At 68.1% G+C, this 55941-nt stretch carries 53 protein-coding genes, 1 pseudogene and 1 riboswitch (1 of these 55 only partly in view); of the genes and pseudogenes, 34 read left to right on the top strand and 20 right to left on the bottom strand.

What is annotated here, in order from left to right; genetic code table 11:
- Positions 1–2444: the 5' portion of an indolepyruvate ferredoxin oxidoreductase family protein gene (locus tag GGQ61_RS20180; protein ID WP_183776860.1), read on the bottom strand. The gene continues 1000 nt to the left of window position 1, outside the view; 2444 of the gene's 3444 nt are visible here — the first part of the coding sequence; its start codon is at positions 2442–2444; its stop codon lies beyond the left edge, outside the window.
- 141 nt (positions 2445–2585) lie between these two features.
- Here GGQ61_RS20180 and GGQ61_RS20175 point away from each other — a divergent pair, with 141 nt between their 5' ends.
- The 3 genes from GGQ61_RS20175 (at position 2586) to GGQ61_RS20165 (ending at position 4714) form a co-directional block, all read left to right on the top strand.
- Positions 2586–3083: an Lrp/AsnC family transcriptional regulator gene (locus GGQ61_RS20175; RefSeq protein WP_183776859.1), complete on the top strand. Its 498-nt coding sequence runs from the start codon at positions 2586–2588 to the stop codon at positions 3081–3083.
- Positions 3084–3131: 48 nt separating this feature from the next.
- Positions 3132–4022, top strand: coding sequence for a pirin family protein (locus GGQ61_RS20170; RefSeq protein WP_183776858.1), 891 nt, complete (start codon positions 3132–3134; stop codon positions 4020–4022).
- A 74-nt stretch (positions 4023–4096) separates the two neighbouring features.
- Positions 4097–4714 (top strand): glutathione S-transferase family protein, encoded by a 618-nt coding sequence (locus GGQ61_RS20165; protein WP_183776857.1) that lies wholly within the window; start codon positions 4097–4099, stop codon positions 4712–4714.
- Between the two features lie 30 nt (positions 4715–4744).
- Here the strand turns inward: GGQ61_RS20165 and pgsA are convergent, their stop codons facing one another.
- Genes pgsA through GGQ61_RS20145 form a run of 4 tightly spaced genes read right to left on the bottom strand, consistent with a single transcriptional unit; the run spans position 4745 to position 9414 of the window.
- Positions 4745–5368 carry a CDP-diacylglycerol--glycerol-3-phosphate 3-phosphatidyltransferase gene (gene pgsA, locus GGQ61_RS20160; protein ID WP_183776856.1) on the bottom strand — a complete coding sequence of 208 codons (624 nt, stop codon included), beginning with the start codon at positions 5366–5368 and terminating at the stop codon, positions 4745–4747.
- 25 nt (positions 5369–5393) lie between these two features.
- The gene (locus tag GGQ61_RS20155) at positions 5394–5666 is read right to left on the bottom strand and encodes a glycosyltransferase family protein (protein ID WP_183776855.1); all 273 of its coding nucleotides are present in this window, start codon (positions 5664–5666) and stop codon (positions 5394–5396) included.
- A 42-nt stretch (positions 5667–5708) separates the two neighbouring features.
- On the bottom strand, positions 5709–7577 hold the full coding sequence (gene uvrC, locus GGQ61_RS20150; RefSeq protein ID WP_221221171.1) for an excinuclease ABC subunit UvrC: 1869 nt from the start codon (positions 7575–7577) through the stop codon (positions 5709–5711).
- A 46-nt stretch (positions 7578–7623) separates the two neighbouring features.
- Positions 7624–9414: a long-chain-acyl-CoA synthetase gene (locus GGQ61_RS20145; protein ID WP_183776854.1), complete on the bottom strand. Its 1791-nt coding sequence runs from the start codon at positions 9412–9414 to the stop codon at positions 7624–7626.
- Between the two features lie 173 nt (positions 9415–9587).
- Here GGQ61_RS20145 and GGQ61_RS20140 point away from each other — a divergent pair, with 173 nt between their 5' ends.
- From GGQ61_RS20140 to GGQ61_RS20125, 4 genes are all read left to right on the top strand, one after another.
- Positions 9588–10322, top strand: a complete 735-nt coding sequence (locus tag GGQ61_RS20140; RefSeq protein WP_183776853.1) for an HAD family hydrolase — start codon at positions 9588–9590, stop codon at positions 10320–10322.
- 233 nt (positions 10323–10555) lie between these two features.
- Positions 10556–11212, top strand: coding sequence for a hypothetical protein (locus GGQ61_RS20135; RefSeq protein WP_183776852.1), 657 nt, complete (start codon positions 10556–10558; stop codon positions 11210–11212).
- A 139-nt stretch (positions 11213–11351) separates the two neighbouring features.
- Positions 11352–13385, top strand: coding sequence for a hybrid sensor histidine kinase/response regulator (locus GGQ61_RS20130; RefSeq protein WP_183776851.1), 2034 nt, complete (start codon positions 11352–11354; stop codon positions 13383–13385).
- An 84-nt stretch (positions 13386–13469) separates the two neighbouring features.
- Positions 13470–13685, top strand: coding sequence for a hypothetical protein (locus GGQ61_RS20125; protein ID WP_183776850.1), 216 nt, complete (start codon positions 13470–13472; stop codon positions 13683–13685).
- Here GGQ61_RS20125 and GGQ61_RS20120 read toward each other — a convergent pair whose 3' ends face one another.
- Both GGQ61_RS20120 and thiC read right to left on the bottom strand, forming a co-directional pair.
- The gene (locus GGQ61_RS20120) at positions 13686–14429 is read right to left on the bottom strand and encodes a pentapeptide repeat-containing protein (RefSeq protein WP_221221170.1); all 744 of its coding nucleotides are present in this window, start codon (positions 14427–14429) and stop codon (positions 13686–13688) included.
- 85 nt (positions 14430–14514) lie between these two features.
- A complete protein-coding gene (gene thiC, locus GGQ61_RS20115; RefSeq protein WP_183776849.1) occupies positions 14515–16344 on the bottom strand; it encodes a phosphomethylpyrimidine synthase ThiC in 1830 nt (609 codons plus the stop codon).
- A 55-nt stretch (positions 16345–16399) separates the two neighbouring features.
- A riboswitch (TPP riboswitch) is annotated at positions 16400–16507 on the bottom strand.
- An 88-nt stretch (positions 16508–16595) separates the two neighbouring features.
- On the opposite strand from thiC, the gene GGQ61_RS20110 reads away from it, so the two are divergent.
- The 3 genes and pseudogenes from GGQ61_RS20110 (at position 16596) to cuyB (ending at position 18740) form a co-directional block, all read left to right on the top strand.
- A complete protein-coding gene (locus GGQ61_RS20110) occupies positions 16596–16991 on the top strand; it encodes a DUF6491 family protein (RefSeq protein ID WP_183776848.1) in 396 nt (131 codons plus the stop codon).
- A gap of 58 nt (positions 16992–17049) precedes the next feature.
- Positions 17050–18054: pseudogene (cuyA, locus tag GGQ61_RS20105) on the top strand (D-cysteate sulfo-lyase).
- Positions 18051–18740, top strand: coding sequence for a cysteate racemase (cuyB, locus tag GGQ61_RS20100; RefSeq protein WP_183776847.1), 690 nt, complete (start codon positions 18051–18053; stop codon positions 18738–18740). The pseudogene cuyA and the gene cuyB overlap by 4 nt, the downstream one beginning before the upstream one ends.
- On the opposite strand, the gene GGQ61_RS20095 is transcribed toward cuyB, so the two are convergent.
- Positions 18737–18841 carry an FAD-dependent oxidoreductase gene (locus GGQ61_RS20095; RefSeq protein ID WP_183776846.1) on the bottom strand — a complete coding sequence of 35 codons (105 nt, stop codon included), beginning with the start codon at positions 18839–18841 and terminating at the stop codon, positions 18737–18739. The two genes, cuyB and GGQ61_RS20095, sit on opposite strands and share 4 nt — an antisense overlap.
- A gap of 52 nt (positions 18842–18893) precedes the next feature.
- Entirely contained in the window at positions 18894–19595 is a 702-nt protein-coding gene (locus GGQ61_RS20090) for a DUF4336 domain-containing protein (RefSeq protein ID WP_183776845.1), read from the bottom strand.
- A 95-nt stretch (positions 19596–19690) separates the two neighbouring features.
- On the opposite strand from GGQ61_RS20090, the gene GGQ61_RS20085 reads away from it, so the two are divergent.
- Entirely contained in the window at positions 19691–20002 is a 312-nt protein-coding gene (locus tag GGQ61_RS20085; RefSeq protein WP_183776844.1) for a TehB family protein, read from the top strand.
- Positions 20003–20006: 4 nt separating this feature from the next.
- Here the strand turns inward: GGQ61_RS20085 and ypfJ are convergent, their stop codons facing one another.
- The 4 genes from ypfJ to GGQ61_RS20065 all read right to left on the bottom strand — a co-directional run bounded on the left by ypfJ (position 20007) and on the right by GGQ61_RS20065 (position 22902).
- A complete protein-coding gene (gene ypfJ, locus GGQ61_RS20080; RefSeq protein ID WP_183776843.1) occupies positions 20007–20852 on the bottom strand; it encodes a KPN_02809 family neutral zinc metallopeptidase in 846 nt (281 codons plus the stop codon).
- 69 nt (positions 20853–20921) lie between these two features.
- Entirely contained in the window at positions 20922–21290 is a 369-nt protein-coding gene (locus GGQ61_RS20075) for a hypothetical protein (RefSeq protein ID WP_183776842.1), read from the bottom strand.
- 31 nt (positions 21291–21321) lie between these two features.
- A complete protein-coding gene (locus GGQ61_RS20070; RefSeq protein ID WP_183776841.1) occupies positions 21322–21879 on the bottom strand; it encodes a tetratricopeptide repeat protein in 558 nt (185 codons plus the stop codon).
- 117 nt (positions 21880–21996) lie between these two features.
- On the bottom strand, positions 21997–22902 hold the full coding sequence (locus GGQ61_RS20065) for an EamA family transporter (RefSeq protein ID WP_221221168.1): 906 nt from the start codon (positions 22900–22902) through the stop codon (positions 21997–21999).
- A 138-nt stretch (positions 22903–23040) separates the two neighbouring features.
- Between GGQ61_RS20065 and GGQ61_RS20060 the strand changes: the two genes are divergently transcribed.
- From GGQ61_RS20060 to GGQ61_RS20050, 3 genes are all read left to right on the top strand, one after another.
- On the top strand, positions 23041–23436 hold the full coding sequence (locus tag GGQ61_RS20060) for an MAPEG family protein (protein ID WP_183776839.1): 396 nt from the start codon (positions 23041–23043) through the stop codon (positions 23434–23436).
- Positions 23437–23496: 60 nt separating this feature from the next.
- Positions 23497–24645, top strand: a complete 1149-nt coding sequence (locus tag GGQ61_RS20055) for a patatin-like phospholipase family protein (protein WP_183776832.1) — start codon at positions 23497–23499, stop codon at positions 24643–24645.
- Positions 24646–24707: 62 nt separating this feature from the next.
- Positions 24708–25016 carry a glycine zipper domain-containing protein gene (locus GGQ61_RS20050; protein WP_183776819.1) on the top strand — a complete coding sequence of 103 codons (309 nt, stop codon included), beginning with the start codon at positions 24708–24710 and terminating at the stop codon, positions 25014–25016.
- Positions 25017–25019: 3 nt separating this feature from the next.
- Here GGQ61_RS20050 and GGQ61_RS20045 read toward each other — a convergent pair whose 3' ends face one another.
- The gene (locus GGQ61_RS20045; protein WP_183776814.1) at positions 25020–25217 is read right to left on the bottom strand and encodes a heavy-metal-associated domain-containing protein; all 198 of its coding nucleotides are present in this window, start codon (positions 25215–25217) and stop codon (positions 25020–25022) included.
- A 139-nt stretch (positions 25218–25356) separates the two neighbouring features.
- On the opposite strand from GGQ61_RS20045, the gene GGQ61_RS20040 reads away from it, so the two are divergent.
- The 7 genes from GGQ61_RS20040 (at position 25357) to GGQ61_RS20010 (ending at position 33807) form a co-directional block, all read left to right on the top strand.
- Positions 25357–27843: a heavy metal translocating P-type ATPase gene (locus GGQ61_RS20040; RefSeq protein ID WP_183776812.1), complete on the top strand. Its 2487-nt coding sequence runs from the start codon at positions 25357–25359 to the stop codon at positions 27841–27843.
- On the top strand, positions 27840–28286 hold the full coding sequence (gene cueR / locus GGQ61_RS20035; RefSeq protein ID WP_183776811.1) for a Cu(I)-responsive transcriptional regulator: 447 nt from the start codon (positions 27840–27842) through the stop codon (positions 28284–28286). Before GGQ61_RS20040 ends, cueR begins: the two co-directional genes overlap by 4 nt.
- A gap of 46 nt (positions 28287–28332) precedes the next feature.
- Positions 28333–29187 (top strand): class I SAM-dependent methyltransferase, encoded by an 855-nt coding sequence (locus GGQ61_RS20030; RefSeq protein ID WP_183776808.1) that lies wholly within the window; start codon positions 28333–28335, stop codon positions 29185–29187.
- A 117-nt stretch (positions 29188–29304) separates the two neighbouring features.
- Positions 29305–31524 (top strand): TonB-dependent siderophore receptor, encoded by a 2220-nt coding sequence (locus tag GGQ61_RS20025; protein ID WP_221221167.1) that lies wholly within the window; start codon positions 29305–29307, stop codon positions 31522–31524.
- Between the two features lie 2 nt (positions 31525–31526).
- Complete coding sequence (locus tag GGQ61_RS20020) at positions 31527–31871, top strand: hypothetical protein (protein ID WP_221221166.1); 345 nt, start codon at positions 31527–31529, stop codon at positions 31869–31871.
- Entirely contained in the window at positions 31868–33463 is a 1596-nt protein-coding gene (locus tag GGQ61_RS20015) for a PepSY-associated TM helix domain-containing protein (protein WP_183776803.1), read from the top strand. Before GGQ61_RS20020 ends, GGQ61_RS20015 begins: the two co-directional genes overlap by 4 nt.
- Entirely contained in the window at positions 33460–33807 is a 348-nt protein-coding gene (locus GGQ61_RS20010) for a DUF3325 domain-containing protein (protein ID WP_183776798.1), read from the top strand. The genes GGQ61_RS20015 and GGQ61_RS20010 overlap by 4 nt, the downstream gene beginning before the upstream one ends.
- Before the next feature lie 366 nt (positions 33808–34173).
- Here the strand turns inward: GGQ61_RS20010 and GGQ61_RS20005 are convergent, their stop codons facing one another.
- The 5 genes from GGQ61_RS20005 to arsH form a co-directional block, all read right to left on the bottom strand.
- On the bottom strand, positions 34174–34746 hold the full coding sequence (locus GGQ61_RS20005) for an MAPEG family protein (RefSeq protein WP_183776792.1): 573 nt from the start codon (positions 34744–34746) through the stop codon (positions 34174–34176).
- Positions 34743–37013, bottom strand: coding sequence for a methyltransferase domain-containing protein (locus tag GGQ61_RS20000; protein ID WP_183776785.1), 2271 nt, complete (start codon positions 37011–37013; stop codon positions 34743–34745). The genes GGQ61_RS20005 and GGQ61_RS20000 overlap by 4 nt, the downstream gene beginning before the upstream one ends.
- 8 nt (positions 37014–37021) lie before the next feature.
- Positions 37022–37891, bottom strand: coding sequence for a cation efflux transmembrane domain-containing protein (locus tag GGQ61_RS19995; protein ID WP_183776781.1), 870 nt, complete (start codon positions 37889–37891; stop codon positions 37022–37024).
- A gap of 232 nt (positions 37892–38123) precedes the next feature.
- Positions 38124–39389 carry an ATP-grasp domain-containing protein gene (locus tag GGQ61_RS19990; protein WP_183776776.1) on the bottom strand — a complete coding sequence of 422 codons (1266 nt, stop codon included), beginning with the start codon at positions 39387–39389 and terminating at the stop codon, positions 38124–38126.
- Positions 39389–40123, bottom strand: coding sequence for an arsenical resistance protein ArsH (gene arsH, locus GGQ61_RS19985; RefSeq protein WP_183776772.1), 735 nt, complete (start codon positions 40121–40123; stop codon positions 39389–39391). The genes GGQ61_RS19990 and arsH overlap by 1 nt, the downstream gene beginning before the upstream one ends.
- A gap of 73 nt (positions 40124–40196) precedes the next feature.
- Here arsH and GGQ61_RS19980 point away from each other — a divergent pair, with 73 nt between their 5' ends.
- From GGQ61_RS19980 to GGQ61_RS19930, 11 genes are all read left to right on the top strand, one after another.
- Positions 40197–40556 carry an ArsR/SmtB family transcription factor gene (locus tag GGQ61_RS19980; RefSeq protein WP_183776765.1) on the top strand — a complete coding sequence of 120 codons (360 nt, stop codon included), beginning with the start codon at positions 40197–40199 and terminating at the stop codon, positions 40554–40556.
- A 10-nt stretch (positions 40557–40566) separates the two neighbouring features.
- On the top strand, positions 40567–41106 hold the full coding sequence (locus tag GGQ61_RS19975) for an arsenate reductase ArsC (protein WP_183776763.1): 540 nt from the start codon (positions 40567–40569) through the stop codon (positions 41104–41106).
- A 55-nt stretch (positions 41107–41161) separates the two neighbouring features.
- A complete protein-coding gene (gene arsB, locus GGQ61_RS19970) occupies positions 41162–42247 on the top strand; it encodes an ACR3 family arsenite efflux transporter (RefSeq protein ID WP_183776761.1) in 1086 nt (361 codons plus the stop codon).
- Positions 42244–42657 carry an arsenate reductase (glutaredoxin) gene (gene arsC, locus GGQ61_RS19965; RefSeq protein WP_183776759.1) on the top strand — a complete coding sequence of 138 codons (414 nt, stop codon included), beginning with the start codon at positions 42244–42246 and terminating at the stop codon, positions 42655–42657. The genes arsB and arsC overlap by 4 nt, the downstream gene beginning before the upstream one ends.
- A gap of 548 nt (positions 42658–43205) precedes the next feature.
- A complete protein-coding gene (locus GGQ61_RS19960) occupies positions 43206–43406 on the top strand; it encodes a hypothetical protein (RefSeq protein ID WP_183776751.1) in 201 nt (66 codons plus the stop codon).
- Positions 43407–43546: 140 nt separating this feature from the next.
- Positions 43547–43939, top strand: coding sequence for a hypothetical protein (locus tag GGQ61_RS19955; protein WP_183776749.1), 393 nt, complete (start codon positions 43547–43549; stop codon positions 43937–43939).
- A gap of 117 nt (positions 43940–44056) precedes the next feature.
- Complete coding sequence (locus GGQ61_RS19950; RefSeq protein WP_183776747.1) at positions 44057–44347, top strand: hypothetical protein; 291 nt, start codon at positions 44057–44059, stop codon at positions 44345–44347.
- Between the two features lie 116 nt (positions 44348–44463).
- Positions 44464–45690, top strand: coding sequence for a TolC family protein (locus GGQ61_RS19945; protein ID WP_183776746.1), 1227 nt, complete (start codon positions 44464–44466; stop codon positions 45688–45690).
- A complete protein-coding gene (locus GGQ61_RS19940) occupies positions 45687–47162 on the top strand; it encodes an efflux RND transporter periplasmic adaptor subunit (protein WP_183776745.1) in 1476 nt (491 codons plus the stop codon). Before GGQ61_RS19945 ends, GGQ61_RS19940 begins: the two co-directional genes overlap by 4 nt.
- Positions 47159–50317, top strand: a complete 3159-nt coding sequence (locus GGQ61_RS19935) for an efflux RND transporter permease subunit (protein ID WP_183776744.1) — start codon at positions 47159–47161, stop codon at positions 50315–50317. The genes GGQ61_RS19940 and GGQ61_RS19935 overlap by 4 nt, the downstream gene beginning before the upstream one ends.
- The gene (locus GGQ61_RS19930; protein WP_183776743.1) at positions 50314–50700 is read left to right on the top strand and encodes a copper-binding protein; all 387 of its coding nucleotides are present in this window, start codon (positions 50314–50316) and stop codon (positions 50698–50700) included. Before GGQ61_RS19935 ends, GGQ61_RS19930 begins: the two co-directional genes overlap by 4 nt.
- A 147-nt stretch (positions 50701–50847) precedes the next feature.
- Here GGQ61_RS19930 and GGQ61_RS19925 read toward each other — a convergent pair whose 3' ends face one another.
- Complete coding sequence (locus GGQ61_RS19925; protein ID WP_183776742.1) at positions 50848–52776, bottom strand: cytochrome c/FTR1 family iron permease; 1929 nt, start codon at positions 52774–52776, stop codon at positions 50848–50850.
- A gap of 198 nt (positions 52777–52974) precedes the next feature.
- On the opposite strand from GGQ61_RS19925, the gene GGQ61_RS19920 reads away from it, so the two are divergent.
- Complete coding sequence (locus GGQ61_RS19920; RefSeq protein ID WP_312161387.1) at positions 52975–55098, top strand: heavy metal translocating P-type ATPase; 2124 nt, start codon at positions 52975–52977, stop codon at positions 55096–55098.
- Positions 55099–55851 carry a helix-turn-helix transcriptional regulator gene (locus GGQ61_RS19915; protein ID WP_183776741.1) on the top strand — a complete coding sequence of 251 codons (753 nt, stop codon included), beginning with the start codon at positions 55099–55101 and terminating at the stop codon, positions 55849–55851. It begins immediately after the preceding gene.
- The last annotated feature ends 90 nt before the right edge of the window (positions 55852–55941 follow it).

Below are 55941 nucleotides of genomic sequence, written 5' to 3'. Positions count from 1 at the left end.
TCCTCATTGGCCACCGCGGCGGTGCGGTCCTTGGCGTAGAGCGCCAGGGCGTCGGCGCCGGCCGCCGAGAGGATATCGCAGGCGATCAGCACGTGGGCCGAGGCGGCCGGCACGCGACCGCCGACGACGGTCTCTTCGGTCTCACCGATACGCACGTGGCTGAACACGGCCCCGCCCTTCTGGGCCAGTCCCGTCATATCCACCACCGACGAGGCGCGGCCGTCGACGTGGGCGGCCATGGCGAGGATGGAGGCGACCGTGGTGACCCCGGTGCCGCCGATGCCGGTGAAGACGATGTTGCGCACGCCTTCCAGCGGCTCGAACGTCGGCAGCGGGGTGGAGTCGGCGGTCAGGGCCGGCAGGGTCTTAGCCTGGGCGTTCTCGCCGCCCTCGATGGTGATGAACGACGGGCAGAAGCCGTTCAGGCAGGAATAGTCGGTGTTGCAGCTCGACTGGTTGATCTTGCGCTTACGGCCGAACTCGGTGTTCAGCGGCTCGACCGACACGCAATTGGACTTCTTCGAGCAGTCGCCGCAGCCTTCGCAGACCAGCGGGTTGATGAAGACGCGCTTGGTGGCGACCTCCATCGAGCCGCGCTTGCGGCGGCGGCGCTTTTCGGTGGCGCAGACCTGATCGTAGAGCAGGACCGTGGTTCCCGGCGTCTCGCGCAGCATCTTCTGCACGTCCATCAACTCGGAACGCGGCTTGACCTCGACGCCAGGCGCCAGGTCGGTGACGCCCTCGTAGCGGCTGGGATCGTCAGCGACGATGACCGTCTTGGTCACGCCCTCCGAGGCCAGCTGGCGGGTGATCTGGGCGGGGGTGAAGCCGCTCTCTGCCGCCTGGCCGCCGGTCATGGCGACCGCGTCGTTGAACAGCAGCTTGTACGTGACGTGCGAATTGGCGGCCACCGAGGCGCGGATCGCCAGCGAGCCCGAGTGGTTGTAGGTGCCGTCGCCGAGGTTCACGAACACATGCGGTTCGGTCGTGAAGGGCGCCGAGCCCACCCAGGTGAGGCCTTCGCCGCCCATGTGACTGTTCAGGTCGGTCTGCGGGTCGGAGAAGCTGGCCATGTAGTGGCAGCCGATCCCGGCGAGGGCGCGGGTCCCTTCAGGCAGGCGGGTCGAGGTGTTGTGCGGGCAGCCCGAGCAGAAGAACGGCTTGCGCTGCTGCTCGGCGGCCAGGGTCACCGCCGCGACCGAGGCGGCCGAGACGCGGGAGAGGTAGTCGTGGACCCGCTCCATGTGCGGGCCGGGCGGAAGTCGGTCGGCGATCGCCAGGGCGACCTCGGCGACCGAGAGCGAGCCCAGCTCGGAGAGCAGCGTATGGCCCTGCTCGTCGACCTTGCCGATGATCTTCGGCCGGGCGTGGGCCGGCAGGTCGTAGAGGGCGGCGCGGGCCTGGGTCTCGATCAGCGGGCGCTTGTGCTCGACGACCATCAGAGTCTCGAGGCCGGCGGCGAAGGCGCGCAGGCCGGTCGGCTCCAGCGGCCAGGGCATGCCGACCTTGTAGATCGCGACCCCGAGATCGGAGGCTTCCTTGGACGAGATGCCCATGGCCGCCAGTGCCTCGATGACGTCCTTGTAGGCCTGGCCCTGGCAGACGATGCCGAGCCGCGGGCGCGAGGAGCCGAGCATCACCCGGTCGATGCGGTTGGCGCGGGCGAAGGCCAGGGCGGCGGGGATCTTGAAGCTGCGGAGCCGGCGCTCCTTCTCCAGCGGCTGGTCCTTCAGCCGGATGCCGAGCCCGCCGGCCGGCATCGTGAAGTTCGTCGGGGTGGCGATCTGGTGGCGATTGACCGAGACGTCGATGGTGACGCCGGAGTCCATGGTGTCGGCCAGCGCGATCAGCCCGACCCAGAGGCCTGAAAACCGCGACATGGCGATGCCGATCAGGCCGAAGTCGAGCACCTCCTGCACGTCGGCCGGCGACAGCACCGGCATTTCGAAGTCCTGGAACGCGTATTCGGACTGAGATGGGAGCGTGGAGGATTTGCAGTTGTGGTCGTCGCCGGCCACGGCCAGGACGCCGCCCTTGGCCCAGGTTCCAGCGAAGTTGGCGTGCTTGAAAGCGTCGCCGGTGCGGTCGACGCCAGGCGCCTTGCCGTACCACATGCCGGTCACGCCATCGAATTTGGCGCCGGGGAACAGGTTGGCCTGCTGGCTGCCCCAGACGGCGGTCGCGGCGAGGTCCTCGTTGAGGCCTTCCTTGAAGACGACCTCGGCTTCCTTGAGGAACTTGGCCGCGCGGTGCGCCTGCTGGTCCAGCCCTCCGAGCGGCGAGCCGCGATAACCGGAAACGAATCCCGCGGTGTGGAGCCCCGCAGCCTTGTCCAGACGGTGCTGATCCATCATCACCCGGAGCAGCGCCTGGACGCCCGTGATGAAAACTCGACCTTCCGTGAGCAGGAATTTGTCGTCGAGCGTCACGTCAGCGTGCCGCATAGCAATATCTTTCCTTTTCGGCTCCCTAATGCCAATAGAAGATCATATAAGTTCGATGGAATTGCTTGCCAAAGGCGTGCCCCCGCAAGGTCGGTTTGGGGCAAGATTGACGCCAGTTTATGCGGTTTGATGGAGGAAAAATTGTCCGAGGCCCTCGACGCGGTCGATGCCAAGATTCTGGATCTGATCCAGCACGACGCCGGATTGTCGGTCGCCGAGATCGCTGAACGGGTTGGTTTGTCCTCCAGCCCTTGCTGGCGGCGGATCAAGCGACTGGAAGACACCGGCGTCATTCAGCGCCGGGTGACCATCCTGGACCGCGACCTGCTGGGCCTGGGCTTCGAAGTCTATTGCACCGTCAAGCTCAGCCTGCCGACCAAGGACAACCTGGACGCCTTCGAGACCGCGATCACCAAGCTGCCGGAAGTTGTGCAGTGCGCCACCGTCACCGGCTCGGCCGACTACGAACTGCGGGTCGTCACGCGCGACATGCATGCCTTCGATGATTTCCTTCGCGACAAGATCCTGTCGCTGGGCTTGGTGTCGAACATCGAGAGCCGGATCGTAATCCGCTCGGTCAAGAACACGACAGCCGCGCCCCTCGGACTTGTCAGTCCTTACGTGAGCGCGCAAGGCTAGCCTCCGTTCCTGCGCTCCCTCGCAGGAACCTGCGTAGGGAGCCGGGCCATGATCGAACTCGTCATCGACCAACGACGAAAGGACCTCGGAGGTTTCGAGGTCGGTCGCGTCCTGCCGTTCGCCAAGCGGCGGATGATCGGCCCGTTCATCTTTTTCGATCACATGGGCCCGGCAGCCTTCGAGCCGGGCTTCGGCCGCGAGGTCGACGTCCGCCCGCACCCGCACATCGGCCTGTCGACCCTATCCTATCTGTTTGAGGGCGAGATGACCCACCGTGACTCGGTCGGCGCCGTGCAGCCGATCCGCCCGGGCGAGGTCAACTGGATGACCGCCGGCCGCGGCATCACCCATTCGGAGCGCTTCGAGGCCCTGCGCGAGCACGGGGGACGGATGAACGGCATCCAGGCCTGGATCGCGCTGCCGGTCGAGGACGAGGAGACCGATCCGGCCTTCGACCACTACGGCGCCGACACCCTGCCGACCTACGACAACAATGGCCTGTGGGCGCGGCTGATCGCCGGCCAGGCCTACGGCGCGAGTTCGCCCGTCCGCACCCGCTCGCCGATGTTCTACGTCCACTGGCAGCTGAAGCCGGGCGCGGAAGCCGACCTGCCGGCAGAGTATCCCGAGCGCGCGGCCTATGTCGCGCAAGGGGTTGTCGAGGTGGACGGCCGCCAGTTCCACGAGGGCCAGATGATGGTCTTCGAGCCCGGCCAGACCATCCGGTTCAAGGCGGTGACCGACGCCATCGTCATGCTGCTGGGCGGCGAGCCGATCGGCCCGCGCCTGATCGAATGGAACTTCGTCTCCTCGTCGAAGGACCGGCTGGAGCAGGCCAAGGCCGACTGGCGCGCCGGACGCATGAAACTGCCCGACGCCGACGACCAGGAATTCATCCCCCTGCCCGAGCCGCCGCCAGCCGCCAATCCCATGTCATGACGGCGCTCCGGGCTTGATAGCCCCAACGTAAAGCGCGCCAAATGCCGTCCGCAAAAGAGTCCAGGGAGGACGGCATGAAACTCTATACGTCGATGGGGCCGAATCCGGCCGTCGTGGCCATGTTCCTGGCCGAGAAGGGCGCGGAGATCCCGACCGAAAAGGTCGACCTGATGGCCGGCGAAAACCGCCAGCCGCCCTATGTGGCCAAGAACCCGGCCGGCCAGTTGCCCTGCCTGGAACTCGACGACGGGTCGCACCTGGCCGAGATCACCGCCATCTGCGAGTACCTCGACGAGAAGCTGCCAGGCCCGTCGCTGATCGGCGCGACCCCTGAGGAGCGCGCCGCCACCCGCATGTGGGTGCGCCGCATCGACCTCAACATCTGCGAGCCGATGGCCAACGGCTTCCGGTTCGCCGAGGGCCTGCCGCTGTTCCAGAGCCGCCTGCGCACCATCCCGCACGCGGCCGGCGACCTGAAGGAACTGGCGCAGGAAAAGATCACCTGGCTCGACGGCCTGATGACCGGCAAGACCTGGGTGGCGGGCGAGCGCTTCACCCTGGCCGACATCCTGCTGTTCTGCTTCCTGCAGTTCGGCGCCTCGGTCGGCCAGCCGATCAACCCGGACAACACGAACATCGTCGCTTGGCTCGAGCGCGTGAAGGCCCGCGTCGCCGAGAAGGCGTCGGCCTGACGCCTGCGGGGCTCGCCTACAGGCGGGCCCCTACTTTCCGACCAGCGCCTTGCGGGTCTGTTCCCAATACTGGGCGCCGGTGATCAGGGTGACGATGGTCGCCAGCCACATAAGGCCGTGGGCGAAAAGGGTGACCGGTCGCTCGATCGCCGGTTCCGGCGGAAGACCGAACGCGCCCCACGAGGCCACCAGCAGTTCGGCGGCCAGGGCCGTGAGCTGCAGCGTCGTCTTCCATTTGGCCAGCATGGTGACCGGCAGCTTGATTCCCTTGCCGGCGCCGACCTCGCGCAGGGCGCTGACCGTGAACTCCCGGAACAGCATCAGGCCCGCTGGCAGCACTACCGCCGGCTGACCGCCCATGGCCAACAGGCCGAGGATCGCGCCGCAAACCAGCACCTTGTCGCCGATCGGGTCGAGGATCGCGCCCCAGACGGTGACCGCATCCAGCTTGCGCGCCAGCCAGCCGTCGAAGAAATCGGTCACGGCGGCGATCACGAACGACCAGAACGCCCAGCGCTGCAGTGCGAACTGGGTTTCGGGCGTCAGTTGCTCGCTGACATAGGGCACCGCCCCTGCCGCCGTCGCCAGGGCGAGAAACACGAAAAGGGTCAGGACCAGCCGCAGCGAGGTCAGGATGTTCGGCAGAGCTTTCATGGCGGCTTTAACGCAGTGCGGTCCTTTAGGTGGCCGGCGTCAGCTCGACCTTCTGGGTTTGCTTGACATAGACGCAGATTCGCTTGTCCGCGCCCTCCCGTAGCACGGCAATTCCGTAGGTCTCCGTACCCAGCGGATGGACCAGCACTTCCGGGCTCTTCATTCCGGTGCTTTTGGCCGCGGCCAGGCACTTGGCGGCGACATCGGTCCGGAACTCCTCCCAGGCTTCCGGCGAGCTCGCCTCGCTGGCGGCGGGAACCAGGGCGGCGAACGCGGCGATGGCGGCGATGCGGAACATGTGGCCTCTCCTCGGGGACGAGCGGGCACCCTAGCCCGGGGCTCAGCTCTTGCGGAAGAAGTCGAAGATGCGCTGGGCCAGCGCCTCGCTCACCCCGTCGACCTTCGCCAGGTCGTCGACCGAGGCGCGGCTGACCCCGCGGGCCGATCCGAAGGCGTGCAGCAGCGCGCGCTTACGCCCCGGCCCGACCCCGTCGATCTCGTCCAGCGGGTTCTTCTTGATGTCCATGGCCCGGCGGGTCTGGTGGCTGCCATTGGCGAAACGGTGCGCCTCGTCGCGCAGCCGCTGCAGATAGTAGAGCACCGGCGATTTCGGCTCGAGCATGAAGGGCGGCTTGCCCTCGATGAAGAAGCGCTCGAGGCCGGCGTCACGGTCCGGTCCCTTGGCGACGCCGACGACGTTGATGTCGTCCACGCCGATGTCGGCCATCACCTCCAGCACCGCGGCCAGCTGACCAGCGCCGCCGTCGACCAGCACCAGGTCCGGGCGCACCGGGTTCTCGCCGGCCTCCTCCTCCTTGACCAGGCGAGAGAAGCGGCGACGCATCACCTCCTTCATCATGCCGTAGTCGTCGCCGGGAGTGAGGTCGGTCCCCTTGATGTTGAACTTGCGGTACTGGCCCTTCTGAAAGCCGTCGGGGCCGGCGACGATCATGCCGCCGACGGCGTTGGTCCCCATGATGTGGGCGTTATCGTAGACTTCGATCCGCTCGGGAGTGGCCTCCAGGCCGAACGCCTCGCAGACCCCGGCAAGCAGCTTCGACTGGGCCGAGCTCTCGGCCATCTTGCGGCCCAGAGCCTCCCGGGCGTTGGTCAGGGCGTGCTCGACCAGCTGCGCCTTCTCGCCGCGCTTGGGACGGTTGATCTCCACCTTACGCCCGGCCTTGACCGCGAGGGCCTCGGCCAGCAGCTCGCATTCGGACGGTTCGATGTTGGCCAGGATGAGCCGGGGGATCGGTTTGTCGTCGTAGAACTGGCCGAGGAAGGCCGACATCACGTCCGGATCCTCGTCGCTCTTGTCGACCCGCGGAAAATAGGCCCGGTTGCCCCAGTTCTGGCCGGCCCGGAAGAAAAACACCTGCACGCAGGCCTGACCGCCCTCGGCGTGGAGGGCGAAGACGTCAGCCTCTTCCAGGGTCTCCGGATTGATCTGCTGTTCCTGCGCCACCGAGGCCAGCGCCCGGATGCGGTCGCGGATGCGGGCGGCGCGCTCGAACTCCATATCGTCAGAGGCGGCCTGCATCTCGCCTGACAGCTTGCTGATCACCGCCCGGCTCTTGCCGCGCAGGAAGTCCTCGGCCTGTTCGACCAGCCCGCCGTAATCCTCGAGGCTGATCAGTCCGGTGCAGGGCGCCGAGCAGCGCTTGATCTGGTGCAACATGCAGGGCCGCGTGCGGCTCTCGTAGACGCTGTCCGAGCACGAGCGCAGCAGGAAGGCCTTCTGCAGTGTATTCAGGGTCTTGTTGACCGAATAGGCGCTGGCGAACGGCCCGAAATAGTCGCCCTTGATGGTGTGCGCGCCGCGGTGCTTGCGCAACTGCGCGGCCGGATGCTCGCGCCGGATGACGATCTCGGGAAAGCTCTTGTCGTCGCGCAGCAGCACGTTGAACCGCGGCTTCAGCTGCTTGATCAGATTGATTTCCAGCAGCAGCGCATCGGTCTCGGTGCGGACCGTAACGAATTCCATCGACCGGGTCAGGTCGACCATCAGCGCGATCCGCTGAGTGTGGAAGCGGCCCTGGGCGTACTGCAGCACGCGCTTCTTCAGCGAGCGCGCCTTGCCGACGTAAAGCACCTCGCCGCCCTCGCCCATCATGCGATAGACGCCCGGCGCGTCCGGCAGGCGGCGCACTTCGTCCTTGATCAGGGCTGCGCCCTGAAGGGGCGCTTCTGCGGTCGTCTCGGTCGGCATGGCGGCAATATAGGCGAGTCCGCGGGCCGGCGCAGGGCGTGCCGCGCTAGAGCTTCACCCCGCCGGCCAATATCTTGGCGTGGCCCGCCTTGGTGAGCTTCACATAACCCTTGGCCGGGTCCTTGTAGTAAACGGGTCCCTTGAAGCGCGCCGGGTCGAAGCCTTCGTCCACGAGATCGATCTTGCGGTACTTGAAGGTGCCGGTCGTCTCGATCGCCGGCAGGATGCGCACGAACACCGGCTGGGCGTATGACGGCAGCTCGCGGTTCACCACCTCTTCGAAGACCTTGATGTCGAACTCAGGTTCAACCACCAGCCCCGCCATGCCGGCGCGGCCGTCCGCGCCTTCGACAGCGACTCCGTAGACGTTCGCCTCGGCTACGCCAGGGATCGCCTGTAGTTGGCCGGCCACTTCGCCGGTGGAGACGTTCTCGCCCTTCCAGCGGAAGGTGTCGCCGATCCGATCGACGAAATAGAAGTAGCCGTCGACGTCGGTCTTCATCAGGTCGCCGGTGCGGAACCAGGCGTCGCCCTTGGCGAACACGTCGCGCAGGATCTTCTTGTCCGAGGCCGCCTTGTCCACATAGCCCGTGAACTCGCTGCGCGCGTCATGGCCGATCTTGCCGATGCACTCGCCGATCTGACCGGGGCCGGCCTCGATGCAGAGGCCGTTCACGCTGCGGACCTCCTCTTCCCTCTCGACGTCGAACTGGACGAGCCGGAAGTTGAAGCGCTCCTTCAGCCACTTCGGCACGCGCCCGATCGCACCGACCTTGCCGTCGAAGTTGAACATCGAGACGTTGCCTTCGGTCGCCCCGTAGAACTCCAGGATTTCCGGAATGCGGAAGCGGCTCTTCATCTGCGCCCAGACGTCGGCGCGCAGGCCATTGCCGAAGGCCAGCCGGATCTTGTGCACGCGCTCAGCCTCGACCTCCTCGTGGTTCACGAGATAGCGGCACAGCTCGCCGATGTAGACGAACATTGTGCAGCCCTCTTCGACCACGTCGTCCCAGAAGTGGCTGGCTGAGAACCTTTTGCGCAGAACCACCGAACCACCGTTCAGCAGCGCGGCCCCCAGGGCGCAGAGCCCGCCGGTGGCGTGATAGAGCGGCAGGGTCACGTAGACCCGATCCTTCTCGGTCGCCCCGGTGGAGCCGGCGAAACCGCGCATATAGAGCTGCGCGCGGACGTGGGTGATGCGCGCGGCCTTGGGCAGTCCGGTCGTGCCGCTGGTGTAGATGTAGAGCGCCGTGTCCTTGGCGGTCATGCCCTCGCGCACCGACCGGTCCGGCGGCAGTTGGCTGCAGCTCTTGAGCGCCTGGGTCAGGTCGCGCTGATCGCCATGCGCCTGGCCGCCCAGCACCCATTGCTGCATTGGCCGTTCCAGCAGGCCGCGGGCCTGTTCGAAGGCCGGCGAGGTCTCGCCGTCGACGATCACGTGCGCCGCGCCCGAAATGTTCAGGCAATGGGCCAGCGGCGCGCCGGCCAGCTGATTGTTGATCAGGGCGGTGACGGCGCCGATCTTGGTCAGGCCGTACCAGATCGGAAAGTACTCGATCCGATTGGGCAGGAAGAGCGCGACGGTCTGGCCGCGGCGCACGCCGATCCCCTTAGCCCAGTGGGCGAACCGGTTGGCGATGGCGTCCATATCGCCATAGGTGATCGTCTTGTGTTCGAAAGTCAGGGCCGGGCGCTCGCGCCACTGATCGACCGCCGCCTGAATATCGTCGCAGATCAGGTTGTCCGAAGTCGGCGCAATCGACTTCACCCGCTTCAGGGTGCGTCTCAGACTGCGAAAGAACCGCCAATCACGTTCCAGACGCGCCTTGAGTCGCATTCATTCCCTCCCACTGAACGCCACCTTGGAGGCGCCCGGTCAGAGGGGTCAAGCTGGGCCATGACCGCATCCGGTCACACACGCGTCAGGCGAGCCCGCGCGTGGCGGAAAGGACTCACCCGGCGCGACCGAGGACTGGAATCACTGGCCTTTCGCTGGCATCCCAGCGGGCCATGAACACCCTGCCGAAAGCGATTCTGTTCGACCTGGACGAGACCATCATCTCATTCGGCTCGCGCCGTCTGATCCTGCAGGCGGTGATCGAGGAGTTCGCCGACCTCTTCGCACCTGTGACGCCCGAGGACGCCGGCGTCGTGATGGAGACCGGGTTCCGCCGCTTCTGGTCCGACGAGGCCCGCGCGGCCATCTGGCGCCAGGATCTCGGCGCCGGCCGCATTCTGGCGGTCGAGGAGGGCTTTGCCGAACTCCGCCCGCAGTCGCCCGGCCTGAGCGCCGACTTCGCCCGGATTTTCGGCGAGCGCTTTCATGTCTATCGCGAGCAGCAGGCCAAGTTCTTCCCCGGCGCGCTGGAGACTATTCAGGCGTTCCGCGAACTCGGCGTGAAGCTCGCCCTGGTCACCAACGGCGCGGCCGAGCCGCAGCGGGCCAAGGTCGAGCGCTTCAACCTGGCGCCGCTGTTCGACCACGTTCAGATCGAAGGCGAGGCCGGCTTCGGCAAGCCGCAGGAGCAGGCTTACGTCCACGCCATGCAGATCCTGGGGGTGCAACCGCACGAGACCTGGATGGTCGGCGACAATCTGGAATGGGAGGTCGCTGCGCCGCAGCGTCTGGGAATTTACGCCATCTGGCACGACCATCTCGGCGAGGGCCTGCCGCCGGGCAGCAGCGTCCGGCCGGACCGTATCGTGCAGTCAATCGCCGAACTCAACCCTCGCGCACGAGATTAAGGCCGGATCCAGACTGCAAATTGGCCTAAGCGGCTAATATTTGCCAGGAATTTGACGCTTATCGGATAAGGTGATGCGGATCATCGCGCGAAATTTTGAGCTGTTCGCCTCATTATATTTCAACGATTTTCCGACATTTGAAGCATATTTCGTACGATCACCACCCTTAAAATTCGGAACACCAAAGCCTGACCGGTCGTTGCTCTTTCGACCCCTGATTGGGAGAGCAAAAAATGACCACCACCTACGATCCTATCGCCCGACAAAATTTCGAGGCCGTCCGCTCGCGTGAAGCGGTGGAGCGCGCCGAGGCCGAACGCGAGACCTACACCCCGATCTACGCCCGCCGCGCCAAGAAGCGTCAGGGGCCGCCGGTCCCGATGATCGTCGGGGGCGTGGTGACCGCAGGCGTCCTCGCCGCGGCCGCCTTCCTGATGATGCAGCCGCGCGACGGCCTACTGGCCGAGCAGGACGCTACCACGCCGGCAGGGGCCGCCCCGGTGACCGAGATCGCGACCATGCCGGAGGTCGCGCCGCCGACCACCAGCGTTGCGGCGCTGACCCCGCCGGCCGCGCCGGCGCCGGTGGCCCGCGAGGCAGCGCCGACGGCGCCTGCTCCGGTTCGCACCGCCCGCGCCCGACCGGCGCCGGCGCCCGCCGCCGACAGCCCGGAGGCCTGGGCGACCGACGCCAGCGCCACCTTGCCCGCGGCGCCGATTCCCTACTCCGCGATCGGCCAGACTCCGGCCTCCGCTCCCGCGGTCGCGCCGCCGGCGCTAAACACCGCGCCTGAGGCGGAAACGCCGCCTGCTCCGGCCATGCCTGATCCGGCCGCGTCCTCGGCCCCGACGGCGGCGGCTCCAGAGAGCCCTGGGGAGCCGACGCCTTAAGGACGTCGGGCGCGACGGAGGAAGGCGGCTCCCTGCCGGGAGTCGCCTTTTTCGTGCAACAAGCGGAGCCACACCCTCCCTTAACCACCTTGCCGCCAGGGTCTCGGCTGACAGTGCCGAGTTAAGGGGCCGGGGACAGATGCGCCGGGAGTCCGAGTTTAGGTTGCTGGCGCCGCTCGTCGCGCTGGCCCTGGGCGCAATGGCCGTATTCGCGGCCAGCCTATTGATCTGGGCCCGGCAGGTGGACGGCGAGGTCCGCGAGCGCGAGATCGCCCTGGTCGAGCGTGGCGTGCGAACCAATATCGCCGAGATAGAACGGTCGATCCTCCCCGAAACCAATTGGGACGAGGCGGTGGTCAATCTGGACAACCACTTCAGCGCCGCCTGGGCCGACGCCAACCTCAACGACTACCTCGCTCAGAACATTGATTTCGAACATCTGTTCGTGCTCGACGGCGACAACCGCCCGCTCTATGCGCGCCTCCATCGCCAGACCGTCGACCCGGCCAGCTATCGCAAGTTCCATGGCGCCGAGCCGCTGATCGCCCGCGTCCGCGAGGCGGAGGCCAAGCGCGGGCCTATCGCCCGGCGCAACACCGAAAACGCGCGCCAATTGGTGTCGCGCGCCATTCAGGCCAGCGACTTCATCGCCCATGACGGCGCCGTCTATCTGGTCTCGGCCACCTTGGTGCAGCCGGGCTTCGCCACCGCTGTGCCGCGCCGCGCATATGCGCCCATCGTCGTCACGGCTTTGAAGATCGATCCGGCGTCGCTTGGCGAACTGCAGGAGCGCCTGCAGCTGAAAAACCTGCGCTCCGGGGTCGGCGCGTCGCTGGCTGGTCCCGGCGACGCCGAGCTGATGTTGCCGACCAGCCAGGGCGAAACCCCGCTTTATCTCAGTTGGACGCCGCAGAAGCCGGGCGCGGCGCTGACGCGGGCTGCGGCCTTGCCGGTCGCGCTAGTGCTGCTGGCCTTCGGCGTCGTGGGCGCGGTGATGATCGCGCGAATTCGCAAAGCCGCCCTGCAGTTCCTGGCGAGCCACCGTTCTCAGAGCGAGTTCCTCGCCAATATGAGCCACGAGATCCGCACGCCGCTTAACGGCGTCAACGCGATCGCCGCCGCGCTGGGCAAGACGCCCCTGAGTGCGTCCCAGGCGGAGATGGTCGGAATCATCCAGGGCTCAGGCGAGTCATTGGAACGGCTGCTTTCCGACGTGCTCGATCTGTCGCGGATCGAGACCGGCGGCGTGGAGGTCGTGCACCGGCCGTTCCACCTCGGCGAAGCGATCCGCGCCGTCGCCGCGATCGCCGAAGTGCGCGCGCAGGAAAAGGCGCTCGACGTCATCCTCGACCTCGACCCCGCCGCCGAGACCGTCGTGGTCGGCGACGCCGTGCGCGTGAAGCAGGTGCTGATCAACCTCGTCTCCAACGCGGTGAAGTTCACCCACGAGGGCTATGTCGCAATCGCTGTGCGATCCGAGGGCTCCAATCGTTGGCGGATCGACGTACAGGACACCGGCGTCGGCTTCGACCCCGCCCACAAGGACCGTCTGTTCGGGCGCTTCGAGCAGGGCGACCGATCGCGGACCCGTCGGCACGGCGGCGCGGGCCTCGGCCTGACCATCGCCAAGCACCTGGTCGGCCTGATGGGCGGCGAGATCGACGCGACCGGCGCGCCAGGCGAAGGCGCGACCTTCACCGTCCGACTGCCGATGGCGCCGGTCGCCGCGCCCGCCCACGACGAGCCCGAGATCGAGGCGGTCGCCGCGCCGGACCGCCCGTTGCGCGTGCTGTTGGCCGACGACCACCCGACCAACCGTCGCGTCGTGCAGGTGCTGTTCGCCGACCTGCCGGTCGACTTGGTCTGCGTCGAGAACGGGGAACAGGCGTGCGAGGCCTTCGCCTTCCAGCGCTTCGACCTGGTGCTGATGGACATGCAGATGCCGGTGATGGACGGCTTGACCGCCGTGCGCGCCATCCGTGAACGCGAACGCCTGCGCGGCATGTCCCACACCCCGATCGTGATGCTGACCGCCAACGCCCTGCCTGCGCATCAGGCCGCCAGCCTGGCGGCCGGCGCGGACCTCCACATGGCCAAACCGATCGAGGCCGCCAAGCTGTTCGGCGTGCTGCAGGCGGTGGCCGACCACCAGGCGGTGGCCGTCGCCGCCTGACGGCCAAGCGACCCCTTGCCGCATTCCGGAACGCCGTTCGCTGTGGCTTTTGCGGTCCGCAGTTGCGATCCTGAGGTCTTGTTTATGCTGAAGCTGTTGTTTTCGAGCTGGGGCGCCGAGTGGGGCACCGCGGCTCTGGTGTTCTTCGTCAGCGCCGCCGTCGGCCGCTTCGCCGCCGAGGGCATGAACACCCTGCAGTGGTGCGGCGCGATCACCGCCGTGCTGGCCTCGATCACCGCCGCCGTCGCCGTCCGCGTCTGGAAGGACGAGCCGGTCAAGGCTCGCGCCGACCGCGACTGATCACTCGGCGTGGACGTCCACGCCCATCGCGTTCAGCAGCCGGTACTGCTGATCCAGCGTGATCTTCATGCCTTGCAGGGTGGCCAGTTCCGTCAGGTTCAGGCCGCTCACATCCGCGCCGCGCAGATCGGCGCCGGCCAGCCTTGCGCCGACGGTCAGGGCCTGGAAAAGGTCGCACTCGCGCAGGTCCGCCCCTTCCAGGTCCGCGTCGACGAGAACAGCCTCGCGCAGGTTGCAGCGGTTGAGATCGCCCTTGGGCAGCCGCAGTTGGGTCAAATCCGCGAGTTCCAGATTGCAGCCCTTCAACGCGCCGGCCCACTGAACGACGTTGCGTCCGAACGAGCGGCTGAAGTCCGCCCGCGGAAACGCCGAGCCCCGCAGATTGCAGGCCTGCATCTCGACGCCCCATAGGCTCGACCGCTCGAAACGGGCGAACGACAGGTCGCACTTGCGCAGCCGAGCCTCTTCCAGCCGGCAGAAGGCGAAGACAGCGCCGACATGGCCCTCGTCGTCGGCCAGGCTGCAGCCCTCGAACACGGCTTCGCGCAGGTCGGCGTGGGTGAAACGGCTGCGGATCAGGCGGCACTCGGCGAACCGCGCGCCCTGCAGCCCAGCGCCCGAAATCAGGACGTCTCGCAGCACGCAGCGCTCGAACACCGCACCGTTGAGATCGCGGTCGGTGAAGTCCAGGTCGGAGAGGTCCTGATCGACCACCCGACCTCCCACCTTCAGCTCGATCGCCATCGCGCCCTCCTCGGCTCGTCCCGCCGATCGGGGACCCGGACGCAATAGCCCGGGCCCACGTCGCAAGCGGTCGTGGCCGGCGGTCCTACTCGGCCGCGCCGGCCTTCACGTAGATCTCCCCGCCTTCGGCGCGGAACTTCTCGCTCATCTGCTCCATGCCGGCGGCGACGTCGTTCTGCTTGGCGGCGGCCTCGCGGATGTCCTGGCTGATCTTCATCGAGCAGAACTTCGGGCCGCACATCGAGCAGAAGTGCGCGGTCTTCATCGCCTCCTTGGGCAGGGTTTCGTCGTGATACTGGCGGGCGGTTTCCGGATCGAGGCCGAGGTTGAACTGGTCCTCCCAGCGGAACTCGAAGCGCGCGCGGCTGAGCGCGTCGTCCCACATCCGCGCTGACGGATGGCCCTTCGCGAGGTCGGCGGCGTGGGCGGCGATCTTGTAGGTGATCACGCCTTCCTTGACGTCCTCGCGGTCCGGCAGGCCCAGGTGCTCCTTGGGCGTGACGTAGCAAAGCATGGCGGTGCCGAACCAGCCGATCATCGCCGCGCCGATGGCGCTGGTGATGTGGTCGTAGCCCGGCGCGATGTCGGTGGTCAGTGGGCCGAGCGTGTAGAACGGCGCCTCGCCGCAGGCCTTGAGCTGCTTGTCCATGTTGGCCTTGATCTTGTGCATGGCCACGTGGCCCGGCCCTTCGATCATCACCTGGACACCGTGCTTCCAGGCGATCGGCGTCAGCTCGCCCAGGGTCTCCAACTCGGCGAACTGCGCGGCGTCGTTGGCGTCGGCGATCGAGCCGGGACGCAGGCCGTCGCCCAGCGAGAACGAGACGTCGTAGGCCCGCATGATCTCGCAGATCTCTTCGAAGTGCTCGTAGAGAAAGTTCTCCTTGTGGTGCGCCAGGCACCACTTGGCCATGATCGAGCCGCCGCGGCTGACGATGCCGGTGACGCGCTTGGCCGTCAGCGGGATGAACGGCAGCCGCACCCCTGCGTGGATCGTGAAATAATCGACGCCCTGCTCGGCCTGCTCGATCAGGGTGTCGCGGAAGACCTCCCAGTTCAGGTCCTCGGCGACGCCGCCGACCTTTTCCAGCGCTTGATAGATCGGAACCGTGCCGATCGGGACCGGGCTGTTGCGGATGATCCAATCGCGGATGTTGTGGATATTCCTGCCGGTAGACAGGTCCATGACCGTGTCGGCGCCCCAGCGGATCGCCCAGACCATCTTGTCGACCTCGTCGGCGACGGTCGACAGCACCGCCGAGTTGCCGATGTTGGCGTTGATCTTCACCAGGAAGTTCCGGCCGATCGCCATCGGCTCGAGTTCGGTGTGGTTGATGTTGGCCGGGATGATCGCGCGGCCGCGAGCGACCTCGTCGCGGACGAACTCTGGGGTCACGAAATCGGGGATCGACGCGCCGAAGTCCTCGCCGTCGCGGATCGCGCCGTCGTTCTCCTGCCGGCGCAGGTTCTCGCGGATGGCGACGTATTCCATCTCCGGGGTGATGATCCCGCGGCGGGCGTATTCGAGCTGGGTGACGGCCGCCCCGCCCTTGGCGCGGTAGACGCGGCGCGGCGCGGAGAACTGCGGGGCTAGGTGCTCGCCCTTGGCGAAGCCGTTGTCCTCGGGCTTCACTTCACGAGGATTTTCAACCACTTCGATGTCGCCGCGGGAGACGACCCACGGCTCGCGCACGCGCGTCAGGCCATGGTCGATGTCGATCTTCGCCTGCGGGTCGGTATAGGGGCCGGAGGGGTCGTAGATGGTCACCGGCGGCTCGCCCGCGGACGGATGCACCGCCACCTCGCGGAACGGCACGCGGATGTCGGGCCACAGCACGCCGGGCTGATAAACCTTGCGCGAGCCGGGGCGCTCGCCGGTGGGAATGGCGTCTTTGACGGGCGTCTGGATGTTCACCGGCAAGCTCCTATGCGGCCAGAAGGCCTGCCGGCGACCGGGAATCCGGGCATGCGCATGCTCGGAACGCCTTCCCTTCGCCGGCATGACCCGGATCAGGTTCTACGGGTCGCGGGCTCGCCCGCCTCTCAGCCGCCTAAGCGCGGCCCCCCGAGGACAAGCCTCAGTCATAGGCGCGAACGCCGCCGATTGAAAGCGCCGCCGTCCAGCCGCAATCTGGCGCCAAGACTGGTCGTCTCAGGAGGATCGCCATGCAACGCCTTGTCCTCGCCGCAGCCCTGACCGCCGCGCTCGCCGGGCCGGCGCTGACCCAGGAGCCGGCCAAACCCGCCGCCGCGTCCAGCCAGTGCTTCCGGATGAGCCAGATCGACAACCACACCAAGGGCGACGACCAGACCCTGTACCTCTCGGTGCGCCACCGCGACGTCTATCGCCTGAGCATGTCCGGCAATTGCCTGGCCGGCGCGAGCTCCAACGACGCGCTCGTCATGCAGCCGACCGCCGGCGTCGATCTGATCTGCCGGCCGCTGGACCTGGACCTCAAGGTCCGCACCAGCCCCGGCATGCTTTCTCCCTGCATCATCAAAGACATAACGAAGCTGACGCCGGAGCAGGCCGCGGCGCTGCCGCCCAGGGTGAAGCCTTAAAATCCGGGCTCGCGAGCGACCTTGGCCGCGTGCTAGGCAGGCGGCCAAGGAGTACCCCATGCAGCTTGCCAAGTTCCCGCGCGCGCGGTTCGCGCACCTCCCCACCCCGCTCGAGCCCGCCCCGCGGCTCGCGGCAGAACTGGGAATCAAGTCGCTTTACGTTAAGCGCGACGACTGCACCGGCCTCGCCGGCGGCGGCAACAAGACCCGCAAGCTGGAATTCCTTGTCGGAGACGCGCTGGCGAAAGGCGCCGATACGCTGATCACGCAAGGCGCCGTTCAGTCCAACCACGTGCGCCAGACGGCGGCCGCCGCAGCCCGGTTCGGCCTGGCCTGCGAGGTCATCCTGGAGGAGCGGACCGGGTCGAACGCGGTCGACTACAACGGCTCCGGCAACGTGCTTCTCGACAGGTTGTTAGGCGCGTCCATCAGGAACGTGCCGGGTGGGACCGACATGAACGCCGAGCTCGAAAAGTCGGCCCAGGCCGTGCGTGAGCGCGGCGGCTAGCCGTACGTTATTCCGGGCGGGGGTTCGAACACGATCGGGGCGCTCGGCTATGTCGATTGCGCCCTGGAGCTGGCGCGCCAGGCCGACGCCGAAAACCTGACCATCGACCGTATCGTCACTGCGACCGGCAGCGCCGGTACGCACGCCGGACTTGTCGCAGGCCTTGCCCTGCTTGGGGCCGACATCCCGGTGCTGGGCATCGGCGTGCGCGCGCCGAAAGATGTCCAGGAAGCCAACGTTCACAAACTGGCGGTCGAGACGGCCACCCTGCTCGGCCACGGCGAACGCGTCACCCGCGAGATGACGGTCGCCAATTGCGACTATGTCGGCGCCGGCTACGGCCTGATTGACGAGGGCGTGATTGATGCCCTCAAGCTCGCGGCGCGGACCGAGGGGCTGCTGTTCGACCCGGTCTACACCGGCAAGGCGGTCAAGGGCCTGATCGACCTGGCACGCAAGGGGACCTTCAAGGACGAGACGGTCGTGCTGCTGCACACCGGCGGCGCGCAGGGCCTATTCGGCTATCACGGCGAACTCGAAGGATCGCTGACGTGAGCCTGGTGCTGGGCGTGCTGGGCGGGATGGGGCCGGCGGCGACGCTGGACTTCCTCGCCAAGCTGCAGGCGCTGACCCCGGCGGAGCGAGACCAGGATCACATCCGCACCCTGGTCGACATCAACCCGCAGGTGCCCGATCGCAACGATCCGCTGAACAAGCCCGGTCCCGTGCTGGCCGAAATGGCCGGCGCCCTGCGCGGGGCGGGCGCCGACGTGCTGGCCATCGCCTGCAACACAGCCCACGCCTATGCCGACATCATCACCCGCTCGAGCGGCTTGCCGCTGATCGACATGATCGGCGGCGCCTCGGCCGCAGCTCGCGACAGCGGCGCGCGGCGGGCCGGGGTGCTCGGCACCCGCGACGCGCTGAAGCTCTATCGCGAGTACCTGGCAGCCCAGGGCATGGGCATGGTCACCCTGGAGCCGGACCGCCAGGAGGCATTCATGGCGTTGATCTACCAGATCAAGCGCGGCGAACGCGGGCCGCAGGTGCGCGAGGCCATGGCCGCCCTGGCCGCCGACCTCACCGCCGGCGGGGCCGAGGCGATCATCGCCGGCTGCACCGAGGTCCCGCTGGTGCTCGGGGCCGACGATATCCGCCTGCCGTTCATCGACGCCGGCGAGGTCCTGGCGCGCCGCTGCGTGGCCGTGTGCCTCGGCCTCGAACCGGTCCCCGCGCTCTAGGCAGCGGTCGCTTCGGCGGCCGCGCGTTCGCCGGCGCGGATCGCGCCTTCGACGGAGCCGGCCCAGGTCTCCGAGGTGTCGGCGCCCGCCAAATCACCCATCCGACCGGGGCGCGCAGCAAGGCGCCGTGCGCAGATAGCATGGCCGGCGGGGCTAGCGCCGCAGCCAGCCGAACGCGTCGGCGATGAAGGCGCGGCCATCCCGCTGCACCGGGGTTCCGTGGGCCATCACCACCTTGTCGCTCGGCCAGTCGAGAATGCGCGACAGGGCCGCCCGGCCCGCTCTGCGGTCGGTGAACGCGACCCGAAACTTGCGGGGGACGGCAGGCTGCGGCTGCGTCATCAGGTCCAGCCGCGCGATGAGGGCGCGCCAGCCGGTGAACCAGCCAGGCGGAAACTGCTGCAGCAGGTCGGTGAACAGCACCGTGCGGCTGGGGCGGTGGAAGAACACGGCCTCGGTGGTGATCGCGTTGCCAGCCATCAGCACGTAGTCGAGATCGGCGGGCCAGTCGCCCGGCGGCGCATCGCCCAGCTCGACGTCGATGCGCAGGTCCGGCCGCCTGGCGGCCAGGCCAGGCGCCGCGTACAGCCGGGCGGTCGGAAACGCCGAGCGCCACTGTGTCAGGTGCAGGTCATGCAGCGCGTTCGGCGCGACCAGGGAGTGAACCTCGCCCAGGTCTGCGAGCTCGGCGGCAAGGTCGCCGTCCAGCGCCACTGGCGACCAGGCCAGCAGCTCGCCGCCGGTCAGGCGGATCAGCGCCATCCGCGTCGGATAGCGGAACCCGGCGACCTGGGCCTGGCCGCCGTCCGCCAGCCAGATCTCGGGCCCGAACGGCTGTAGTCGCGACGTGCTCATGGCTTGTCCCCTTCGCCGCCCGCGCCTTTGACGACGATCACTGCGCCCTCGCGGAAGTCGCGCCACTCTCCGCCGAGCAAGCAGAGGGAACAAGCATGCCCCGCGACAAGCCGGCCGACAGGTTTCCCGACGATGTCGTCGCGTATCGGCGCACGCCGGAGTTCGACGCCGCCACGACGCCGCCCGGCCTGCTCGGCGAGCACAACACCAAGGCCGGCGTCTGGGGGCGCATCCATGTGATGGAGGGCGCCCTGCTCTATCGCGTCACCGATCCCCGACGCGAGGCGACCGAGCGCCTGCTGACGCCCGACGAACCGCCGGGCGTCGTTGAGCCCGAGATCAAGCACCATGTCGCGCTGACCGGACCGGTACGGTTCTATGTGGAATTTCTGAAGGCGCCCGATTAGGCGTTCAGAGCCGTGCGGCGCGGAAGGTGTCGCAGGCGGCCGGATCGCCTTTCTCCACGCCGATGCGGAACCAGCGCATGCGCTGCTCGCTGGAGCCGTGGGTGAAGGCGTCGGGCATGACGCGGCCCTGGGACTGCTTCTGGATGGCGTCGTCGCCGACCGCCGCGGCGGCGCGGATGCCGTCTTCGATGTCGGCGGGGTCAAGCGCCACCTGGCCCCCGGATGCGGCGGGGGCATGGGCGACCCAGACGCCGGCGTAGCAGTCGGCCTGCAGTTCCAGCCGCACGGCCGAGGAATCGGCGCCGCGCGAGCCGCGCTCCACATTGTTGGTGGCGCCCGTCAGGTTCTGAACGTGGTGGCCGACCTCATGGGCGATGACGTAGGCGCGCGCCGCCTCGCCCTTGGCGCCGAAGCGGCTCTCAAGCTCGTTCCAGAACGCCAGGTCGAGATAGATCTTCTGGTCAGCCGGGCAATAGAACGGCCCCATCGCCGACTGGCCCATGCCGCACCCCGTGCCGGTCGCCTGATCGTAGATCACCACCGCGGCCGGGCGACGATAGCGCTGGCCCTCAGCCTCGAAGATCGGGCTCCAGACATCGGTGGTCGATTGTTCGATGACGTCGACGAACTGCCCGCCAGCGTCCTGGGTCGTACCGCGCACGCCTTCCTGCTGCTCGGCCTGGCCGCCCCCCTGCACCACAGACATGGTCGTCGACGGATCGATGCCGAACACGAAATAGCCGATCAGCGCCAGCGCCAGGCCGCCCAGCCCGATGCCGCCGACCCCGGCCGCGCCCATTCCGCGCCGATCCTCGATGTTGCCGCCTCTACGGCCGCCCTGCCAACGCATGTCCTGATCCCTTCCAGTGACGCCTCAACGCCCCAGCCCAGCTAAGGATGCGGCCTATCGGCGCAGCTGTCAGCGCTTGTTTCGCGAGGCCTCGCGGACGCGCGCGTTGGAGGCGGCCAGGGCCGCGTCGGGGATCGAGGCGTAGCTGCCCATGTTGAGGGCCGGCGGCTTCACGTCCGGATCGAGCGGCGCGAGCGTCGGACCGCGCTGGACCTGCAGAACCTGCATCCGCTCCTGGCTCTGGACCCGTGCATCCAGGGCGTTGAGGTCGTTCTCCAGCGCAACGGATCGCTGCCGGTCGATCATCTGCTGGGCCTGGGCCTCCTGGTTGCGGATGGTCAGGTCGCGGGCGACCGGGTCACGCGGCGCCTGGGCCGGCGCCGGCGAAGCCGACGCGGCGAAGACCGCCAGGGCGAGAAGGGTCGGTCGCATGGCCATCAAACGCGCCAACGCACCGCGTGGCTCCGTATCAGCGGCGCGAAACCGTGAAGCGGGTCAGTTGCTCGCGAGGCGCTGTCCATTCGGGGGCCAGCTCCAGCGCCTTCTGGTAGTCGAAATAGGCCGACTTCGGGTCGTCGAGGCCCTCATGGGCCAAGGCGCGGTTGTAATAGGCCTTCTCCGGCTCGCTGACGCCCAGCTCGAGGCTGCGGTTGAGGTCGCTGAGCCCCTCGGCATAGCGCTTGCGGCCGATCCAGGCCGCGCCGCGGTTGACATAGGCCTCGCCCATCTCCGGCTGCAGCCGGACCGCGCTGTCGAAGTCGCGGGCCGCATCGGCATAGTCCGCACGGCGCAGCTTGAGCACGCCGCGGTTGACGAAGGTGCCGGCGCGGTCGCGCGGATCGAGCAGCTCGGTCTCCAGCGCCAGGGTGCAGCTGTCCTGATACTGCGGGTCGTCCTCCCCGCGGATGGCGGCGTCGGCGCACTCCTGGGCCAGCCCGCCGCCGAGCACGGTCACCGCCCCTTCCGCCGTGGTCGCCACCGCCAGCATCGCCAGCGCTATCACCGCCAGAATGACGCCCTTGAACATGTTCGGCCTCTCTGCGTCCGCTACGACCGGGTCAGGCGCGGAAAGGCCCGAGACGCGTTCGTCCGGAGCGGGAAAGCGTCCTCCCGTAACGCCGGTCTGTCAATGTGATCGCCTTGTTCAGACGCTGCGGCGCAGGCGGCGGGTCTCGCGGAACAGGATGTAGACGCCGCTGCCAGCGACCACGAGCGCGCCGGCGATGGTGGCGGCACGCGGGATCTCGTCCCAGACCAGATAGCCGATGATCCCGGCCCAGATCAGCTGGCTGTAGTCGAACGGCGCGACCACCGCGACGGGCGCACGGCGCAGAGCCTCTGTCAGCAGCAGCTGGCCCGTGCCGCCGATCAGTCCGGCGCTGACCAGCATCACCAGCGTGGTCGTGTCCGGGATCGTCCAGCCGCCGAACGGCAGGCTCGACAGACCCAGAAGCATCCCGGCCAGGGTGAAGTAGAAGACGATGGTGGGGCCCGGCTCGGTGCGCCCGATTTCGCGGATGGCGATCATCGCCCCGGCCGCGCCCAGAGCGCCCAGCAGCGCGAAGCCGGCCCCCAGGGTGGCCATGTGGCCTGGATCGGGGCGCACCATGATCAGCACGCCGACGAAGCCGATGGCGACCGCGGCCCAGCGATGGACGCCGACCACTTCCTTGAGGATCAGCGCCGACAGCGCGGTCATGAACAACGGCGAGGCGAAGGACAGCGCCGTCGACTCGGTCAGCGGCAGCATCGAGACGGCGGTGAAGCCGCAGACCATCCCGATCAGTCCGACCGCGGCGCGGGTGGCGTGGCCGCCGAGGCGTTTGGTCTTCAGCACCGAGAAGCCGGTCGTGCGCGAGACGTAGAGCAGCACCGGCACGAAGGCGAAGGCGTTGCGGAAGAAGACGATCTCCAGCACCGGGGCGCCGCGCTCGGCGCAGGCCTTCACCAGCGCGGCGAGCACCGCCATGCAGGCCATAGCCGCGACGCGCAGGGCGATCCCGGCGCCGTTGCTCTGCTGGACGGCGTGGGACGGGGCGTCGGCGGGCACGGGTCTCTCCTTGGAAGGGCCGTGCATAGAGGCCCTGCCCGGCCAGCGCCATAGCCGCCGGCCGCCTGACCGGCGCTTGCGACTCGCCGCCACGGGCCTCTGGCCCCACAGTGGGGGGCAAACTCGGGGAGATTCGGCATGACCATCGGTTTGATGATGGCGGCGTGGACGCTGGTTCTGGCCTTCGCGCAGATCCTGCTGTTCGACATCGCCAGGACCAGCCAGTACGGGCTGAAGTGGAACACCGGCCCGCGCGACGGCGAGATGCCGCCGCTCAGCGACAAGGCCCAGCGGCTCAAGCGCGCCCAGGACAACCTGTTCGAGACCCTGCCGCTGTTCCTCGGCGCGGTGCTGATCGCCCACGTCGCCAACAAGGAAAGCGAGATCACCGCGCTCGGCGCGCAGATCTACTTCTGGGCCCGGGTCGCCTATGTGCCGCTCTACGCCTGGGGCGTGCGCCAGATCCGCTCGCTGGTGTGGCTGGTCAGCATCGTCGGCCTCGGCATGATCGCCCAGGCGATCCTGCTGCCTTAAGGACGTCACTAAGGTCGTCGATCGGTTGACGGCGTAGGACCGGCGTGCGGCAAGGGCGCGATGATTCGTAGTTCAGTACTGGCGGCCCTTGTCTTGGCGCTGTTCGCAGCGCCGCTGGCCGGCTGCGCCTCGTTCTCGCGCGAGAACTTCACCGCCGACGAAGCCCATCGCGCCCTGCCGCCCACGGCCGCCGACATCCGCTTCGACGCCTCGGACCAGGCCTCGGCTCTGGCCTTCACCGAGCGCGCCCAGCGCCAGCTGGAGGCGGCCGGAGACCGGCGGGTCGACGTGCTGGCGATCTCGGGCGGCGGAGCCGACGGCGCCTACGGCGCCGGGGTGATGGTCGGCTGGACCCTGGCCGGCACGCGGCCGAGCTTCGAGGTGGTCACCGGGGTCAGCACCGGCGCGCTGATCGCGCCGTTCGCGTTCCTCGGACCGCACTGGGACAAGACGCTTCGCGAGGCCTATGCCGGCGGCAAGGCCAGCCAGGTGCTGAAGGGCCAGGGCCTGGGGGTGCTGTTCTCGTCGAGCCTCTACAGCCCCGAGCACCTGCGCAACCTGGTCGAGACCTACTGCACTTCGGTCATGCTGCACGAGGTCGCCCAGGAACACGCCAAGGGTCGGCGGCTGCTGATCGCCACGACAAATCTCGACAGCCAGAAAACCGTCGTCTGGGATATGGGGGCGATCGCCTCTCGCGGCGGGCCCGACGCGCTGAAGCTGTTCCGCGAGGTGCTGGTCGCCTCGGCGGCCATTCCCGGCGTGTTTCCGCCGGTAATCATTCCGATCGGCGACGCCGACGGGCGCATGATCGACGAGATGCACGTCGACGGCGGGGTGACCGCGCCGTTCGTCTCAATCCCCGAAGGACTCTATTTCTGGGACGCTCCCGAGGGCCAGGCGACGACGCCGGCGCGCATCTTCGTGCTGGTCAACGGCAAGCTGGACCCCAGCTTCGCGGTCGTGCGCGGCCGCGCCCCGACCATCCTGGGCCGGGCCTTCGACACCATGATGAAAACCACCCTGCGCGCTCACATCGCCGCCAACCGAGCCTTCGCCGAGCGCAACAACATGGAGTTCGAAATCGCCGAGGTGCCGCGGGACGCCGAGAGCGGGAGCCTGAACTTCCAGCCGGAAAACATGCGCAAGTTGTTCAAGCTGGGCGAGGACAACGCGATCGCCGGCAAGGCCTGGGCCCGACCGCACTAGGGAACCACCCCAGAGCGAACCCGTTCGTTCCAGCGGGACGGGCGTAACCAGAGAGGTTCGCTATGACACTCAGCCTGAAGACCGCCGCGGTCGGCTCGGTCCTGCTTCTGGCCGCCTGCGGCACCACCATGACGGAACGCGCGGCGACGGGCGGCCTGGCCGGCGCGGCGATCGGCGGTGCGGTCGACAGCTCCTTGACCGGGGCTTTGGTCGGCGGCGCGGCCGGCGCGGCGCTGGGCGCAGCCACCACGCCCAAGCACAACGACAACATCAACCGCCGACAATACTACGACGAGCGCGCGGGTCGCTATTACTACTACGATCCGGGCGCGCGCCGGTACTATTGGGAAGACGGCAGCCGTCGCAACTGACCGTCAGGCCGCCGCGACGCTGTAGCCGGCGTCCTCGATCGCCTGAGCCACGGCCTCGCGGCGCTCGCCGCCCTCGACGGTGACGCGACCGGCCGCGAGGTCGATGGCGACCGTGGCCTTGGGCTCGACCGCCTGAACGGCCTTGGTCACCGACTGCACGCAATGTCCGCAGGACATGCCTTCAACCTGAAAAGTCATCATCGGATCTGCTCCTGGGAACTCTGTCGGGGCGGTTCTGCACCTTCCCACGACGGGAAGGTCAACGCGAAAATCGTCGCTTGACCCTCCCATAATGGGAGAGTTGAAAGATGGCGGGCATCGAGAGTTCGAGGAGCCCGTCATGTCGCAGACCATCCTGAAGCCGCTGGAGATCCCCGTTCTGGGGATGACCTGCGCCTCGTGCGTGGGACGCGTGGAGAAAGCGATCTCCGCGGTGCCCGGCGTCGCCGCCGCCAGCGTCAACCTGGCGGCCGAGCGGGCGCATGTGGAGCTGACCGCCGAGGGCGACACGGCCGCCGTCGTCGAAGCCATCCGCAAGGCCGGCTACGAGCCGCTGGACCGCACGGTCGATCTCAAGATCGAGGGCATGACCTGCGCGTCGTGCGTCGCCAAGGTCGAGAACGCGCTGAAGGCCGTGCCCGGCGTGCTGGACGCGCAGGTCAACCTGGCCACCGAGCGCGCGCAGGTCCGCGCCTTGGCCGGCGGCGCGGCGAGCGCCCAGCTGGTCGCCGCTGTCGAGGCCATCGGCTATGGCGCGCAGGAGATCGACCCGGCCGCCGCCCCCGACCTGGCCGACCGCGAGCGCCAGGCCCGCGAGGCCGAGATCACAGGGCTGAAGCGCGCCGTCGCGGTCGCCGCGGCCGGCACGCTGCCGCTGTTCGTGATCGAGATGGGCCGCCATTTCATACCTGGCGTCCACCACTGGCTGGCCGCGACCATCGGCGAGCAGCCCTGGCGGCTGATCAGCTTCGTGCTGGCGGCGATCGTGCTGTTCGGTCCGGGCCTGCGCTTCTTCCGGAAGGGCGTGCCGAACCTGGTCCGCCGCACGCCGGACATGAACTCGCTGGTGGTGCTGGGAACCAGCGCGGCCTTCGCCTACTCGGTCGTGGCGACCTTCGTCCCGTCGCTGCTGCCGGCCGGCGCCGACCACGTCTATTACGAGGCCGCCGCGGTCATCGTGACCCTGATCCTGCTGGGCCGGCTGTTCGAGGCTCAGGCCAAGGGCCGCACCAGCGAGGCGATCAAGCGGCTGATGACCCTGCAGGCCAAGACCGCCCGCGTGCTGCGCGGCGGCGAGGCGGCCGAGGTCCCGATCACCGAGGTCCTGGGCGGCGACGTGGTCGTGGTCCGTCCGGGCGAACGCATCGCGGTCGACGGCGAGGTCATAGACGGCGGCTCTTTCGTCGATGAGTCGATGATCACCGGCGAGCCGATCCCCGTCGAGAAGAAGCCCGGCGACGCCGTCGTCGGCGGCACCGTCAACAAGACCGGCGCCTTCCAGTTCCGCGCCACCAAGGTCGGCGCCCAGACCATGTTGGCGCAGATCGTGCGCATGGTCGAAGCCGCCCAAGGCTCGAAGCTGCCGATCCAGGCCACGGTCGACAAGGTGACCGCCTGGTTCGTGCCGGCGGTGATCGCCGCGGCGCTGCTGACCTTCGCCGCCTGGATGCTGTTCGGGCCGAGCCCGGCGCTCGCCTTCGCGCTAGTCAACGCCGTGGCGGTGTTGATCATCGCCTGCCCGTGCGCCATGGGCCTGGCCACCCCCACCTCGATCATGGTCGGGACAGGCAAGGCCGCCGAACTGGGCGTGCTGTTCCGGCGCGGCGAGGCGCTGCAGGCGCTGCGCGACGTCAAGGTCGTGGCCTTCGACAAGACCGGCACCCTGACCGAGGGCCGCCCGGCCCTGACCGACCTGCAGACCGCGAGCGGCTCCGACGAGGACGAGGTGCTGGCGCTGACAGCAGCTGTCGAGAGCCGCTCGGAGCACCCGATCGCCGAGGCCATCGTCGAGGCCGCCAGGACCAAGGGCCTGGCCGTCGCCGAACCGCAGGACTTCGAGGCCGTGCCCGGCTTCGGGGCCCAGGCGCGCGCCGGCGGCAGGCTGGTGCAGGTCGGCGCCGACCGCTTCATGACCAAGCTCGGCCTCGACGTCGGGGTGTTCACCGACACGGCCGCGCGGCTGGGGGCGGAGGCCAAGAGCCCGCTCTACGTCGCCATCGACGGCCAGCTGGCCGCGGTGCTGGCCGTGGCCGACCCGATCAAACCGACGACTCCGCAGGCGTTGGCCGCCCTGCACGCCATGGGGCTGAAGGTGGCGATGATCACCGGCGACAACGCCCACACCGCCCGCGCCGTCGCCGCCAAGCTGGGCCTGGACGAGATCGAGGCCGAGGTGCTGCCGGACGGCAAGGTCGCCGCTGTGCAGGCCCTGCGCGCCCGCTTCGGCACCATCGCCTTCGTCGGCGACGGGGTCAACGACGCTCCGGCCCTGGCCGCCGCCGACGTCGGGATCGCCATGGGCGCAGGGACGGACGTCGCCATCGAAAGCGCCGACGTCGTGCTGATGCGCAGCGACCTGCGGGCGGTTGCGACCGCCGCAGCCCTCAGCCGGGCTGTGATGAACAACATCGGCCAGAACCTGATCTGGGCGTTCGGCTACAACGTCATCCTGATCCCGGTCGCCGCCGGCGTCCTCTTCCCCACGTTCGGCCTGCTGCTGTCGCCGATGGTGGCGGCCGGCGCCATGGCGCTGTCGAGCGTCAGCGTCCTGACCAACGCCCTGCGGCTGAAGGCCTTCCGGCCGCCGTTCCAAGGAGAACCCGCATGAACATCGGCCAGGCCTCCAAGGCGTCCGGCGTCACCACCAAGATGATCCGCTACTACGACGAGATCGGGCTGGTGAGGCCCTCGGCGCGGACCGACGCCAACTACCGCGAGTACGACGAGCGCGAGATCAACGAGTTGCGCTTCATCCGCCGCGCCCGCTCGCTGGGCTTCTCGATGCCGGAGATTACCCAGTTGCTGTCGCTGTGGCGCGACCGCGGGCGGCCCAGCCGCGAGGTCAAGGCGATCGCCGACCGGCACCTGGCCGACCTCGACGCCCGCATCGCCGAGATGCAGGCCATGGCCGACACCCTGCGCCACCTGTCGCACTGCTGCGCCGGCGACGACCGCCCCGACTGCCCGATCCTGGCCGACCTCACGCAGGGGGCGTTACCATCCGATCCGAAGCCCAAGACCCGGAGGGCGCGCATTCCCGGGCCGAACTGAGCACGACCTCCACCTTTCCTGCACCCAGAGCGCTGAGTGAGCGGCCATGCGACCTGACCTGCACCAAGCCAACCGCCTGTCCTGGAACGAGGCCACCCGCGCCCACAACAGTCACAAGGGCGACCAGGCGGCGTTCTTCCGCGCCGGCGGCTCGACGCTCTATCCGGAGGAGCTCGCCCTGCTGGGCGACGTCGCCGGGCGCAGTCTCGTTCACCTCCAGTGCAATTCCGGCCAGGACAGCGTCAGCCTGGCCCGGCTGGGCGCGCAGGTCACCGGCGTCGACATCTCCGACGAGGCGATCTCGTTCGCCACTCGGCTTTCCGCCGACAGCGGCGTCCCTGCCCGTTTCGAGCGCGCCGACCTGTACGACTGGTTCGAGACCGCGCGGGCGGGCGGGCGGCGCTTCGAGCGGGCCTTCACCTCCTACGGGACGATCTGCTGGCTGTCGGACATCGGCGCCTGGGCGCGCGGCATCGCGGGCGTTCTGGAGCCCGGCGGGCGGTTCGCGATGGTCGAGTTCCACCCCTTCGCCATGGTGTTCGACCCGCAGTGGACGCCGCGACACGACTACTTCGCCGAGGGACCGATCCCCGAACCGGAGGGCGTCGGCGACTATGTCGCCGATTCCGGCAAGACCCTGGCGCTCGACGCCTATCACCCCGGCGTCGAGGAGTTCCGCAATCCGAACCCGGCCTTCGAATTCTATTGGGGCGTCGGCCAGGTGGTCAGCGCCCTGGTGGGGGCCGGACTGACGATCGAGCGGCTGGAAGAGTACCCCTACGCCAACGGCTGGGCGGGGTTCGCGGGCATGCGCGACCTGGGCGGCGGACGCCTCGCTCCACCCGAGCACATGCCGCGCATTCCCCTCATGTATGGGCTTTCCGCGGTGCGGTATGGCTGACGCACCGATCCACGATTGCGAATGAAACTAAGAATCGCTTGCAACTAACCGGATAGGCGCTTACCCCGCCCCCCGAAAACAGCCGCCGCCGTGAGCGGCCAGTAACGGGGGTAGTCGTTGTCCAGTACGCGTTCCAAGTTCCGCCCGGCCGCCTTGGCCATGATCCTGCTGTCGGGCACGGCCCTGACCTCTCCAGCCTTCGCCGACGCGGCGCCCGCCGACGGCGCCGTCGAGGGCGTGACTGTCACCGGGGTCAAGGAGGGCTACGCCGCCAAGACCACGGAGTCGGCCGCCAAGCTGCCGCTGTCGCTGCGCGAGACGCCGCAATCGGTGACGGTGATCACCCGCGAACGCATGGACGACTTCGGCCTCGTCACCGTGGCCAACGTGCTGGAACAGACCACTGGCATCACCGTGCAGGAAAACGACTCCAACCGCGTGAACTTCACCTCGCGCGGCTTCTCGATCTCGAACTTCCAGCTCGACGGCGTGCCGACGGCCTATTCGTCGGGCAACAGCGTCATGGGCGACACCGTGCTCTACGACCGCGTCGAGGTCGTGCGCGGCGCGACCGGCCTGGTGACCGGCTCGGGCGATCCGTCCGCCACCGTCAACCTGCTGCGCAAGGCGCCGACCCGCGAGTTCGCCGCCTCGGTCGCCGCCCTGGCCGGCAACTGGAACCGCGGCCGTATCGAGGCCGACGTCTCCGGCCCGATCTTCGCCGACGGCCGCGTGCGCGCCCGCCTCTCCGGCGCCTTCGAGGACCGAGAATCGTACATCGACTTTTACGAGGAGAAGAAGAAGATCGGCATGGCGGTGATCGAGGCCGACGTGACCGAGAGCACCCTGGTGCGGGTCGGCGTCGACTACACCGAGGTGACGCCGAAGGGCACGACCTGGGGCACCTCGCCGCTCTATTACCGCGACGGGTCGCCGACCAGCTTCGACCGCTCGTACAACGCCGCCGCGCGCTGGAGCACCTGGGACCGCAACAGCACCAACTACTACGCGGTGCTGGAACAGGACCTGCCGGGCGACTGGAAATTCCGCGCCGCCTACAACAAGCGCGACAGCGACTCCACGGCCAAGCTCTACTACGGCTACGGCGGCTATCCGGACCGCAACAACGGCAGCGGCCTGATCGTCGCCGACTACTTCAACGTCTACCAGCAGGACGAGACGGCGTTCGACGTCTACGCCAGCGGTCCGCTCGAGCTGTTCGGCCGCAAGCATGAGCTGGTCATCGGCGCCAACGGTTATGACCGCGACGGCACGACGCTGAACGACTCGATCGACGCCTCGAAGCGCCCGTACGCGATGACCATCCCGAACATCTTCACCTGGGACGGCCGCATTCCCGAGCCGGTGCTGCTGCGCTACGGCACCCCGGCCCAGATCGACCGCATCAAGGAGACCGGCGTCTACGGCGCGGTCCGCCTCAACCCCACCGACCGGCTGAAGATCATCCTCGGCGCGCGCAGCAGCCAGTACGAGACCCGGAGCGACCGCTACAAGCTGTCCGGCGTCTACGACCGGACGGCCAACGCCTACTCCGAGGACAAGTTCACCCCTTACTTCGGGGCGATCTTCGACATCACCTCGCAGATCTCGGCCTATGTCAGCTACTCGGACCTGTTCAAGCCGCAGAGCAACAAGGACAAGAACAACGACCAGCTGCCGCCGGTCATCGGCGCCAACTACGAAGGCGGCCTGAAGGGCGAATTCTTCGACGGCCAGCTCTACGCCGCCGTGGTCGGCTTCTACGTCCAGCAGGACAATCTGGCTGAGGTCGATCCGACCGTGCCCGACGGCTTCCTGCTGCCGGACGGCGGCACCGCCTACCGCGCGGTGACCGGCGCCGAGACCCGCGGCTTCGAGGCCGAGATCACCGGCCAGCTGACCCCGCGCTGGCGCGTGGCCGGCGGCTACACCTACGCCTACACCGAGAACGCGGCGAAGGTGCGGATCAACACCCTGAACCCGCGCAACATCGCCCGCATCTACACGAGCTACGACCTGACGGGCCGCCTCGAGGGGCTGACCATCGGCGGCGGGCTGAACTGGCAGAGCGAGATCTACACCCTCGCGACGATCCCGGTTCCGGGCAACACCAGCGCGCCGGGAACCAACCCGCCGACCCTGAGGGTCAATGTCTCGCAAGGCTCGTACGTGCTGGCCAACCTGATGGCCCGCTACCGCTTCAACGAGAAGCTCAGCGCGACGCTCAACGTCGATAACCTGTTCGACGAGACCTACTATCGCCGCGTCGGCTTCTACAACGGCGGCTACTACGGCGAGCCGCGCAAGGTGACGCTGACCCTGCGGGCGGCGTTCTGACCATGAGCGTCGCGCAGACCGCGCCGCCGCCGGCGGCCAAGCGCAAGGGGCCGAAAGGCCCCACCCTGCGCCAGCGGCTGGACGTGGCCGCCAGAGCCGTGGCGGCCATTATCGTCGGCTACGTCTTCGCGGCGCTCTCGACCGCCGTGCTCGCCCGGCTGCTGCCGGGCGGGGCGGAGGAAGCGACCATCGCCGCCACCCTGCTGTCCTTCGCCGTCTACGCCGCCGTGGTCATCTGGGGCTTCGCCGACCCGAAGACCTGGCGCGTGTGGCTGGGCCTGGCCGTCGGTTGCGCCGCGCTGTGCGCCGTCCTGTGGATCTCGCTGATCGTGGAGCCGCGGATATGAACGGGTCGTTCCGCCAGTCGATGTCCTGGCTGCACACCTGGAGCGGCCTGCTGGTCGGCTGGGTGCTGCTGGCGATGTTCCTCACCGGAACCGCCACCTACTTCCGCCCCGAGATCACCCGCTGGATGGAGCCGGAAACGGGTATGCCGGCCGACTATCACATCGCCGCAGCCGGCGCGGCGGCGTACCTGTCGAAGGTCGCCCCGGACGCCAAGAGCTGGTCGATCACCCTGCCCGACGAACGGGAGGCGACCGCCAGCGTGTTCTGGCAGCCGCAACCCAAGCCGGGCGAGGAGGAAAAGCCGCGCCGCGGCGGCCGCAACCGCGACACCCAGGCGACCCTGGACGCGGCCACGGGCGAGGTGGTCAAGCCGCGCGAGACCCGCGGCGGCGAGTTCTTCTATCGCTTCCATTTCCAGATGCACTACCTGCCGGTCATCTGGGGCCGGTGGTTCGCCGGGCTCTGCGCGATGTTCATGCTGGTGGCGATCGTCTCCGGGGTGATCACCCACAAGCGCATCTTCAAGGACTTCTTCACGTTCCGGCCGACCAAGGCGGCCCAGCGCTCGTGGCTGGACGCGCACAACATGACCGCGGTCCTGGCGCTGCCGTTCCACGCGATGATCACCTACACCGGCCTCGTCACGCTGATGGCGCTGTACATGCCCTGGGGCGTGCTCGCGAACTACACCTCCGATGACGCCTACTTCAAAGCCGTGTTCCCGCGCGCCGAAGAGGTCGAGCGCACCGGCGTCGCCGCCCCGCTCGCCCCGCTGCCCAAGGTGCTCGACGAGGCCTCGAAGGCCTGGGGCGGCGGCCGCCCGTGGATCATCAACGTCAGCAATCCCGGCGACGCGGCGGCACGCATCGAGGTGACCCGCCACTCGGGCGACAATCTCTCGTATCGCGGCGGCTCGCTGACCTTCGACGCCAACGGCAAGCTGATGTCGCGCTCGCCCGAGCCGGGGCCGGCCAACGTGACCGGCGGGGCGATGTACGGCCTGCACATGGGCCGCTTCGCCGAGCCGGTGCTGCGCTGGGTCTACTTCCTGTGCAGCCTGGCCGGCTGCGCCATGGTCGCCACGGGCCTCGTCCTGTGGTCGGTCGCCCGCCGCCAGAAGCTGCCCGATCCCGAGCGCCCGCACTTCGGCTTCCGCCTGGTCGAGAAGCTAAACATCGGCACCATCGCCGGCGTGCCGGCCGGCATGGCCGCGATGCTGTGGGCCAACCGCCTCCTGCCGGTCGACATGGCCAACCGCTCGCCTTGGGAGGTGCACAGCATGTTCATCCTCTGGGGCGGGATGATCCTCTACGCCTGCCTGCGGCCCAGCAAGAAGGCCTGGATGGAGACCCTGGGCCTGGCCGCGTTCATGGTCGCGGCGTTGCCGATCGTCAGCGCCGTCACCACGCCGCAGCGCAACCTCTTCGCCAACGCCATGCGCGGCGACTGGGCGATGGTCGCCTTCGACCTGACCCTGGTGGCGCTGGGCGCCCTGCTGGCCTTCTGCGGCTGGAAAGCGGCCCGCTACAAGCCGGCGGCCAAGCCGAAGCGCAAGACGCCCGCTCCCGCCGTCGCCACGGAGGCCGCATGATCCACCTCGCCATGCTGCTCTTCGCCTATGCCGGCTTCGTCGGCATCTGCGCCTCGATGGCCAAGCACCAGCCCGAACTGCTGGGCGCCAAGCTCGAGCCGCTGCGCCAGCGCCAGGTGCGCTGGGGCGGGGCCGCGGGCCTGGCCGCCGCCTATGCCTGCGCGGTCTGGGCCGACGGCTGGAGGTTCGGCTCGGTCGAGTGGGTCGGGGCGATCTCGCTGGCCGCCCTCACCCTGACCCTGGTCGCGCCCTACCGCCCCCGGCAGGTCGCCCAGGCCGGCGCCGGCGCGGCCTTCGTCGGCGCGATGCTGGCGGCCAGCGCCCTGTTGCTGTCGATCAGGTAGGAGTACCCGCGCCGCGCCGCGCCCGACCTCGGCTGCCATGAGATGCTGGAGACCCTGCACGCGCATCCTGAGTTCGGCGATTCGTCGGCGAGCGGCGGATCACGCCGGCGAGGCGCCGGCCATCGGAGAGGAAGAGTTGGTGCGGGCGGTCGGGCTCGAACCGACACTCCTTTCGGAACCGGATTTTGAGTCCCCTCCGATTCCACCAATCTTTTGATTCTAATATATTTTATTTCCGCGTCAAGCGAGCTGTGTAACCGACTGTGTAACTCGTGCGGTACGGCGACATATGCGGCGGGGTCCAGCCGCTTCGATGCGGCAGCACTGTCACGGCTTCACCACCTGTGGCGGCGGATGGAGTCGAGCTCAGCCCAAGGCCGCCACCTCGGACGCAACGTCGATCGCCGCCCAGCCAATGGCGCCGAGGCCGGGGAGCACCGTCATGGCGATGCCGAAGGCGCGACCGCCCGCGCCATGCGGATAGCCGCGCAGGAAAGTCACCCGCCCGAGGCTGAAGAGCACGACGGTCGCAATAACGTAGGCTAGCGCCGCTTCGCCGCCGACCGTAGCGAGTGCGAGGATTGCGACGACCGTGATGAACGCCTGTTCGAGGGTGTTCTGGAGGAAGGCTCTTGGCACCGCTAGGCGAGGACTTGGCCGGCTGTAGGCGGAACCTGCATTGTCCTCCGCGGACTCAAACCGCACCTTGGCGACCATCCGCACGCCCAGCACGACCCAAAGCACGACTACGAGTCCGGCCCTGAGTGCGAAGGCCAGTCGCTCCACCAGGGGCTCGGGAAAGGTGAAGATCCTGGGCAGGCCCAGGCTAGCGATCACGAGGATCGGGGCGCAGACGGCTAAGGCCAGGAGCGACTGCTGAAGCACGGCTCGCTGCTCCTTCGGAAGGTCGACGTGCGGCGACACAAGGGGCTGTCTCACCTCGATGGCCTCCTAGGACGGGCCCAGAGCCGATAGGTGTCCCCGAAGGTCTCGGGATACTGCAGCTCGTACCGATGCAGACGCTCGAAATCGCGCAGGGCGGCCGTTCGCTGGTTCTCCGCAAGGTAACGCGCCTGATCGGCCGCATGGCCGAACTGCACGCCGAGGAACTCGAGCCCGGCACCGCCCAGCAATTCGCCGACCTGCAGCAGGGTGAAGCGATGCTCGTTCACGTGGAACAGTAGGTCCCGACAGTCCGAGAGCGTCCAGAAGTCGGAGGCCGGGCTCATCACGCCCTCCAGCTCCGGCGGCTCGCCGTCGAGCATCAGGTCCCGCCGCAACGCCCGTATGCCTTCGGCGTCATCCCGATAGCCGGACCGCGCGATGTGCGCTCGCGCCGCCACCACCGCTTGCCTGCCGATCTCGCTGTAGAGACCAACGAGAAGGAATCCTTCGGGCTTGAGCAACTCGGCGACAACCTGCAGCGCCTTGGCCGGATCGGCCATGTGGTGCAGCACTCCGAAGCTGTCGATTAGGTCGAAGCGCTCGCTGAGCGCTGGCAGGTCGAGGATGTCGGCCTGCAGGTGCTGGACCTCGGTCAGCTCGTATTCCCGGGCCTTGCGCATGGCGTAGCCGAGGCTCGTCGCACTGAGGTCGACGGCAAGGATCGAGGCGCCGCGGTAGATGTTCGCCACGCGCAGGGTTTCGAGGCCCGTGCCGCAGCCGGCCACAAGCACGCGCGGCCGCTCAAGGTCAGGAACCTCGCAGGCCGGCAAGTCCGGGACAGCGCTCTGCACCGCCGAGCGGAAGGCCAGCGGCTCGTCAAGGCTGCCGCGGGTCCAGCGGGGATAGGGATTCTGCTCGTACTGCGCCCGGACCGCGAGCGAGACGGCGTCGGTTGGAGACTTGAGAATCGGAAGGGCGGCGCGCAGCGCCGCCTCCTCGGCCGGCTCGGCTAGCTGTTCGCGCAGCAGGTCGGCAAGCGCCGGCAGGGGCCTGGCCCGGAGACGCGCGGCTAAGGGCGTCGACGCCAGCGGCCGATAGGCGGCCACGATCGCGACCCGCGCCGCGTCTCCAGCGTCCAGTTCGCCGTGGTCGAGGGCGGCGATCTGGGCGTCCACCCGCCGTTGCTCCTCCGCTTCGGCGAAGTGGGCGTACTCGTTGAGGAACGCCTGCCGGGCGAGCGCAACCGCGAGGCCGAGCTCCCCTTCGAGCGCCTCGGGTTCTCGGTCTGCAAGCACCAGAAGATCCGCCCGCAGTTGCACAAGCAGCAACTCGATCCCGACGTCCGGGATCGGCGCTGAGGCCAGGAGGCCTCGGAACAGCGGATCCGCCACCAGCCGAGTGGCGGCCGCGGCCTCGCGCTCCAGCGTCTTCGCCAACATCCGCGGGGCAACGGCGATCGATCCGAGGAGCCGATCGATCTCCGGATCCTGACGCAGGACGGCGATGGCCGCGGTCGCCAGGTTGCGGGGATTGACGTCAGTGCGATCGAACAGCTGGAGAAGGAGCGCGCGAAAGACGGGCGTCGCCGGAGCCACGCGCGTGTGCCGCAGCGCCCGGGCCAACCGCCGCCAAGCCCCGTCGTCGTCGGGGGCTGCCTCCACGGCCTGCGCGAGCGCGTCGAGCCCCCCAACACCTTGCCCGAGCTGCAGAAGCGCAAGGCCGAGGTTCGTGAGCAGGGCGGCTCGCAATGGATGGCCGAGCGACGTTGCACTCAGGCCCGCAGCGAAGAGGTCGGCGGCGCCGGCCGGATCGCTGACGCCGAGGCGCAACAGGCCATACCCGCTCAGCGCCGCGGCCAAGGCCGGTGCGATTCGAAGCGCCTTCTTGTAGTGAGCCTCGGCCTCGCCGCTTCGGCCGAGCCGCCGAAGCGTGTCCCCGGCGGCGGCGAAGGCCTCGGCGAAATCCGGCTTCAGCCGGCCGGCGCGTACGAACGCCGCGGCGGCAGCCTCGTAAGCTTGCGCGCGCCGGTGGGCCTCCCCCAGGTTGTACTGAATGAACGGATTTTTCGGCTGCCCTGTCGCCGCCCGCTCGAACCACGTGATGGCCTCCCCGGCGCGCCCCGTGTTCAACGCGACCGTGCCGAGCACATTCATGGCCGACGGGTCCCGAGGCTGCACGGCCAGGACCCTCTCTGCATAGCCCCGGGCGTCCGTCCAGCGACCGGCGTTGGCGTGCGCCACGGCCTGATGCAGATCTTTGACCGCCCGCGCCGGCAATCCCAGCGGCGCCCTGGGAGACAATGGCGTTGGACCGCGTCTCATCCCCGCACTCATGCCGCCGCCAAGAGGCGCGCCTCGCGCAGGTCCGTCCGCGCATGGCGGACGATCGACCAGGAGGATTGAAGGAAGAGGCCCGCGATGATCACGGCCACGACGAGGTCGGGCCAGGCCGTGCCGGTCCAGGCGACGAGGCCCGCGGCGATGACTACGGCGAGGTTGCCGAGCGCGTCGTTGCGCGAGAACAGCCAGACCGCCTTCGCGTTAGCATCGCCGCTCCGGTGCGGCACGAGCAGGAGCGCGGCGATCACGTTGGCGACCAGGGCGATCACGCCGAAGACCCCCATGATCTCGGCCTCCGGACGGTTGAGCACCAGCACCCGATAGGCCGTGTTGAGCAGGACGCCGGCGCCCAGCAGCCCTAGGAATACGCCCTGCATGAGGGCGGAGCGCGCGCGCCAAACGAGCGACCAGCCGATGGCCAGGAGGCCCAAGAAGGTGATGGTCCCGTCGCCCATGAAGTCCAATGCGTCGGCCTTAAGCGCCTGCGAGCCTGCCACAAAACCGGCGGCCATCTGGACCAGGCCATAGCCAGCGTTGATCAAAACGACGAGCCAGAGCGCCCGCTTGTAGGCCGGCGTAACATGACTGAGGTCCGGCAAATCGTCGTCGTCCGTAACCGCTTCTCGCAGCCGGTCGAGCCGATAGCCGAGCGACTCCACCGCCTGCTCGACCGTCGGCGCGCGGAGCGCCGGGTTGTCAAGCTTCAGCGTCATCAGCGACGTGGCGATGGAGACGCGTGCTTCCTCTACGCCGGGCAGCTTGCCGACCGCCTTCTCGATCTTGGCGGCGCAGTCGCCACAGTCCATGCCGGTGATCCGGTAGCGAACCACGTCTAGGGCGCTAGCGTCGGTCTTCGTCATCGTGGGCGACCTTGTTTCCAAGCCGACCCTAATTGCTCTAGCTGCTAGAGGATCAACCAGAAAAATGCGCGCCGGACCCACTCGCCTCCCACCGCCAAGCGCACACGCTGCCGGGCTTCTTTAGCCCTCGATCTGCCGCGTCGCCCTTGCGTGTCACGAAGAGACCTAGGTCTCGCCGAACTCGCACGCGTGAATCATGAAAGCGCCTCCCTGCACGTTCAGGCGCTTCGAACTATGCGAGCGTGATCACCGGCGCAAATCCGCCTCCCGGCGTCCGGAAGTTGGTCGTCTGGCCCTGATAGAGACGCGCGGCGGCGAGCATCGTCTCGCCGGCATAGGTGTAGAGGCGGACGTCCATCTTTCGGGGCTGCGGGTCACCGTCGACCTGGACGTGGCGCTCGCTGGGCGGCGCAAAGTCCTGAGCGATGTAGCCGCCCCGGACGATCGTCTCCCAGACGCCGCGCGTCAGCTTGTCGCCGCGATAGACCGCCTTCCCGGCATGGCCGTTCGCCGGCTTGAAGAACAGCGATTTTCGCCCCCGCCAAAGCGCGTCGGCGTTCTCGGGCGTCACCAGGCGCGCATCAGGTAGGCGAGCCAACGCGCGGCGGAGGCCCGTTGGAACACCCAGCTCTTCCAACCGCTGTGGGTCCGACAGTATCGTCAGGTTGCGCTTGTCAGCCAGCAGGGCGTGATTGCGCGGGTTGGGAGTCACGACCACGTCGCCGGTCGAATAGGCCTGCCGAAGGACGGCGTGTTCGGGCCGGCAAAACGAGAAGTCGACCAGGCGATTGTAGACCATGTCGATGGCCACGCCGCCCAGGCGCAGGCGCCCGCCTTCTAAGCGCAGGTCTCGGGGATCCGCGATCAGCGCCTCCACGCCGTGGCGCTCAAAGAAGGCCTGGGCCAGCAGGAACTCGGGATAGAGATACTGCTCCTCCGGCCGCTCATCGATGATGGCGACAACGCGCGAATGCCCTGCCCTTCCCTGCAGTCGCCACTCGGCCTCGAACATGCGCCAGGCGGCGGCCTCGAAATCCTCCAACGGCGTCGCCGCCGGCACGAGCGCCCGCACCTGAGGGCAGCAGGCGACCTGGGCCTGCGCCAGCAAGGCGTTCAGGAAGGCGCCTCCGGCGTTTGTGTTGACCTCGATGAGCTTGGGCCCCTCAGGGGTCAGGTGGAAGTCGTAGCCCATGAAGGCGCCGCGCGGCCCAGGGTCAGCCTTCGCGATCTCTGGCGCCCAGCCCAGCACGAGGTCCTGGAAGGCAGGCAACTCTGCGACCGCCTCGATGGCCGCCACGACGGCTTGCATCGCCGCCAGGTCGGCGGCCGACAGGAACACCGGGGCCTCGGAGAAGAGGTGCGGACGTGCGGCCTTCAGCACGTCGAGCGGGACGACGCCGCCCCCTGCCCGGTCGACAATCGACCAGACGTGGTCCGGATCCACGTCGATACAGAAGCAATCTCGGTTGAGCTGCTCTTCCTGAGTGAGCGGCCGCACTAGCTGGCCTTCCGCTCATGAGCCATGGCGATGGCGCCCAGTTCGTCGCCGACCGTCACCCGCCCCTCGGCCTTCCGCTCGCTATAGCGGTCGACCAGATAGTCGGAGCGGCCTCGGGTCAGCAGAGTGAACTTCACCAGTTCCTCCATCACGTCGACCACCCGATCGTAGTAGGCCGACGGCTTCATGCGGCCGGCCTCGTCGAACTCCTGATAGGCTTTGGCCACCGAGGACTGGTTCGGAATGGTGATCATTCGCATCCAGCGTCCCAGCAGGCGCAGCGTGTTCACGGCGTTGAACGACTGTGAGCCGCCGCTGACTTGCATGACCGCCAGCGTGCGTCCTTGCGTCGGGCGAACGCTGCCGACCTCCAGAGGAATCCAGTCGATCTGGGCCTTCATGATCCCGGTGACCGCGCCGTGGCGTTCGGGACTGCACCACACCTGGCCTTCCGACCAGAGGGACAGTGCGCGCAGTTCCTGCACCTTGGGGTGATCGGGCGACTCCGCGTCCGGCAGAGGCAAGCCGGTGGGATCGAAGATCTTCGTCTCTGCGCCAAGGCGCTCAAGGATGCGAGCGGCCTCCTCGGTCAGGAAGCGGCTGTAGGACCGTTCGCGCAGCGAGCCGTAGAGCAGCAGGATGCGCGGCGGGTGCGAGGAGACCTTCGGCGGCTCCAGCTTGGCGAGCGTCGGGGCGTCAAGGAACTGCGGCTCAAGGGCCGGAAAATCGGTCATCGGGTACTCAATTTTGCGAAGCAGCTAGCGCGAGCGTCATTGAACGGTCGCATATTTCATGTATGTTGGAAATATGGAAATGAAAGCCGCCGTCACCAGCCTCGCCGCGCTCGCCCACGAAAACCGCCTCGCCGCCTTCCGCCTGTTGGTTCAAGCCGGCCCGTCTGGTTTGGCGGCCGGAGAGCTGGCTCGCAGGCTTGAGATTTTGCCGAACACGCTTTCGGCGAGCCTCACCGTCCTGAGCCATGCCGGCTTGGTCGGCTCGCGCCGCGAAGGCCGCTCGATCATCTACACCGCCCACTACGACGCCATGAGCGCGCTGCTGGCCTTCCTGATGGAAGACTGCTGCGCCGGATCGCCGGAGATCTGCGCGCCCTTGGCCGACATGCTCAGCCGCAGCGCCTGCTGCGCGGACGACCTCGTCAAAGCCTAGGGAACGCGCCATGCTCCACCCCGAGAAGAAGCTGCCCTTCAACGTCCTCTTCCTCTGCACCGGCAATTCGGCGCGATCGATCCTCGCGGAATCGATCATGAACCGGGTCGGGGCGGGCAAGTTCAAAGCCTACTCCGCCGGCTCCATGCCGGCCGGCAAGGTCAATCCCTACGCCATCACGCTGCTGCAGAAGCTCAACTACCCGACCGACCAGTTGCGCTCGAAGCCCTGGGACGAGTTCGCCGCGCTCAACAACCCCGAGGCCCCCGAACTCGATTTCGTATTCACCGTCTGCGACAACGCCGCTGGCGAGGTCTGCCCGATCTGGCCGGGTCAGCCGATGAGCGCCCATTGGGGTCTGCCTGACCCCGCAGCGGTCGAGGGTAGCGAGGCCGAGAAGACCCTCGCCTTCGCCGACGCCTACCGGATGCTGAACAATCGCATCAGCATCTTCGTGAACCTGCCGATCACCTCGCTCGACAGCCTCTCGCTGCAGAAGCGCCTGGACGACATCGGCAAGACCCAGGGCGAGCCCGCCGGGACCGAATGACTTTGAGAGGATGACTGTGTCGCGTGAACAGACGGCGCCCGAAGCGCCGAAAGCCATGTCGCTTTTTGAGCGCTACCTGACCCTCTGGGTAGCGCTCTGCATCGTGCTCGGCATTGGTTTGGGCCACTTCTTTCAGCCTGCCTTCCAGCTGATTGGCTCGGCCGAGGTCGCCAAGGTCAATCTGCCGGTCGCCGTCCTGATCTGGCTGATGATCATTCCGATGCTGATGAAGGTCGACTTCGGCGCGATGCGCCAGGTCGGCCGCCATTGGCGCGGGATCGGGGTGACCCTGTTCATCAACTGGGCGGTGAAGCCGTTTTCGATGGCAGCCCTGGGCGCCTTCTTCATCGGCTATCTGTTCCGCCCCTACCTGCCGGCCGGCGAGATCAACAGTTACATCGCCGGGCTGATCCTACTCGCGGCTGCGCCTTGCACCGCGATGGTGTTCGTCTGGAGCAACCTGACGCGCGGCGAGCCGAACTTCACGCTCAGCCAGGTCGCGGTGAACGACGCCATCATGATCGTGGCTTTTGCTCCGATCGTCGGTCTGCTGCTGGGCATTTCCGCGATCACCGTGCCCTGGGAGACCCTGATGCTCTCCGTCGGGCTCTACATCGTCATTCCGGTGATCATCGCCCAGGTCGCCCGCAAGGCCCTGATGACCCGCGGCGAAGCTGCGCTGCAAGGCGCGCTCGCCACGCTCGGCCCGGTCTCGATCATCGCGCTCCTGGCGACGCTGGTCCTGCTGTTCGGCTTCCAGGGCCAGCAGATCATCGCCCAGCCGGCGATCATCGCCATGCTGGCCGTTCCGATCCTGATCCAGGTCTACTTCAACTCCGGGCTGGCCTATCTGCTTAACCGCGCTAGCGGTGAAGCCCACTGCGTCGCCGGGCCGTCGGCCCTGATCGGGGCCAGCAACTTCTTCGAGCTGGCGGTCGCCGCCGCCATCAGCCTGTTCGGCTTCACGTCGGGCGCGGCTTTGGCGACCGTCGTCGGCGTTCTGATCGAAGTCCCGGTCATGCTCTCGGTCGTCGCGATCGTGAACGCCAGCAAGGGTTGGTACGAGCGTGGCGGCGCCGTGCGCCGGGTGGCCGCCCGCGAACAGACCCCAACTCCGAAAGCCTCGCCGGTGAAGTCATGAGCTCATCCGAATTTCCGATCGCCATCTTCCACAATCCGGCCTGCGGCACCTCCCGCAACGCCCTGGCGATGATCCAGGCGGCCGGCTACGAGCCGGCCGTCGTCGAGTACCTCGAGGCCGGCTGGACCCGCGAACAGCTTGTCCATCTTCTGAGCGAGATGCACGCCGCACCGCGCGACATCCTGCGCGAGAAAGGCACGCCGGCCGCCGAACTTGGCCTCCTAGATCCCGATGTCAGCGACGATGCGCTGCTCGCGGCAATGGTCGAACACCCGATCCTGGTGAACCGGCCGATCGTCGTGACGCCGAAGGGCGTCAGGTTGTGCCGGCCTTCGGAAGCGGTTCTCGACCTGCTCGACCGCGCACCGGAGACTTTCACGAAAGAAGACGGCGAGGTCGTCCGCCTCTAAGTCGCGCGGAAGCTCCGCCCGCCAGTGACACTTCAGCCAATCGGGCGGATAATGTCCGTATGGCGCGACTTCTAATCGCCATCCTCGCCATTCTGGCCCTGGTGGCCAGCCCGATCACCGCCTCGGCGGCGACCATTGAGTGCGGCGTGGAGGCATCAAGGCCAAACGCCATGGCGTCCATGGATGAGCCTCCCGGCGAACAGCCGAGCGCCCCGATCACTCCCTGCTGCGACAAGGCGCTGAAGAACTGCGCCGCAACGTGCGCAAGCATCTGTGCCGGCGCGGTCGCAGTGCTGTCGGCGACGCCGAGTGGGGCGGCCCTAGCCGCTCAAGTGGCGCCTGAGCCTGGAAACGGTCCCGCCGTGCATCCCCATAGGCCTCCCGGCCCAGATCGGCCCCCGAAACTGTTGGCCTGAGGCCGACGACGAAATCGTCGGTTCCACCGCGCCTGCGCCGGCCGCTCGCGAGCGAGATCCGGCCCCAGCCCAGGCGCCGTCTCGCCGGGACGGCTCACCGCCCGGCGGATCCATCAATCTTGGGGAAGACCCATGACCATTCGCTTCACCATCACCGCCTTGGCGCTCAGCCTGCCGCTGGCGACCGGGGCCTGCGCCGTGTCCGGACAGTACGCCTATCGCACCGCGCCGCCATCCTCGAACCCACACGACTACTTCCGCACGGTGACCCGTGAACCGCTCGCGGCCGAAGGCGAAAAGGCCGACGCCGTCGCGGTCGAGCGGCCTCGCTGACGCACCTAGTCTGCGTCGATTCCGAGGGATCGGCGCAGGCGCCGCGTATTGCTCAATGACGGCCCGGTTGATCGTCCAGGCCGTCGCCGCCGAACTGTGACCTTGCGCAAACCGAAGCTCGGGCATACCCCTATCGCCTCATGTGGAACCTGATCCGCATCGTCGTCGCAGCGCTCGCCCTGGTCGGCTTCGTCGGCCAGACGACGGCGCGTGCTATGCCAATGATGGCGATGGTCGAGGCGGCTGCACCGGCTGACCACGTTGCAATGGCTGGGATGGACTGCGCCGATATGCCTGGCATGTCGCAAATGGCCGATGCGCCCAGGCCGGTCTCCAAGCCGACACCATGTAAGGGCGTCACGCTCGATTGCATTGGTAAGATGGGCTGCGCCACGGTGCCGCCGCCAGTTCCGGCGATTGCGAGCATCCCGCATACGTTCACCTACGAGGGCGTGCACTTCGCGCTCTCCGACCTAACGCGCGAGGGCGTGCTCGCCCCCTTGCTCTTCCATCCTCCTAGACCGCTGGCCTGACGCGCTGGCGTCAGCGTCTGCAGGAGCTCTCAACGAGCGACCGCGGACGCGCGCATGACGCCGCTCAATCAGATCAGCCCGTCCGTCGGACGGGCGCCATCGGCATGGAGAAGGATCATGACCTTCCGAACACTCACTGCGATCAGCGCTGCGGCGCTGACGCTCGGCCTGTCAGCCGCGGCCCATGCGGCCGCCGCTGAGCCGCAGGGCGACTACCGCCTGCGGGTCGCCCCGCCGTCCTCGAACCCGCACGACTACTTCCGCACAGTCGAAAAGGTCCCAGGCTCGCCCGCTGCGGGTGACCAGGCACGGGCGGCGGATTGCGACTGCCCGATGATGAAGAGCGACGCGGCCATGCGCGACATGTGCATGAGCATGGGCCGCCACAGCCCGCAGCCGAAGGGCTAGCCGACTGCCAATCCCCGCGCCGTCTATCCCCTGGCGCGGGGATGCAGGGGCGCCGGCGGTGATCAACCGTCGGCGCTACCGGCCCTCGTTTCATCATGATCACGACCGGAACTCCGATGCGTCTTGTCTTGACCCTGGCCTGCGCGGCGTTAGGCGGCGCGGCCCAGGCTGCGCCACTAACCTTCGATGCCGCGCTCAGGCTCGCCGACACCTCAGCGCCAAGCCTCTTGAGCAAGGACGCCGATGTCGCCGCGGCGCGCTCCGCAGCCGTATCCGCTGGCCGCCTACCCGACCCGAAGCTCGCCGTGGGTCTCGGCAACTTCCCGATCTCAGGACCTCCAGCGGGGACCTTCGACCGCGACAGCATGACCATGGCCACGGTCGGTGTGAGCCAGGACATGCCCAGCTCCGCCAAACGCCGCGCGGACCGTGAACGCGCCACCGCAGACATAGAGGCAGCCGAGGCCGGCGCACGGGTCGAGGCGCGGGCGGTCCGTCTTGCGGCCTCCCTGGCCTGGATCGACCTCTTCTACGCCAGGAAGCGGCTCGCGGCGTTGGATGAGGTGGAGCGCGCCCTCACGCCCCTGCGCGCCAGCGCGCCGTCGCAACTGGCGTCCGGATCGACGCGGCTCGCCCAAGCCCTCGAGCCAGACCAACTCAGCGCCGCCCTCGACGATCGGCGCGCCGAACTGGTCGCCGCGGTTGGCAGGGCCCGGGCTGAACTCGTTCGTTGGACTGGCGAGGCCGATGCTGATGTGGCTGGCCCCCCGCCGAACTTCCAAGTCGATCCGGCCAATTTGCGCGCCGGCCTCGAGAGGCTGCCCGCGCTCCGGGCCTATGACGCCGCCGGCCGCCAAGCCGACGCCGATGTCTCGGCCGCAAAGGCGGAGAAGCGGCCGGATTGGAGCTGGGATCTCACCTACCAGCACCGCGACCCGATGTATGGCGACATGGTCTCGCTTGGTGCGTCGGTCAGCCTGCCGCTGTTCGCCGCCAAACGACAGGACCCGATGGTCGCCGCTCGCGCCTCCAGCGCCACCCGCGTCCGCTACGAACGGGAGGCGGCGCGCCGGGCGCTGGCCGCAGCGCTGGAGGCCGACCTCGCCGACCACGCCATGCATCACGACCGTCTCATGCGCGGCCGCACGACCCTGGAGCCGCTGGCCGCCCGCCGCGCCGACCTGGAGACGGCGAGCTATGCCGCCGGCACGGCGGGGCTGTCGGACGTACTGGGCGCGCTGGTCGCCCTCGCCGAAGCCAAGATCGACATTCTCGACCGCGAGGCCGCCGTCCAGCGCGACGCGGTCCGCATCGTCCAGACCTACGGAAGCGACGCCCAATGATCGCCCTCTCCCGCACTCAGCTCGCCGCCGCCGCGGCCGTGGTCGCCCTCGCCGCCGGCGGGCTCGGTTATGGCTTGGCTCACTTGCAGAGGCTCCCAGCCCCATCGGCCGGCACGCCCGGATCGGAGGGGCGCAAGATCCTCTACTGGTACGATCCGATGGTCCCAATGGAGCGCTATCCGGGGCCCGGCAAGTCGTCCATGAATATGGACCTGATCCCCAAGTACGCCGACGAGACCGAAGCGGGCGGCGGCGTGCGGATCGACCCAGCGGCGGCGCAGAACCTCGGCGTGAGGTTGGCCCGGGTCGAGCGCAGCGCGTTCGCCCAGAGCGTCGAGGCGACAGGCGTCCTCGACTTCAACCAGCGCAGCGTCGCCATCGTCCAGGCCAGGGCCGACGGTTTTGTGCAACGGGTCCATGCCCGCGCGCCTGGCGATGTCATCGCCGCCGGAGCGCCGATCGCCGACCTGCTCGTGCCGTCCTGGAGCGGCGCCCAGGCCGAGTACCTCGCGGTGCGAAAGTCTGGCGACGCGAGGCTGGAGGCTGCCGCCCGCCAGCGACTGGCGCTGCTGGGTATGCCGGATCCGCTGATCGACCAGGTCGCTCGCACCGGTCGCCCCCGCAACGTCATCACGGTCAGCGCCCCGATCGGCGGCGCACTCCAGACCCTGGACGTGCGCCAAGGCATGACCGTCAGCGCGGGGCAGACCCTTGCGCAGGTGTCGGGCCTCTCAAGCGTCTGGCTCAACGCGGCGGTCCCGGAGGCCCAGACCAATCAGATCAAGATCGGCCAGGCCGTCACGGCAACTCTCGCTGCATTCCCCGGCGAGACCTTTAGCGGCCGGATCGCAGCCATCCTGCCGGCCGCCCAGGCGGAGAGCCGGACGCTCACCGTTCGGGCGGAGCTGCCTAATCCTAGCGGACGACTGCGGCCTGGGATGTTCGCCACGGTCCATCTCGGCGGCGAGGCGCAGACGGCCTTGTCCGTGCCGTCCGAGGCGGTGATCCGCACTGGCAAGCGCAGCCTCGTCATGGTGGCCGGCGAGCAAGGCCGGTACGCGCCGGTGGAGGTTCGGGTCGGCCGCGAGAGCGGCGAGCGCACCGAAATCCTGGCCGGCCTCAGCGAAGGCCAGCAGGTCGTTGCTTCCGGCCAATTCCTGATCGATTCCGAAGCGAGCCTCGCCGGGCTGCAGGCGCGGCCGCTCGCGACCGGTGCGGGTACGCCGACCACGGCGCCGGGCGCGCTCCATGAGACGCGGGGTCGGATCGAGGCTCTGTCGGCCGAATCCATCACCCTCAGTCATGAGCCCGTGCCCGCGGTTGGCTGGCCCGCCATGACCATGACCTTCAAGCTGGAGCCGGCCGCCCTGGCCAAGGGCCTGAAGGTCGGCGACCAGGTGGCGTTCGGCTTCGAGCAGCGGCCGGATGGAGCCGTCGTGCGTCGTATCGCCCGGATGGGGGCGGCGCGATGATCGCCGCCCTGATCCGCTGGTCGGTCCGCAATCGTTTCTTCGTTCTGCTCGCCGCCGTGGCGCTTATCGCGGCCGGCGCGCTCGCGGCGCGCACGACACCAGTCGACGCCCTGCCCGACCTATCCGACGTGCAGGTGATCATCCGCACCCCCTATCCCGGCCAGGCGCCGCAGATCGTCGAGAACCAAGTCACCTATCCGCTGACCACTACGATGCTCTCGGTACCGGGCGCCAGGACCGTCCGCGGCTACTCGTTCTTCGGCGACAGCTTCGTCTATGTGATCTTCGAGGACGGGACCGACCTCTACTGGGCCCGCTCGCGGGTGCTGGAGTACCTGAACCAGGTCCAGGCCCGCTTGCCGGAAGCGGCCAAGCCGGCGCTGGGGCCGGACGCCACCGGGGTCGGCTGGGTCTACGAATACGCCCTGGTCGACCGCACCGGCCGCCATGACCTGTCGGAGTTGCGGTCCCTGCAGGACTGGTTCCTGCGCTATGAGCTGAAGAGCCTGCCGGGCGTGGCGGAGGTCGCCAGCATCGGCGGCATGGTCAAGCAGTACCAGGTCGTGCTCGACCCGGTGAAGCTCGCCGCCTACGGCATCACCCACCGCCAGGCCGTAGAGGCGATACAGCGGGCCAACAGCGAGACCGGCGGCTCGGTGCTGGAGCTGGCCGAGGCCGAGTACATGGTCCGCGCCTCCGGCTATCTCACCAGCCTCGACGACTTCCGGGCCATTCCGCTGAAGACCGCCGCCGGGGGCGTGCCGGTGCGGCTGGGCGACGTGGCCATCGTCCAGCTCGGTCCGGAGATGCGCCGCGGCCTGGCCGAACTGAACGGCCAGGGCGAGGTCGCCGGCGGCGTGGTGATCCTGCGTTCGGGCAAGAACGCGCGGGAGACCATCGCCGCCGTGAAGGCCAAGTTCGCGGACCTGAAGAAGAGTCTGCCGCCCGGCGTCGAGGTTGTGACCACCTATGACCGATCCCAGCTCATCGACCGGGCGATCGCCAATCTGCGCGAGAAGCTGGTCGAGGAGTTCGTGGTCGTCGCCTTGGTCTGCGCAATCTTCCTTTGGCACGCGCGATCGGCGCTGGTGGCGATCCTGACCCTGCCGCTGGGCGTGCTGTTCGCGCTGATCGTCATGCGCGCCCAGGGCGTCAACGCCAACATCATGTCGCTGGGCGGCATCGCCATCGCCATCGGGGCTATGGTCGACGCCGCCGTGGTGATGATCGAGAACGCCCACAAGAAGATCGAGCGCTGGGAGGAGGAACACCCCGGCCAGCCGCTCGAGGGCGAAACCCGTTGGCGGGTCATCACCGACGCCGCGGCCGAGGTCGGCCCGGCCCTGTTCTTCAGCCTAGTGATCATCACCCTCTCGTTCGTGCCGGTCTTCACGCTCCAGGGGCAGGAAGGCCGCCTCTTCTCGCCGCTGGCCTTCACGAAGACCTACGCCATGGCTGGAGCAGCGATCCTGTCGGTGACCGTGGTCCCGGTGCTGATGGGCTACCTGATCCGCGGCCGCATCCCGCGCGAAAGCGACAACGCCCTGAACCGGTGGCTGACCGCCGCCTACAAGCCGGCCCTGGACTGGGTGATGGACCGTCCGCGGACCACCCTGATCATCGCTGCATTGGTCTTCGCCACCACGGCCTGGCCGCTCAGCCGGCTTGGCGGCGAGTTCATTCCGGCCATGGACGAGGGCGACCTGCTCTACATGCCCTCGGCCCTGCCCGGGCTCTCGGCGCAAAAGGCCGGCGAGCTGCTGCAGCAGACCGACCGGCTGATCAAGACCGTGCCGGAGGTGAAGACCGTATTCGGCAAGGCCGGCCGCGCCGAGAGCGCCACCGACCCCGCGCCGCTGGAGATGTTCGAGACCACCATCCAGTTCAAGCCGCGCAGCGAGTGGCGGCCCGGCATGACGCCCGACAAGCTGGTCGAAGAGCTGGACCGTGCGGTGAAGGTCCCGGGCCTGGCCAATGTCTGGGTTCCGCCGATCCGCAACCGCATCGACATGCTGGCGACCGGCATCAAGAGCCCGATCGGGGTGAAGGTCTCGGGCGCTAACCTCGCCGAGCTCGACCGCATCGCCCGCGAGGTGGAGACGACCGCCAAGAGTGTTCCCGGCGTCAGCTCGGCCCTGGCCGAACGGCTGACCGGCGGGCGCTATGTCGATGTCGACATCGACCGCGCCGCCGCGGCCCGCTTCGGGCTCAACATCGCCGACGTACAGGAGATCGTCGCCGGCGCCATCGGCGGCGAGACTGTCGGCCAGACCGTCGAGGGCCTAGCCCGCTATCCGATCAATGTCCGCTATCCGCGCGAGAGCCGCGACAGCCTGGAGGGGCTGCGCAACCTACCGGTCCTCACTCCGGCCGGGCAGCAGATCACGCTCGGGACGGTGGCAAGGATCGAAATCGCCGACGGACCGCCGATGCTCAAGACCGAGAACGGCCGGCTCTCGACCTGGGTCTATATCGATGTGCGAGACCGCGACCTGACCTCCGTCGTCGCCGACCTGCGGGACGCCGTCGCCAAGGACGTGAAGCTCTCGCCCGGCGTCTCAATCGCCTATTCGGGCCAGTTCGAATATCTGCAGCGGGCGGTCGAACGGCTGAAGCTTGTCGTGCCGGCGACGCTCCTGATCATCTTCGTCCTGCTCTATGTGATCTTCCGGCGCTTCGACGAGGCGGCCCTGATCATGGCGACCCTGCCCTTCGCGCTCACAGGCGGCATTTGGGCGCTCTATCTGCTCGGCTATCACCAGTCGGTGGCTACAGGCGTGGGCCTCATCGCGCTCGCCGGCGTCGCCGCCGAGTTCGGCGTCGTGATGCTGATCTATCTGAAGGATGCGCTGAAAGACCGGGGCGAGCATCCCTCCCCTGACCAGGTCAAAGCCGCCGTCCGCGAAGGGGCCCTGCTGCGGGTACGCCCCAAGGCCATGACCGTGGCGGTGATCCTCGCCGGCCTCGCCCCGATCTTGATCGGGCATGGCGCCGGCTCAGAGGTCATGAGCCGGATCGCCGCCCCGATGATCGGTGGCATGCTCACCGCCCCTTTGCTCTCCATGCTGGTCATCCCGGCCGGCTATCTGCTGCTCCGCCGCAGATCCTCGCACACGCCCTTCCCACCCGCTTCCAGACAAGGAGATATCCGATGAAGCGCACCACCCTGACTGTCATGGGCCTCGGCCTGACCCTCGCGCTGGCGGCCTGCGGCCAACCGGCCGAACAGAAGGCCGCGGAAGCTCCTGCTGCCCCCGCTCCGGCAATGCCGGCTGGAGACAATATGGCCAGCATGGCGTCCGATGCAGCAGCCGCCAAATCTGTGAAGGCGAAGGGCGTCGTCACAGCCGTCGACGTTGCGGCCGGCACGATCACGCTCGACCACGAGGAGATCCCTGAGGTGAGCTGGCCGGCAATGACCATGGGCTTCAAGGCCACGCCAGAACTGGCTCAGTCCGTGAAGGTCGGAGACAAGGTCGCCTTCGACCTGACCGTCAAGGATGGAGCCGGCGAGATCACCGCGATCCAGAAGCAGTAAGCTCAGCGTGGGCGACGAAAGTCGCCCACCACTCAGCCGCGCTGTGAGCACCAGCGTTCGCGCAACGCCCGGCGACCATTCTGGACGCACGGCCGCCCTACAACGCGACCGAAGCGAAATGGAGCAATCGCCCGTGTCCGGCCTCCCTTACGACGAGGCACGTACGGACGCGGTTCGGCTGTTTCGAATGAAACCGAACACCATCACCAGAAGTGTTGCAAATTGGGCGGCGACACCTTGCCAGGTCGGATAGAGGCCGAGGATCTCGATCCGCGGCAGTCCTGCGATAGGCCGAATTCCCAAAAGCCCGGCCTCCTGAAGCCCGGCCACGCCCTTGCCCGCGAGGATCACCGCGAGGATGGCGATGAGAATTGAGCTGAAGGCGAAGAACTGGGTGATGGGGAGCTTGCGGCTGTAGCGCAAGAGCGCCCAACCGACCACCGCCAGCACGACCGCGCCGGAGGCGGCGCCAGCCAGCATCGCCATATGTCCACCCTGGCTCCAGAGCGCGGCGTAGAAGAGGATGGTTTCGAAGACCTCCCGGTAAACGACCAGGAAGGCCAAGGCGAAAAGGAACCAGGCCGACTTTCGCGACAGGGCCTTGGAGAGCTTATCGCGGATGTAGCGTTGCCAGACATCAGCGCGGCTCTTGCCGTGCATCCAGATTCCGACCGAAACCAGCACTACAGCGGCGATGATCGAGCCGAAGCCCTCCATCAGCTCGCGGCTCGCGCCGCTGATCGAGATCAGATAGGTAGCGGCCGCCCAGGTCAGTACCCCGGCGCCCAGGGCCGCGCTCCAGCCGCCATGCACATAGGGCAGGACATCGGCCCGCCCAGCCTTGCGCAAAAAGGCGACCATCGCCACTACCACCAGCAGCGCTTCTAGGCCCTCGCGCAGCAAGATCGTGAAGGCGCCCAGGAATGCAGAGGCCTGACTGGCCTTCTCGGGCGCAAGGGCGCGCTCGGCGGCGTCCATGTAGGCGGCGAGCTGTTCGGCCTGGCCTTGCACCGCAGCCACGGGCTGACCGGCTGCTATCGCTGATCGATAGGCGCCCATACCGCTCTCTATCCGGCTCATCAGCGCCGGATCGCGCGCCTTGAGAAGCGGCTCGACCGGCTCGAAGCCGTCGAGATAGGCCGACAGCGCCAAGTCAGTCGCCCGTCGCGGGTCGCCCCCCGCATAGGCCGTGGCGCTCTCTGCAAGCCGCGCCCTCGCCAGATCAAGATTGGGGCCCTGTCCCGAGAGCGCCTTCGGCGTCTTACGAAGGTAGGCGGTGAGCGCCTGCGCCTTTTCGGGGCCGAAGTCGGCGGCCAGGGCCTGCGGCGTCGTCTGGGTCAGCGCCGCAAGGGTGCTGAACCGAGCGCGGACTTCCGCATCTTGGCGCCAGAGCCGCTCGCCAGCCTTGGTCTGAGCGTCTTCATAGGCGAGGCCTCCGACGTAGAACGCGAGCGCCCAGCGGTCCGATTCTGAGAGATGTGCGTAGCTGGCCATGGCCGTGCCGTCCAAGCCCTGCCCGATGACCTGATAGAGACCGAAGAGGCTCCGCTGCTGCGCTCGCGCCAAGTCGGTGAACGCGATCGGGGGCGGGTCGAGTCCTTCGGCGTTCGGCCCGTCGCCGGCGCCGTTGGCGCCGTGGCAGGCCGCGCACTGCTCGGCGTAGAGACGCGCGGCGCGGTTCAGGTCCGGAACCATGCGCGGAGCCAGAGGCGTTGGATAGGCGGCCAGCAGCGCGCTCGCCAAGTTGTGGGCGTCACGGCTCACTTGGGCCGGTGGAGCCTTGGCCAGAACCGCCGCCTCCAGCGCAGCGGCGTCACGTACGAGCTGCGGGCGAGCCGGAGTCGCCGGCAAGGTGGCAAGGCGCGCGCGGACCGCCCCGGCGAACTCCACCATCTCCGCATACTCGGCTGGGCTAATGACCTGCCCGTTGTCGACGGCGCCGGCGTAGTCGACCGCGACATAGTCCAGCAGTCGCCACGCGGTCTGCGCCGAACTGCTCTCCTGCGCCATGGCCGGCAACACGAGGAATGACAGGGCCGCAACGACAGCGGCGACGAAGTTGGACAGGATGCGCATGGAGAACCTGATGCTATCAATTCTCCTTATCAGGGCATTGCGCCGCTTGGCGAGCCACGACCTCAAGCCTGCCAGTGACGACGGCCGCTTGATCCTCTAGCGACTTGAGGATGTACCGTCGCGCGATCGTGTATCGGAGGAGAGGTCAATGATCACGGTTCGGCGAGAGGTAGCCTCCACCAGATCGGGAGGCGCATCGTGAGCACAGCTCTGACCCTGCGCGTCGACGGGATGGACTGTGGCGCCTGCGCGACGAAAATCGAGAACGCGCTCAAGCGAGTCCCGGGCGTCAGCGATATCGACGTGAACTACAGCCTGCAGCGGCTGACGCTCGCCTATGACGCCGATCGCACGTCGCCGATCGTCATTCGGGAACGCATTCGCGGACTGGGCTACACGCCGAGCGACGATGGCGGACCCATCTCCGAAGTTGGCGCGCCCAGCGACGAAATCTGGTGGCGATCGCGCAAGGCGCAATTGGCGCTGGCCTCGGGCCTGGCGTTGGCTGTTGCCTTCGTGATCGCGCGCTTGGCGCCGGAATGGACCACATGGGTCTACGCGATCGCGACCCTGGTGGGCCTAGTGCCCATCGCCCGACGCGCGATCGCCGGCGCGGTGTCCGGCACGCCGTTCAGCATTGAAACCCTGATGTCGGTGGCCGCCGCCGGCGCGATCGCCATCGGCGAGGCTGAGGAAGCGGCGGTCGTCGTCTTTCTCTTCACGGTCGGCGAACTGTTGGAGGGAGTGGCTGCGTCGAAGGCCCGAGCGGGTATTCGCGCTCTTGTCGATCTCGTCCCCCGCTCGGCCTTGCGCGAGCGCGACGGCGTCATTGAACAGGTCGCCGCCGCCGAGTTGGCGGTCGGGGATATCGTGGTGATCCGCCCCGGCGATCGCGCGCCGTCTGACGGCGAAGTGATCAGCGGGACCTCGGAGGTCAACCAAGCCCCCGTTACGGGGGAGTCCGTCCCGGTGACGAAGGAACCGGGAGCAGAAATCTATGCCGGGAGCATCAACGGCAACGGCCAACTGCGGGTCGCCATCACCAAGGCCGCCGCCGACAACACGATCGCGCGGATCATCCATCTGGTCGAGGAGGCCCAAGGCGCCCGCGCGCCGATGGCCCGTTTCATCGACCGCTTCAGCGCCTGGTACACGCCCGCCGCGATGGCGGTCGCCGCCCTGATCATCGTGCTGCCCCCCCTCCTCTTGGGCGCGGAATGGCATACGTGGATCTACCGTGGCCTGGCGGTTCTGCTCATCGCCTGTCCTTGTGCACTGGTTATCTCGACCCCAGCGGCGATTGCGTCCGGCCTCGCCGCGGGTGCGCGCAAGGGTCTGCTCGTGAAAGGCGGCGCGGCCCTGGAAACGCTCGGCAAGGTCGCCACGGTGGCCTTCGACAAGACCGGCACGTTGACCCTCGGCCGCCCCCAGGTCAGCGACATTGTCGCTTTCGAGGGCGAGCCAAGCGATTTGCTAGCTAAAGCCGCAGCCGTCGAGAAGGGGTCGAGCCATCCCCTTGGCTTAGCGATCATCGCCCGCGCCGAAGCCGATGGTCTGACGCTGCCTATCGCCTATGGCGTGACCGCCACACCGGGCAAAGCGGTCACCGGCCGCCTGAAGAGCGGTTTTGTTTCGGTCGGCTCGCCACGCTTCGCCGCCGAGCAGGCGCAGTTGAGCGCCGAGCAGGTCGCACGCCTGCAGGCGCTTGAGAGCGAAGGCAAGACCGTGGTTGTGGTGCTGGAATCCAAACGCGCGCTCGGCGCCCTGGCTCTGCGCGACGAACCCCGCCCCGACGCCGTCCAAGGACTGGCGCAACTGCGCGCGATGGGCCTGCGCACGGTGATGCTGACCGGCGACAATGCCCGCGCCGCTCGAGCGATCGGCGAGGCGCTGCAGATCGAGGCCGAAGCGGAGCTGCTGCCCGACGTCAAGCTATCGCGTATCCAGGACCTGCGTGCGCACGGTCCCATCGCCATGATCGGCGACGGCATCAATGACGCGCCGGCGCTCGCCGCGGCCTCGGTCGGCGTTTCCATGGGGGGCGGAACCGACGTCGCCTTGGAGACCGCCGACGCGGCCCTCCTCAACGACAAGGTGACTGGCGTCGCAGATCTGGTGCGCCTGTCGCGCGGCACGCTGCGTAACATTTGGCAGAATGTCGCCATCGCGCTCGGTCTTAAGGCGGTCTTCCTCGCAACGACCCTGATGGGAACCACGCCGCTCTGGATGGCGATCCTTGCCGACACGGGCGCAACCGCCCTCGTGACTGCCAACGCCCTGCGCCTGCTGCGCTTCGAACGCAGCCGCTCGTCAGACCTCTAGATGGGCGGCCTCTGGTCCGGCGCGTTCGAGGCGGGCGATCACTGGGCGATCTGGCGCGGAGCGGTCGGCGACAGCCGCCTCCACCGGCACCTGGCGGCGCAGGCAGTGGTCGCCCCGGCGCCCGTGACGGTGATCGACGCGGCCGGGCAGCGAGCGATCGGGCGTGTCATCCTCATCGATCCGCTGGTTCCGCATCGGCTGGAGCCGGCGGCCGAAGCCGAGATCGTGTTTATCGAACCGACCCTCGCCTCGCTGCCGCTGCAGTTCGCCCGGTCGTGGTCGGCCGCCGCCTCCCCCCCTCCGGTTATCGTCGCACGAGCCTTCGCTGGGCATGACGCATGGACCTGGGCGCGCGTTCTAGACACCCCGCTCCCACCGCGGCCGACCCTGACGCGACTTCAGCCGGCCCTGGCGGAAATCGACCGCCTGCTGCCCCTAGGCGCAGTCCCGCTTGAGGCGGCTGCAGCGAAGACGGGGCTGTCGGCGGAGCGCTTCCGACACCTCTTCGTGGACGCCATGGGCCTGCCGTTTCGGCGATATGTGCTTTGGCGGCGGATCGGCTGGGCTGCCCAGGCCCTCAAGGCGGGCGACGACGCGACCACGGCCGCGCACGGTGCGGGCTTCGCCGACGCAGCGCATTTTTCCCGAACCCTGCGGGCGATGTTCGGCATCGCGCCCAGCGCCTTGCGGCTACCCAGGCCGCCGGCCCGACGCAGCCGCTATGTTCATGCGGGTTCGTCAGGCGAGGCCTAGGCGATATCGACATTCAGGATTCTCACGATGTGAGATGTCTGATTCATAGGGCTCGGTTCGATGGACGGAGCCCTATTGATGTCGGTGAAG

The sequence above is a fragment of the Phenylobacterium haematophilum genome (genome assembly GCF_014196295.1).
Classification (GTDB): Bacteria; Pseudomonadota; Alphaproteobacteria; order Caulobacterales; family Caulobacteraceae; genus Phenylobacterium; species Phenylobacterium haematophilum.
This window is presented reverse-complemented; position numbering and strand designations above follow the sequence as displayed.

Bases quoted from the DNA above. Each gene is read 5' to 3' on its own strand.
- GGQ61_RS20050 (WP_183776819.1), top strand. From the start codon at position 24,708: ATGACACTCAGCCTGAAGACCGCCGCGGTCGGCTCGGTCCTGCTTCTG.
- GGQ61_RS20015 (WP_183776803.1), top strand. From the start codon at position 31,868: ATGAACGGGTCGTTCCGCCAGTCGATGTCCTGGCTGCACACCTGGAGC.
- GGQ61_RS19930 (WP_183776743.1), top strand. From the start codon at position 50,314: ATGAAGCGCACCACCCTGACTGTCATGGGCCTCGGCCTGACCCTCGCG.
- ypfJ (WP_183776843.1), bottom strand. From the start codon at position 20,852: ATGCGTTGGCAGGGCGGCCGTAGAGGCGGCAACATCGAGGATCGGCGC.
- arsC (WP_183776759.1), top strand. From the start codon at position 42,244: ATGAGCTCATCCGAATTTCCGATCGCCATCTTCCACAATCCGGCCTGC.
- GGQ61_RS20045 (WP_183776814.1), bottom strand. From the start codon at position 25,217: ATGATGACTTTTCAGGTTGAAGGCATGTCCTGCGGACATTGCGTGCAG.
- GGQ61_RS20170 (WP_183776858.1), top strand. From the start codon at position 3,132: ATGATCGAACTCGTCATCGACCAACGACGAAAGGACCTCGGAGGTTTC.
- GGQ61_RS20010 (WP_183776798.1), top strand. From the start codon at position 33,460: ATGATCCACCTCGCCATGCTGCTCTTCGCCTATGCCGGCTTCGTCGGC.
- GGQ61_RS19980 (WP_183776765.1), top strand. From the start codon at position 40,197: ATGGAAATGAAAGCCGCCGTCACCAGCCTCGCCGCGCTCGCCCACGAA.
- GGQ61_RS19945 (WP_183776746.1), top strand. From the start codon at position 44,464: ATGCGTCTTGTCTTGACCCTGGCCTGCGCGGCGTTAGGCGGCGCGGCC.
- GGQ61_RS19975 (WP_183776763.1), top strand. From the start codon at position 40,567: ATGCTCCACCCCGAGAAGAAGCTGCCCTTCAACGTCCTCTTCCTCTGC.
- GGQ61_RS20090 (WP_183776845.1), bottom strand. From the start codon at position 19,595: ATGAGCACGTCGCGACTACAGCCGTTCGGGCCCGAGATCTGGCTGGCG.
- uvrC (WP_221221171.1), bottom strand. From the start codon at position 7,577: ATGCCGACCGAGACGACCGCAGAAGCGCCCCTTCAGGGCGCAGCCCTG.
- GGQ61_RS19955 (WP_183776749.1), top strand. From the start codon at position 43,547: ATGTGGAACCTGATCCGCATCGTCGTCGCAGCGCTCGCCCTGGTCGGC.
- GGQ61_RS20020 (WP_221221166.1), top strand. From the start codon at position 31,527: ATGAGCGTCGCGCAGACCGCGCCGCCGCCGGCGGCCAAGCGCAAGGGG.
- GGQ61_RS20095 (WP_183776846.1), bottom strand. From the start codon at position 18,841: ATGGGTGATTTGGCGGGCGCCGACACCTCGGAGACCTGGGCCGGCTCC.
- GGQ61_RS20125 (WP_183776850.1), top strand. From the start codon at position 13,470: ATGCTGAAGCTGTTGTTTTCGAGCTGGGGCGCCGAGTGGGGCACCGCG.
- GGQ61_RS20070 (WP_183776841.1), bottom strand. From the start codon at position 21,879: ATGTTCAAGGGCGTCATTCTGGCGGTGATAGCGCTGGCGATGCTGGCG.
- GGQ61_RS20130 (WP_183776851.1), top strand. From the start codon at position 11,352: ATGCGCCGGGAGTCCGAGTTTAGGTTGCTGGCGCCGCTCGTCGCGCTG.
- GGQ61_RS20030 (WP_183776808.1), top strand. From the start codon at position 28,333: ATGCGACCTGACCTGCACCAAGCCAACCGCCTGTCCTGGAACGAGGCC.
- GGQ61_RS20120 (WP_221221170.1), bottom strand. From the start codon at position 14,429: ATGGCGATCGAGCTGAAGGTGGGAGGTCGGGTGGTCGATCAGGACCTC.
- GGQ61_RS20040 (WP_183776812.1), top strand. From the start codon at position 25,357: ATGTCGCAGACCATCCTGAAGCCGCTGGAGATCCCCGTTCTGGGGATG.
- GGQ61_RS20135 (WP_183776852.1), top strand. From the start codon at position 10,556: ATGACCACCACCTACGATCCTATCGCCCGACAAAATTTCGAGGCCGTC.
- GGQ61_RS20085 (WP_183776844.1), top strand. From the start codon at position 19,691: ATGCCCCGCGACAAGCCGGCCGACAGGTTTCCCGACGATGTCGTCGCG.
- GGQ61_RS20140 (WP_183776853.1), top strand. From the start codon at position 9,588: ATGAACACCCTGCCGAAAGCGATTCTGTTCGACCTGGACGAGACCATC.
- GGQ61_RS20145 (WP_183776854.1), bottom strand. From the start codon at position 9,414: ATGCGACTCAAGGCGCGTCTGGAACGTGATTGGCGGTTCTTTCGCAGT.
- GGQ61_RS19940 (WP_183776745.1), top strand. From the start codon at position 45,687: ATGATCGCCCTCTCCCGCACTCAGCTCGCCGCCGCCGCGGCCGTGGTC.
- GGQ61_RS20165 (WP_183776857.1), top strand. From the start codon at position 4,097: ATGAAACTCTATACGTCGATGGGGCCGAATCCGGCCGTCGTGGCCATG.
- GGQ61_RS20055 (WP_183776832.1), top strand. From the start codon at position 23,497: ATGATTCGTAGTTCAGTACTGGCGGCCCTTGTCTTGGCGCTGTTCGCA.
- GGQ61_RS20110 (WP_183776848.1), top strand. From the start codon at position 16,596: ATGCAACGCCTTGTCCTCGCCGCAGCCCTGACCGCCGCGCTCGCCGGG.
- GGQ61_RS20075 (WP_183776842.1), bottom strand. From the start codon at position 21,290: ATGGCCATGCGACCGACCCTTCTCGCCCTGGCGGTCTTCGCCGCGTCG.
- GGQ61_RS19950 (WP_183776747.1), top strand. From the start codon at position 44,057: ATGACCTTCCGAACACTCACTGCGATCAGCGCTGCGGCGCTGACGCTC.
- GGQ61_RS20060 (WP_183776839.1), top strand. From the start codon at position 23,041: ATGACCATCGGTTTGATGATGGCGGCGTGGACGCTGGTTCTGGCCTTC.
- GGQ61_RS19995 (WP_183776781.1), bottom strand. From the start codon at position 37,891: ATGACGAAGACCGACGCTAGCGCCCTAGACGTGGTTCGCTACCGGATC.
- GGQ61_RS19960 (WP_183776751.1), top strand. From the start codon at position 43,206: ATGACCATTCGCTTCACCATCACCGCCTTGGCGCTCAGCCTGCCGCTG.
- GGQ61_RS19925 (WP_183776742.1), bottom strand. From the start codon at position 52,776: ATGCGCATCCTGTCCAACTTCGTCGCCGCTGTCGTTGCGGCCCTGTCA.
- pgsA (WP_183776856.1), bottom strand. From the start codon at position 5,368: ATGAAAGCTCTGCCGAACATCCTGACCTCGCTGCGGCTGGTCCTGACC.
- cueR (WP_183776811.1), top strand. From the start codon at position 27,840: ATGAACATCGGCCAGGCCTCCAAGGCGTCCGGCGTCACCACCAAGATG.
- arsB (WP_183776761.1), top strand. From the start codon at position 41,162: ATGTCGCTTTTTGAGCGCTACCTGACCCTCTGGGTAGCGCTCTGCATC.
- GGQ61_RS19935 (WP_183776744.1), top strand. From the start codon at position 47,159: ATGATCGCCGCCCTGATCCGCTGGTCGGTCCGCAATCGTTTCTTCGTT.
- GGQ61_RS19915 (WP_183776741.1), top strand. From the start codon at position 55,099: ATGGGCGGCCTCTGGTCCGGCGCGTTCGAGGCGGGCGATCACTGGGCG.
- arsH (WP_183776772.1), bottom strand. From the start codon at position 40,123: ATGACCGATTTTCCGGCCCTTGAGCCGCAGTTCCTTGACGCCCCGACG.
- GGQ61_RS20155 (WP_183776855.1), bottom strand. From the start codon at position 5,666: ATGTTCCGCATCGCCGCCATCGCCGCGTTCGCCGCCCTGGTTCCCGCC.
- GGQ61_RS20000 (WP_183776785.1), bottom strand. From the start codon at position 37,013: ATGAGACGCGGTCCAACGCCATTGTCTCCCAGGGCGCCGCTGGGATTG.